Raw genomic sequence first — 55,409 nt, forward strand, 5'->3', positions numbered from 1 at the left:
CTTCTTCCAGCGCGATCTCGTCGAACGGGTTCATCGACATTTTGACATTGGCGATATCCACGCCGCTGCCGTCGGATTTGACGCGGACCTTGACGTTGTAGTCGACCACGCGTTTGACGGGTACCAGGACTTTCATAGGGTGCCTTTAGAAAATGGAATGGAATGACAGACGAAAATGGTCTCGATTATAAGAGAAATTCGGCTTCAGGTCGAAATTAAAGCACGATCGTGCGTTTTTTAGTTAGAGCATTCCACCTAAACTGCGTTCAAGAGCGGCGGGAATCGGATATGGAAGGGCTGTGCGGCTCGCCCTTCCTTGCCGCCGCAAGCTGGCAGGCCAGCTGGACATGCCTTGCTCGCGGCGCGTCGGCGGCTTACTTGCGACGCATGAAGAAGGTGAATTCGCCGTGCTCGACGGTGTGCGCCAGCAGGGCATTGCCGGTCTGCTTGGCAAATGCCTGGAAGTCGCGCACGGAACCGGTGTCGGTTGCCACGATGCGCAGCACCTGCCCGCTTTCCATCTCGGCCAGTGCCTTCTTGGCCTTCAGGATCGGCAGCGGACAGTTCAGTCCGCGCGCATCCAGGTCTCGCTGGAATTCCATGGTATCAATGTCGATAGTGGTGTCGCTCATCGCATGCCTGCAAAGTAAAGAAGGTGCTCGGGAATCGAATACTACTCCTTTTACGGCAGTATGACGCAGCGCACCAAAATAGTCATACATTGTTGCACGACTGCAACCGATTGTGAACTGATCCATGCCTGTGCACCAGCATGCGTCACATTGGCAACCGGGTAGCACCACCCTGGTGCGACACCTGGTAAATGCGCCCGACAAGCGGATTTGCAAGCTGCCCGCACAGGCATGCGCCTACACATGCAAGCAATGCAAGACGCGCAGCCGAATATGCATGAATACACCGGTCTTACTGATGCGCCAACGCAAACGCCGCCCGAAGGCGGCGTCATTTTTCTACCGGATGGTCAACAACGCTTACGCGCGCTCGCCCACCCAGGCGGCTACGCCCGCCAGCGCCTGCGGCAGGCCTGCCGGATCGGTACCACCCGCCTGGGCCATGTCCGGACGGCCGCCGCCCTTGCCGCCCACCTGCTGGGCGACGAAGTTCACCAGTTCGCCGGCTTTCACTTTACCGGTGGCGTCCTTGGTGACGCCGGCGATCAGGCTGACCTTGCCGTCTGCCACGCTGGCCAGCACGATCGCGGCGGTCTGCAGCTTGTCCTTCAGCTTGTCCATGGTTTCGCGCAGCGCGGTCACGTCGGCGCCCTCCATGGTCGCGGCCAGCACCTTGATGCCGTTCACGTCCACCGCCTTGGTCACCAGCTCGTCGCCCTGGCCCGCGGCCAGCTTCGACTTGAGCGCGGCCACTTCCTTCTCCAGCATTTTCACCTGGTCCTGCACCTGGGAGATGCGGGTCGGCAGCTCGTCAGGGCTGGTCTTCAAGGCGCCGGCGGCTTCCTGCAGCTTGCGGTTGATCGACTGCACCAGCGCCAGCGCGCCCTCGCCTGTTACGGCTTCGACGCGGCGGATGCCGGCAGCGACACCGCCTTCCGAGACGATCTTGAACAGGCCGATGTCGCCGGTACGGGTGACGTGCACGCCGCCGCACAGCTCTTTCGAGGAGCCGATGTCCAGCACGCGCACGCTGTCGCCGTACTTCTCGCCGAACAGCGCCATGGCGCCGTGCTTGACGGCGTCGTCGAAACTCATGTGCTGGGCCTGGGTGGCGTGGTTCTCGAGGATCTCGCGGTTGACGATCATCTCGACCTTGGCGATTTCATCAAGGGTGAGCGGCGCGCCGTGGCTGAAGTCGAAGCGGGTCTTGTCCGGATCGACCAGCGAGCCTTTCTGCTGCACGTGGCTGCCCAGCACTTCGCGCAGGGCCTTGTGCATCAGGTGGGTCGCCGAGTGGTTGCGGATGGTACGCGCGCGCTTGACGGTGTCGACCTGCGCATCCACGGTGTCGCCCACTTTCAGCGAACCTGCGCGCAGGACGCCGTGGTGGCCGAAGACCTCGGCCTGGATCTTCAGGGTGTCTTCGACGTCGAACACATTGGCGCCCATACGGATTTCACCCTGGTCGCCGACCTGGCCGCCCGACTCGGCGTAGAACGGGGTGGTGTCGAGCACCACGATGCCTTCCTGGCCGGCCTTCAGTTCCTGCACCGAGACGCCGTCGGCGTACAGGGCCAGCACGTGGGTGTTGTGGGCCAGCGATTCATAGCCGACGAACTTGGTCTTCTCGCCCGCATACTCGACCTTGGCGGCCATCTTGAACTTGCCGGCGGCGCGCGCCGTCTTCTTCTGCTGCTCCATGGCGGCGGCAAACCCCGCTTCGTCCAGGGTCACGCCGCGCTCGCGGCAGATGTCGGCGGTGAGGTCGAGCGGGAAGCCGTAGGTGTCGTACAGGGTGAAGGCGGTGGCGCCGTCCAGATTGTTCGCATCCTTGGCCAGCTGCGCTTCCAGGATCTTCATGCCGTTTTCCAGCGTTTCGCCGAAACGCTCTTCCTCGGCCTTCAGGACCTGGGCCACGCGCGCTGATGCTTCGCGCAGTTCCGGATAGGCCTCGCCCATCTCGATGTCGAGGTCCGCCACCAGCTTGTGGAAGAAGGGCTTGGTCTGGCCCAGCTTGTGGCCGTGGCGCAGCGCGCGGCGGATGATGCGGCGCAGGACGTAGCCGTGGCCTTCGCTGCTCGGGATGATGCCGTCGACGATCATGAAGGACGCCGCGCGGATGTGGTCGGCGATCACCTTCAGCGAGTTGTTTTCCAGGTCGAGCGCGCCGGTTTCGCGCGCGGCGGCCTTGATCAGTGCCTGGAACAGGTCGATCTCGTAGTTGCTGTGCACGTGCTGCAGCACGGCGGCCAGGCGCTCCATGCCCATGCCGGTGTCGATCGACGGCTTCGGCAGCGGGGTCAGGACACCCGCTTCGTCGCGGTTGAACTGCATGAACACCAGGTTCCAGATCTCGATGAAGCGGTCGCCGTCTTCCTCGGGCGAGCCCGGAGGGCCGCCCCAGATGTCGGCGCCGTGGTCGTAGAACACCTCGGTGCACGGGCCGCAGGGGCCGGTGTCGGCCATCTGCCAGAAGTTGTCGGATGCGTAGCGCGCGCCCTTGTTGTCGCCGATGCGGATGATGCGCTCTTTCGGCACGCCGATCTCGTTGGCCCAGATGTCGTAGGCCTCGTCGTCCTCGAAGTAGACGGTGACGGTCAGCTTTTCGGCGGGCAGCAGGTAGACGCGGGTCAAGAGCTCCCAGCAGTAGTTGATCGCATCGCGCTTGAAGTAGTCGCCGAAGCTGAAGTTACCCAGCATTTCGAAGAAGGTATGGTGGCGCGCGGTGTAGCCGACGTTTTCCAGGTCGTTGTGCTTGCCGCCGGCGCGCACGCAGCGCTGCACGGTGGTGGCGCGCGAGTACGGGCGCGTATCCAGGCCCAGGAACACATCCTTGAACTGCACCATTCCGCTGTTCGTCAGCAGCATGGTCGGGTCGTTGCCCGGCACCAGCGGGCTGGAACGGACGATGGTGTGGCCTTTGGACTCGAAGAACTTGAGGAACTTGTCGCGGATTTCGGAGGATTTCATGTCGTGAGGGCGGAATGAGGGAGCATGCGCTATAAAAAAACGATTATAGCCTAGCTGGAGACGGGCCAGTCGGCCGGGCCGATCAGGTCGATGCGGTCGGTGCAGAAGGCGTCGACGCCCCAGGACAGCAGTTCGCGCGCCCGCGCCGGCGTGTTCACCGTGTAGCAGAACAGGCCGAAGCCCGCCGCGCGCACGGCCGCGGCCAGCGCCGGTTCCAGGAAGCGGTGGTCGAGGTGGAGCGCGGCCGCGCCCACCGCGCGCGCCTGCGCTTCCCAGTCGGGCGGCGCCTGGCGCATCAGGCAGGCGCGCGGCAGCCCGGGTGCGGCAAGCCGCGCGGCCTGCAGCGCCGTCAGGCTGAACGAGGACAGCAGCGGGGCACGCGCCAGGTCGCCTGTCGCGAGCGCGTCGGCGAACATGGCCTGCGCCAGGCGCGCCACCGTCGTCCCGGTCTCGCGCTCGAAGCCGGGCGCCGGCTTGATCTCGATGTTCATCCAGATCCCGTACGACCGGCACAGGGCGGCGAATTCGGTGAACAGGGGCACGCCTTCGTCTCGGTAGGCGGCGCCGAACCAGCTACCGGCATCCATGCGCGCCAGTTCACGCGCGTCGTAGTCGAACACGTGGCCGGTGCCGTTCACGGTGCGGCCCAGGCAGGGATCGTGCAGCACCACCGGCACCCCGTCGCGCGCCAGCATGACGTCGAATTCCACCGCGCGAAATCCGAACTCCAGTCCGCGCCGCAGCCCCGCATAGGTGTTCTCGGGCGCCAGGGTACCGCCGCCGCGGTGGGCCAGGATCCGGGGATAGCGCCACATGCCCTGCCCGCCCGCCTGATTCAGTAGGCGCCCGGCTGGCCGAGCTGGCGCGCCAGGTACAGGAACAGGCCGAGGTTCAGCGCCACGCTCAGCTGGAACTTGCGCTGGAACGCGGCCTTCGCCGTCTTGTGGCGCAGCCACTGCTGGGCCAGCACGGCGCCCGGCCAGCCGCCGGCCAGGCCAAGCAGCAGCAGGGTCGATTCCGGCGTGCGCCAATTACCCTGCCGCGCGGCCGACTTGTCGATCGCATACGCCGCGAAGCAGCTCAGGCTCATGGCCAGGTACAGCCCCCCGACCGGCAGCGGCAGCGCCCACGCAAACGTGGCGAAGGCATACAGGACGGCGAACAGGAGGAGCGGCAGATAAGGCATGCGGCGAGCTTAACCCGGCCGGCGCGCGCCTGTCCACTGCGGCCGGCGCCGTTCGCGCGCCCGCGCCGTCCCTGCTTTCGCGCCGCCCGTCACCGCTTTCGCGCCATCCGTCACGCATCCGGCAGGCAGGGGCCGCGGCGGGCGCAGGATGGCGTCCCGGGCGCATCCGCCCTCACCTTCACATGGAGACATCCCATGCACCGAACCGTCCTGCGCAGCCTGCGCGCCGTCCTCCTCGCCACCGCCTTCCTCGGCAGCGCCAGCGCCATGGCCGCTCCCCAGGAGGAACTGAACAAGTCGCTGGCCCGCCGCGTCTATGAAGAAGGCCTGAACCAGGGAATCTTCACCGTGCCATATACCGAGGATTTCGTCGGCCACGCCGGCAGCGGCACCTTTACCCGCGAAGCCGGCATGCGCGAAGCCAGGGGCTGGCGCCAGGCCTTCCCCGACCTCAGGATGCACGTCGACCTGATCCTGGCCGAGAACGACCTGGTGGCGGTGCGCTGGACCGCCACCGGCACCAATACCGGCACCGGCAACGGCCTGCCGGCCACCGGCAAGCCGGTCAAGGTCACCGGCCAGGCCACGTTCCGTTTCGTGGACGGCAGGATTGCCGAGGAATGGGCCACGGGCGACACGATCGGCATCATGCGCCAGCTCGGCCTGCTGTCGACGACGGCGGCGCCGCCGCTGAAGGCGGCCCACCAATGAGGAAAGTCCAGGCTGGAAGCGGCGGCCGGTGAGCGCAGCCGGTGTAAGATGCGCTGGCCTATCGTCTTCCTTCACGGTGCCGCAGTGTCCACAGTGTCCGTCGCCTCCACCGCGCCGCTCCGGCGCTTCGCCGGCTACCGCCGCCCCCTCCTCCTGACGTTGGGCGGCTGGGCCCTGTGCGCGCTGGTGTTCGCCGCCCAGTCCCACGTCGCCGCCGCGGTGCGCGGGCAGCCACTGCCCTGGGGCGGCACCCTGGCGGCGTGGTCGGTGTGGTCGGGCGCCTGGGCGCTGCTGACGCCGGCCATGCTGTGGCTGGCCAGGCGCCTGCCCGTCACCCGCCGGGACGTCTGGCGCGCGCTGGCGCTGCACTCGGCCGCCAGCGCCGGCTCGGTGCTGCTGCACCTGGCGCTGTACGCGGCCGCCGCGCCGCTAGTGGGCGCGCCCGGTTTCACGGGCGACTGGAGCGCCACCTATGCGCGCCTGATCGGCTCGGCCTTCCTGCCCAGCCTGGCCGTGTACTGGGTGCTGCTGGGCGCGGTGCAGTTCCTGCGCCTTCAGCAGGCGGTGCATGAGCGCGAACGCCGCCAGCTCGGGCTGGAAGCCCAGCTGGCCGAGGCGCGCCTGCTGGCGCTGCGCTCGCAGCTGCAGCCGCACTTCCTGTTCAACACCCTGAACTCGATCGCCGTGCTCACCGGCGACGACCCGGCCGCCGCGCGCCACATGCTGCAGCTGCTGTGCGCCCTGCTGCGCAAGGTGCTGGACAAGGACGCCAGCGCCGAGGTCACGCTGCGCGAGGAATGCGATTTCATCAGCAACTTCCTGGAGATCGAGCAGATCCGCTTCGCCGACCGCCTCAGCTACCGGATCGACATTCCGCCGCAACTGCTGGGGGCGCGCGTGCCCAGCCTGGTGCTGCAGCCGCTGGTGGAAAACGCCCTGTGCCACGGCCTGGCGCCGCGCGCCCGGCCCGGCCGCATCGTGGTCAGCGCCCGCGCCGAAGACGGCATGCTGCAGCTGGCGGTGAGCGACGACGGCGCCGGCCTGGCCCGCCACATGCGATGGGGCATCGGCCTGTCGAACACGCGCGCCCGCCTGCAGCACATGTTCGGCGAGCGCCAGCACTTCGCCATCGGCGCCCGGCCCGGCGGCGGCGCCGTGGCCACGCTCGCGATTCCGCTGCGGGAGGGTGCATGCGCATCCGCACCCTGATCGTCGACGACGAAGCGCTGGCGCGGCGCGGCATCCGCCAGCTGCTCGAAGGCGACGCCGGCATCGAGGTGGTGGGCGAATGCGCCGACGGCGCCTCCGCCATCGAGGCCATCGCCGCGTTGCAGCCGGACCTGGTCTTCCTTGACATCGCCATGCCCGAGGCCGACGGCTTCGACGTGATCGCGGCGGTCGGCGGCGACTGCATGCCGGCCACCATCTTCGTCACGGCATACGACCAGTATGCGGTGCGCGCCTTCGAGGTCCAGGCGCTCGACTACCTGCTCAAGCCGGTGGAGCCTGCGCGCCTGCGCGACGCGCTGGCGCGCGCCAGGAGCCGGCTGGCCGGGCCGGACAGGACGGACACGACGAACGATCTGGCGGCGCGCGTCGCAGCGGTGCTGGGCGAACTGGGCGCCGGCCCGGCGCGGCGCTACCTGCGCCGCCTGCCGATCCGCAAGGCCGGCCGCGTGCTGCTGCTCGACGTGGACGAGGTCACCCATTTCGAGGCCACCGGCAACTACATCGAAGTGCACACCCGCGAACGCATGCACCTGCTGCGCGAGACCCTGTCCGGCCTGGAGACGCGGCTCGATCCTGAGGCTTTCCTGCGGGTATCGCGCTCCTGCATCGTCAACACGCGCGACATCCGCGAATTGCAGCCGCAGCCCAGCGGCGACTTCGTGCTGCTGCTGGACGGCGACAGCGAGGTGCTGGGCAGCCGGCGCTACCGGGCCGGGATCGACGGGCTGTTGCGCGGCTGAGCCGGGCCGCTTTTGACGGCAAGGGTTGAATAGCGAACAGAAGACAGGCGCGCAAAGCGCCTACGCTCGTCATTCAACCGTATGCAGCCAGGAGAATGAGATGGCATTTGATTTGGGAAATTTGTTGTCGCAATACCTGGGCGGAGGCAACCAGGACCGGGCCGCGGAAGACTTCGACCGCGTGGCCCGGAGCGCTCCGCGCGAAACGCTCGCCGAGGGCGTGGCCAGCGCGCTGCGTTCCAACCAGACACCGCCCTTCCCGCAGGTGGTCAGCCAGCTGTTCGGGCAGAGCGATGCGAACGGCCGCGCGGGCATGCTGAACCAGCTGCTGGGCTCGCTAAACCCGGCCGTCCTGTCCTCGGTGGCGGGCGGCATGTTCGGCAACATGTTCGGCGGCGGCAAGCAGCTCAGCCCGGAACAGGCGTCCCAGGTCTCGCCCGAGCAGGTGCGCGAGCTGGCCGAGAAGGCCGAGCAGCAGAATCCCGGCATCGTCGACCGCATGAGCGCCTTCTATGCGGAGCACCCGACCCTGGTCAAGGCCATCGGCGGCGCCGCGCTGGCACTGGCGCTGGGCCACGTGGCGCAGCGCATGCGTCCTCCATCCACCAACAGCAATGAAGGAGATAACATGGGTATCCTGAGCAATATCTTCGGCAAGATCTTCCCGAAAGCGCATGCCGCCAACAAGGGACCGGCGGCCCAGCCCCAGGCACAGGCGCCGGCGCCATCGGCACCATCGGCACCGCAGGCCCAGCCGCAGGCAGCGCCCCAGGCCGCCCCGCAGGCCGCGCCTGCCGCAATGGAACAGGTGGACGTCGAGGCCATCCTGACCCAGATGCAGGCCTCCTCGGGCCAGCAGCTGAACTGGCGCACGTCGATCGTCGACCTGATGAAGCTGCTCGGCCTGGACAGCAGCCTGCAGGCGCGCAAGGAACTGGCCGCCGAGCTGCACTACACGGGTGACACCAGCGACTCGGCCAAGATGAACATCTGGCTGCACCGCCAGGTGATGAACAAGCTGGCGGCCAACGGCGGCAAGGTGCCGGCCGACCTGCGCGACTAGGTAGTCCCCGCCACGGGCCGTCCGCCGTAGGGTGGGCGGCTGTACCCGGCAAGTAAAACGGCTGCCGTCCCGTGCGCCGCCCACGCGGTGATCAATCGCAGCAAGATCATCCGGCGCGGGAACGGAGCCGTCAACGACCACCGCGTGGGCGGCGCGCATGCCGCGGATGGTCCACGTTCCACGGTGGAGCCGCCCACCCTACGATTTCCTCCGTCAATCCGCCAGCGCCGTATTCGCCGCCGTCCCGCACGAGAAGCAGAAGCGGGCGAAAGCGTTCTTGCGGCTGTTGCAGCAGCCGCAGCGGTCGAACAGGCCGATGCCGCAGTGGGGGCAGAAGTCGAGGCTGGCGTCCTTCAGGTCGAGCGGACGCTCGCAGCCCGGGCACACGCCCTTGCCCAGCCGGGCCTGTACCGTGTCGTAGCGCAGGGTCTGGCGGCGCTGCGCGTCCGGCAGTGCCTCGGCTTCCTTCTGGCGCGCCAGGTAGCGCTGCAGCGACTGGATCGCATAGCGTCCCGCCAGCACCGTGACGGCGATGCCGACCAGGTTGCGTACATAGCCGCCATAGCTGGGCAGGTAGGGCATCAGCTCGAAGAAGAAGGCGAACAGGGCGAAGAAAATGAAACCCCAGGCGAACGGCCAGTAGGTGCTCTTGCGCTTGCGTGCGAACAGCCAGCCGGCCACCGCCAGCAAGGGCAGGGTCAGGGCCAGGCGGTACAGGAAGACGCGCAGCTCCAGCGCACGCTGGGCCTCGAGGACGGCGGCGCGCGCGGGCGCTTCCAGCGCTTCCCAGCGCGCGTCGGCCTTGCGCTGGGCCTGGTCGGCGTCGAGCAGGATCTGCTGCTGGGCCTGCACCGCGGCGAGCGCCGCGCGTTCCTGCGCTTCGAGCGCATCGAGCGCGCGGGTGCGCCCGATCAATTCGGGGTCCTGGTCGGGGCGCGCGGTGGCGCGCCTCGTGGCGAGCCAGTTGTCCAGGGTCTCGCGCGCGGTGCGGGTATTCGCCTGTGCCACCTCGTGCTTGTGGCTGGCCTGCTCGAATGCCAGGCCAGCGGCGGCATGCCTTTCCTTGGCCTCGGCCTGCTCGCTGCGCAGGCGCGCCACCTGGGCCGGGTCCATGAACTGCTCGAGCGTGAGTTCCGGCTCGACGTCGCCCAGGTTGCCGATGACGGCGCTGCCCAGGCCGACCAGGAACGCCGCGAACGCGAACGCGACCAGCCACAAGGCCCGCTGGAGCCATTTTTCGGTGAAGCGCAAGCCCTTGCCCATGTTGTCCTCCGGTGTCGATGGAAGAGTCAGCTTGCCACGAAAGGAAATTGCATTCCAGCAGCGCGCACAAGGACACGCGCCCTGCGCCACCGGGTAGCGGCGCACGCTACCCGGCGCGGGCCCGGCCCGTCAGAAGTAGGACAGCCCCAGCGCCTTCTTCACTTCGTCGGTGGTCTGGGCCGCCACTTCGCGCGCCTTCATGGTGCCCTCCTTCAGGATCTGCAGCACCTGGCCGCGGTCCTTGGCGAACTCCTCGCGGCGCGCGCGGATCGGCGCCAGCAGCTCCTGCAGGATGCCTTCCAGGCGCTTCTTGACCACGCTGTCGCCCAGGCCGCCACGCACGTAGTGGGCCTTCATCTCGGCCAGGCCGTCCTTGTCCTGGTCGAAGGCGTCGAGGTAGATGAAGGCCACGTTGCCTTCCAGGTGGCCGGGGTCGGACACCTTCAGGTGCAGCGGGTCGGTGTAGACCTGCTTGACGGCGGCGCGGATCTCGTCGGCGCTGGCGCCCAGGTTGATGGTGTTGCCGAGCGACTTGCTCATCTTGGCACGGCCGTCGATGCCGGGCAGGCGGCCCACTTCCGGCACGATCGCCTTGCACTCGAGCAGGATGTCGCGGTCGGGGCTATAGGTGCGGTTGAAGCGGCGCACGATCTCGTTGCACTGCTCGATCATCGGGATCTGGTCTTCGCCTACCGGCACCACGGTGGCCTTGAAGGCGGTGATGTCGGCGGCCTGGCTGGCCGGGTAGGTCAGGAAGCCGGCCGGGATGTCGCGCTCGAAGCCGCGCAGGATGATCTCCTGCTTCACGGTCGGGTTGCGCTCGAGGCGCGCCACCGTCACCAGGTTCAGGTAATAGAAGGTGAGCTCGGTCAGTTCCGGGATCTGCGACTGGATCAGGATGGTCGTGCGGGCCGGATCGATGCCGCAGGCGAGGTAATCGAGCGCCACTTCGACCACGTTTCGGTGTACCTTCCCGATGTCATCCATGTTGTCGGTCAGCGCCTGGGCATCGGCCAGCATGACGAACTGGCGGTAGCTGTCCTGGTAGGCGACGCGGTTGCGCAGGCTGCCCACGAAGTGGCCGAGGTGCAGCGGACCGGTCGGACGGTCTCCGGTGAGGATGACCGGCATGGAGGGAGAAGTCGGCGTTGCAGGGGTGGGGGAGCTCATCGGGTTTCCTTGTCTGTGCCCCGATCCTCCTGCGCTGGATATGAAAACGCCACCTGGATCGAGGCGGCGTTAATCGAAATGCAAATCATTCCTGGGGCCGCGCGTCAGGAGCGGCGCCACCAGGTCAGCAAAAATTGATGTGCTTTCGGAAAATTCATGGACTGCATGGTTGCAGGTTGGCGCGCCGCTGTCAACCGCTTCCCGTCCCATGGCCCGCTGGCCAGCCCCCCTTTCGACACTTTTACGCCTGGGAGGCTGCGTTGCGGGGATTTTGTTGTTATAAAACTAATATGGTGAGTGATGAATCCAGAAAAGAGCACGAACAGCCAACGCCCCCCACTGGAACTGTGGGGCGGCCTCGAATGCACGGTCAACCGTGTCCGCGACGAGTATTTCAGCCAGCTGGACCGTAACGGCCACGCCGGACGCGCCTGCGACATCGGGCGTTTCGCCGCCACCGGCATCCGTGCCATCCGCTATCCCGTGCTGTGGGAACGCACCGCCCCCGAGGGCATCGACGCGGCCGACTGGTCCTGGCCCGACGAACGCCTGCACGCCCTGCGCGACGCCGGCATCACCCCGATCGCCGGCCTGGTACACCATGGCAGCGGCCCGCGCCACACCAGCCTGCTCGACCCGGGCTTCGCCGACCAGCTGGCCGCCTACGCCGGCGCGGTGGCCGCGCGCTATCCGTGGATCTCCTACTACACCCCGGTCAACGAACCCTGCACCACCGCCCGCTTCGCCGGCCTGTACGGGGTGTGGTACCCGCACGGCCGCGACGACCGCAGCTTCGTCCAGGCCCTGCTGAACCAGTGCCGCGCGGTGGTGCTGTCCATGCGCGCCATCCGCGCCGTCAACCCGCAGGCGAAGCTGGTCCAGACCGACGACCTCGGCAAGACCTACGGCACCCCGGAACTGGGGCACGTGGCCGAGTTCTACAACGAGCGCCGCTGGCTGGCCTGGGACCTGCTGTGCGGCATGGTCGACGAAGGGCATGCCCTGTGGGACTACCTGCTCAAGACCGGCATCGCGGCCGAAGAATTCCTGTGGTTCCGCGACAACCCCTGCCCGCCCGACATCATCGGTGTCAACTACTACGTGACGTCCGAGCGCTGGCTCGACCACCGTCCCGAGCGCTTCCCGGAACACCACCGCGGTGTCGCCGACGGCATTCCCTGCGCCGACATCGAGGCCTCGCGCGTGCTGGCCACGCCGACCCCAGGCATCGCCCCGCTGCTGTCCGAGATCTGGGATCGCTACGGCATCCCGCTCGCCATCACCGAAGCCCATATCGACGCGAACCGCGAAGACCAGCTGCGCTGGCTGCTCGAGATCTGGCAGGCGGCCCAGCAGTCGCAGCGCAACGGGATCGACGTACGCGCCGTCACCGTGTGGTCGCTGCTCGGCTCCTTCGACTGGAACAGCCTGGTCACCCAGAACCGCGGCTACTACGAGCCGGGCCCGTTCGACGTGCGCTCGCCCACCCCGCGCCCGACCGCGCTGGCACGCATGATGAAGGAACTCTCGCTGGGCGCCCCGCTGTCGCACCCGGTACTGCGCGGCCAGGGCTGGTGGCGCCGTCCGGGGCGCTTCCTGTGCCACCCGCCGGTGGCCACCCCGGCCGCGCTCACCTCGATCGCGGCCGACGGCGCGCGCCTGGTGGGCACGCAGGCGGCGCCGATCCTGATCCTGGGTGCCACCGGCACCCTCGGCCGCGCCTTCGCCCGTGTCTGCCGCCGGCGCAACCTGTCCTACCGGCTGCTGTCGCGCCAGGAGATGGACATCGCCGACGCCGCCTCGGTCGAGCGCGCCCTGGCCCAGTACCAGCCCTGGGCCGTGATCAACACCTGCGGCTACGTGCGCGTGGACGAGGCCGAGGGCGACGCCGCGCGCTGCCTGCGCGAGAACACGGCCGGGCCAGCGATCCTGGCCGCCGCCTGCGCGCGCCACGGCATCCACCTGACCACCTTCTCCAGCGACCTGGTGTTCGACGGCAGGCAGGACCGCCCCTACGTCGAATCCGACCCGGTGGCGCCGCTCAACGTCTACGGGCGCAGCAAGGCCGAGGCCGAGGTGGCGGTGCTGGACGCGAACCCGGACGCGCTGGTGGTGCGCACCAGCGCCTTCTTCGGCCCCTGGGACGCCTACAACTTCGTCACCCTGGCGCTGGGCGCGCTCGAGCGCGGCGAGCCGTTCGCGGCCTCGAACGATCTCACCATCACTGCGACCTACGTGCCCGACCTGGTGCACGCCTGCCTCGACCTGGCGATCGACCGCGAGGCCGGCATCTGGCACCTGTCGAATGGGGGCGAACTCACCTGGGCCGAGCTGGCGCTGAAGGCGGCGGAACGGGCCGGCATCGACGCCAGCCGGCTGGAGGCGCGCGCCATCGACTACCCGGCCGCGCGGCCGCGCTACTGCGCCCTGGGCAGCGAACGCGGCATCCTGCTGCCGCGCCTGGACCAGGCGCTGGACCGCTACCTGGAACTGCGCAACCAGGACGATCCGGAAATCGTGGAACTCCAGCACACCGCCGAGAGCCGCCAGCCGCTGGCCAGCGGCCACCGGCAGCAGGAAGAAACGCCGTTCGATGCGGTGCAGGCGGGGAACTGCTGAGGCCAGTGCCTGAGCTGTTCCCCCGGTCGGACAATGAACGATGCTTGTTCCGCTGGGTGAATAATGTTTCCTGCCGCCAGCGCTCAGCTGGCTGCAGCAGCTGCTTCGCTATTGCGGTCGGCCTTGATTACCAGCATCGCCACGATGCACAGCAGCTCGGCGGACTCCTCCAGAATCTCGACCTGGTGCCGGTCGCGCAGGGACAGCAGCGCATTGCTGGCGCGTGCCAGCGTCCGGCCTGGTGCTTCGATGGCGAAACTGCGGTCCCACAGGCTGCCGCTGATGACGGTGCCGTCGTAGCTCCCTCCCATGACCGTGTAGCGGCGCTTCATCGCCCATGGAGTGCGCTCGAGGACGATGTTCCCGAGTGCGCCGCTGACGTGCCAGGCCGCTGTCCACGTGAACCAGGGACGCTCCAGCACGGCCAGCTCGCTCCCGCCCCGGCGCAGGCGCCAGCGGTTCGCGCCCCAGCGCCATGCGCTGACGGCCTGGTAGGCCAGCTTCCCATCCTCATTGACGATGTCGATCTGTCCCAGCCAGGTCGGTAGCCTGTTCTTGAGTACGAGTATCCTTGCCATATCGTCGTGTCGTTCTTGTGTGTCGTTGGCTGCAATTGCTATGTTGCCACAAAGCAGGGGTCGAGCCGCCAGACCTGTACGGCGAGGCCAAGATCGACAAACGGAGCCCACATGAGTATCGACACTTCCGGTAAATGGTGGAAAGGCAGCTGCCCGCATGATATCGCCGAGTACCTGGCAGCCTTATTTGCCGAATCGTCCCCTATTCACGAATATCGTCCCTGTATCTGCATATGTGGATCGGAAAGCTTCCTGGTTCACTGGATTCCCGACGAAGGCGCCGTGCGCCGAACCTGCGCCCACTGCCGGCAGCAGCAGTTCGTCTGCGATAGCGAGGAGCATTGGACGGGGCGACCAAGGAAATTCCGCTGCGTCGAATGCAAGTCAGACCAGGCCAACCTGGGCGTCTGTTTTTCCCTGGATGAGGACAGGGGCGCCGTGCGCTGGATCTACGTCGGCGTGCGCTGCACGCACTGCGGGTGCCTGGGCAGTATCGCGGACTGGAAAGTCCGATATGGCCCATCGCTTGGCTTGCTGTCCCAGGCATGAATGCGCTTCCCATCTTGAACCCAGGTCCTTGTTGCTAATCCGAAATATTCTTTATACACTGACGTGAATCGCCAGCCTGTCTTGACTCGGCCGGTGACGCCGTTTTCCGAAGTGCGGAAGCAGGATCGACACTCCCGGGGAATCCATCACGCTTTCAGTCTCGGGACCATCCAACATGAATGAACCGCGCTATTCCGACGGCACACTGATCGAAAAGGGCGACGCCGTACTCCGCTCCGGGGTTGTACCTGCACGCATCATTGACGCCTTCGAGGGTGATCCCGCTTCCGTCTGGCTGGAAGATGCGGAACGCCCTGGCAGGACCTTCGCCAATGCCGACCTCTGGGACCTGACGCTGGTCGAGCGCAATACCCTCGATTTCGGCCGCGCCGGCGTTGCTTGGCTCGGCAGGCAGGCCGAGTCAGGCGATGCGCAGGCGCAGGCGGCGCTGGGCTGGTTATATGAAACCGGCGTCGCCGTCGCTGCGGACGATGCGCTTGCGGTGGCCTGGTATGCGCGCGCTGCGCAAGGCGGCGATCCTGCCGGTCAATTCAATTACGCGCTGCGTTGTGAAAAGGGACGCGGCGTTCCCGTCGATCTGCCGCAGGCGGCGCGCTGGTATCTGGCATCGGCGGAGCAAGGGTTCGGTCCGGCCATGATGAACCTGTCCAACATGTACCGGGACGGACGCGGTGTTGGCCAAGACGTCCAACAGGCCATTCGCTGGCTGCGCGCCTTCGAGGCCGCGAACGCGGCCTAGCTTTCCTGCGCCCGCGTCCGCGACCACGCCGCCAGTGCGGGAAGACCCTACACTGCGCGATCCCGCCGCCAGGCGGACCGTCCACACCAACCAGGATCCCATGCGCCGCCTGTCCGCCCTGCTCCCTCTGCTGTTCACGCTGCCGGCCGCGCTGGCCGCCATCCCGGCGGACACCCACCTGCCGGCCGACATCGGCGCCTGCACCGCGGCAGCGCCCTGCCCGGTCGCCGTGCTCAGCCCCGGCTACGGACTGGCTGGCACCGACTATGGTTTCCTGACCCGCCAGCTGAACGGCATGGGCTACCTGGTCCTGGCGCTGCGCGACAGCGCCGGCGGCGCCACGATCGACCGCGGCGCGCCGATCACGCCCCAGGTGCAGGCGATCGCCCGCGCCACCGCGCGCGGCATCGCCGCCCTGCTCGACGAAGGCGCGGCCCGCGACCGGCGCTTCGACTGGCGGCGCGTGCTGCTGGTCGGCCATTCGCTCGGCGGTGACAGCTCGGCCCAATTCGCCGCCGACCACCCGCAGCGCGTGTCGGCCCTGGTCAGCCTCGACAGCCGGCGCGTCGCCCTGCCGCGCACCGACGGCATCCGTGTGCTGTCGATCCGCGCCAGCGACACCGCCGCCGATCCGGGCGTGCTGCCGGACGAAGGCGAACAGCGCCGCCACGGCAGCTGCATCGTGCGCATCGAAGGCGCGCGCCACAACGACATGCAGGACGAAGGCAGTGCCCGGCTCAAGGAAGCGATCCTCGCCATCCTCGAGACTTTCCTCGCGCCGGCGCGCCAGCCGGCCTATGCCTGCTCCCCCGCACCTGCCAGCTAGCGCCGGGGACCGCCCCCTTCCACGTTACAATCCGGCCCAGCCACCACTTCTTCGTCGATACCGTGCAAGAGCAACACGCCTTTCCCTTCCTGCGGGAGATCCTCCTGTTCCTGGTGCTGTCGGGCATCCTGATTCCGATCCTGCAGCGCCTGCGCATCAACCAGGTGGTCGGCTTCCTGGCCGTCGGCACCCTGGTTGGTCCCTTCGGGCTGGCCCTGCTGGCCGACAATGTGCCCTGGCTGGCTTTCCTTGCCCTGCCACGCGACCAGGGCACGGCTGCACTGGCCGAGATCGGCGTACTGTTCCTGATGTTCATGATCGGCCTCGAGCTCTCGGCCGCGCGCCTGTGGGCGCTGCGGCGCTGGGTGTTCGGGGCCGGCACCGTGCAGGTGCTGGCCAGCGCCCTCCTGCTCGGCGGCGGCCTGCTGCTTGCCTCCGGGCTCGACACCCGCAGCGCCCTGATCGTCGGACTGGTGCTGTCCTTGTCGTCCACCGCGGTGGTGATGCAGCTGCTCGCCCAGCAGCGGGCCACCGGCAGCCCGCTTGGCCAGGCGGCCTTCGCCATCCTGATGCTGCAGGACCTGGCGGTGGTGCCGATCCTGCTCCTGATCGGCGCCCTCGGGGGAAAAAGCGGCGGCGACGATGTCGCGCTGCTGGCCGTGCTCACGCTGGGCAAGGCCGCGCTTGCCATCGGCCTGATCTACCTGGTCGGCGGACGCGTCGTCCACACCTTGTTCCGCTCCTTTGCGGACCACCGCCAGCCGGACGTCTTCATGGCGCTGATCCTGCTCTGCACCTTCGGCATCGCCGGCCTGGCAGCCAGCGCCGGCCTGTCGATGGCGCTGGGCGCCCTGCTCACCGGCGTGGTGCTGGCCGAGACCGAGTTCAAGCACGAAGTCGAGCTGGTGATCGAGCCCTTCAAGGGCCTGCTCATGGGCCTGTTCTTCATGACCGTCGGGATGAGCATCGACACCCGCCAGATGCTCGAGGCGCCGCTGCTGCTGGCCGGGCTGGTGGCCGGCCTGGTGCTGCTCAAGGCGCTGGTGGTGGCGGCCGTGATGCGCGTCGGTGGCCACCCATGGAGCCGCGCGCTCGAAGGCGGCCTGCTGCTGGGCCAGGGCGGGGAATTCGTGTTCGTCGCGATCGGCTACGCGATGAGCATGCAGGTGCTGGAGCCGGCGCTGGGCGCGCGCGTCATGCTGGTGGTCGGCCTGTCGCTGTTCCTCACCCCAATGCTGGCGCGCCTGGGCCGCGCCATCGGCCAGCGCCACGAGCGCGCCCGCGACCAGCTGCAGGAGCTCGGCGACGGGGCGCTGGCCTCGGCGCGCGGCCGCATCATCATCGCCGGCTTCGGACGCGTTGGCCAGCAGCTGGCCAAGCTGCTGGGCGAGCAGAACATCCCCTTCATCGCCTTCGAATGCGACGCCAAGCTGGTGTCCAGGCTGCATGCCGAAGGCAAGCCGGTCTACTTCGGCAATGCCGCGCGTCCGGAACTGCTGCACCATGTCCACGCCGACGAGGCGCCGGCCATCGTGCTGACCATGGATCACCCTGCCTCGGCCATGCGGGCGGTGCGCGGCATCCGGCGCGACTTCCCGCACGTGCGCCTGTTCGTGCGCTCGCGCGACGAGAAGGACGCGCGCGCCCTGCGCCTGGCTGGCGCCAGCGTGGTGGTACCCGAGACGCTCGAAGCGAGCCTGCAACTGTCGGCCTTCGTGCTGGAAGCGATGGGCCTGGACGAACGCACCGTGGACGGCATCGTCAACCATGAGCGCGAGCTGGTCAACGCCAAGCTGCTGGCGCCCGGACACGCACCCTGAAGGCGGGCGCCTGGCGCGGCGCGCTCCTCAGTGCCAGTCCTTGTCGGGCTGGGTATCGAGCCGGTGCGCGGCATCGACCACGTCCTGCAGCTCGACCGGATCGCTGAAAGGGTCGGCATCCAGCTCCGTGACGCGGTTCAGCGCTTTCTGCCAGCGCCGCAGCTCGTCGACATAGGGCTGGTGCGGCACCCGTTTCAGGTCGCCGTCCTGTTCGGCCAGGTCGCAGATGCCGTTGTTGACCCACTCCCCGGTATGCCAGTCCGGCATGTCGACCGCCGGGAACAGGCAGATGCCTTGCAAGTCCATGCCGCGCCGCACCGCCGCCAGCGATTCGCCCATCACGTCGCGCAGCCAGTCGGCGCGGCCGTGTCCCAGGCCGCTGGTCTCGCCGATGATCATCGGCCGCCGGTAGCGCTCCCAGACCGTGCCGAGCATGTCGCACAGCGGCGCGATGCGTTCGTCGCCGGGCGGCAGCGGCGCATGCGGTCCGCTCTCGCGGTACTCCATCTGGCCGAAGGAATAGACGTTGGCGCCGACAATGTCCAGCAGTTCGGGCGCGCCGCCGCATTCCGGATGCGCGCGCCCGGCGATGATGTCCCAGGCCAGGAAGGTATCGACCTCGGTCTCGTGGCGCGCGGCCTCGGCCTGGTCCGGACGGTCGCGCGGCGCCACCACCCGCACCAGCGGATCGATGTGGACCAGGCGCGCCTGCGGATCGACTTCCCGGATCGCCCGCGCGCCGGCGATCGCGGCGCGGCACAGCGCCACCCGCAGGCGCATGCGTTCCGCCCGGCTGCGGCGGTAGGGCGCGGCCCAGCCCCATTCGCCGGCGCAATAGGAAAAGAAGGTGATCTCGTTGACCGGCGTGAAGAAATGCGGTCCGCGCACCCGCGGCAGCACGTAGCTGGCGGCGGCGCGGCAGTAGGCCGCGAAGCGCGCCACGAAGGCGTCCGAGAACGGATCGAGGTCGTCCGGATAGCCGTAGTGGCACAGGTCCTACACCGGCAGCACCTGCGCCGCGTTCATCGCCGCGATGTAGGGGTCGATCAGCGAAAAGTCGCAGTGGCCGGCACGGTCCACCAGCGGCCAGGGAATGCCTTCGCGCGCGACGGCGATGCCGAGCCGCGCCAGCATCCGGTAGTCGGCCGCGGCGTGGCGGTCGTGCGCCGTCTCGGCCACCAGGTTGCGCCGCACGCAGTCCTCGCCCCACAGGAAGTTCGAACACTCGAAGCCGGACAGGAAGAAAGTCGGGAAGATTCCGGGATGCCGTGCCATGCGCCCTCCTTGCCGTGCCGCCCGGTCATCCGGGCCAGGCGCACAGCATGCCACGGCTGCGCCGAACGCCGTGCACGGCTCGCGCCTGGCTAGCGCCGCGCCAGAACCGTCTGGTTCCGGGCAGACACCAGGAACTCCCAGTAGGTGGCGTGGCCGGACGCGCGGCGCGGCGCCAGCGGCGCCATCGCCTCGCCCGCCACGCAGTCCGCCGTCGCACCCTGGGGCGATGTGGCGATGACGGCGGTGACGGCCGGACTGCCGGTGCCGCATCCCGCGGCTGCCGCGGCCAGCAGCAGCGCGGCCAGCCGGCCCCGGAGGACTGGCCGATTCATGGAAGCTGCTTGCGGGCGCGCGTTGGACATGCAGTGCAGTCTACCCAGCGGCCGGTCGCCAACTTGTGCAAAATTGTCACGCAAATGACGGAAAGATGTACCGGACTGCCGGCCGCCTCGCGCGCCTTCAGGCCAGCGCGCGCTGCGCCGCCCGGCAGCCCCACCAGGCGGCTTCCTCGAACACCGACAGGCCGGACAGGTCGGCATGCGCGAACAGGACCGGACCGGCCGCCTCGCGCAGGGCCGCCAGGCCGGAGTTGGCAAGAAAACCCGGCCGCGGCACCGCCATCGCATGCGCGCGCAGCGTGATGTCGGCCCGCTCCACGCAGGGCGCGAAGGCCCAGCCATAGGCCTGTTCCAGGTCGCTGGCGGCCAGCTCCAGCAGGGCCTGCGGGCTGGCCGACTGCAGCCAGCGGCGCGCTTCCTGCGGCGTACGGTTTGAGAGCGCCGTGTAGGCGGTGAACACGGTCTTGTCGGGCGGCCGCGAGCGGATGTCCTGGTGCGTGGACACCACGTAGCCCAGTCCGCGCCCCCCGTACACGACGTTGTCCCAGGCCAGCTGGGCGTCGGGCAGCTCGCGCGGGAAGTCGCGCATCAGAAAGTTCGTCACCATCCAGGGGGCGTACTCCGGCAGGTGCCGGCGCGGATCGAAGCCGTAGGCCTGGATGCCTTCCACCACGCGGCTGGCGACGAACAGCGGCATGGCGATGATCGCGCGGCGCGCGCGCACCAGGAAGCTGCGCGGCTGCCCGCCTTCCAGCGTGAAGCACAGCGCCTCGGCCCTGCCGTCCACGACGCGCACCGAGGCTGCGGTGCCGGCGCGCCGGCGCGCTCCCGCGCGCGCGGCCAGGGCCTCGGCCAGCGGCGCCAGGCCACCCGGCCAGGTCAGCAGCGCGTTCTCGTCCGCGTTCGCGGCCTGGCCCCAGCGTCCGGCGAAATAATGGATGCCGGCCCAGGCCGAGACGCGTCCGGTGCCGGCGCCATAGTCGTCGCGGCAGCAGTAGTCGAGGTACCAGCGCAGCGTCGGTGAACGGTAGCCCTCCCGGTCCAGCCACTGCGCGAAGCTGATGCGGTCGAGCACGCGCCAGGCCGGATCGCTGGAAGCCAGCACCAGTGGGAAGGCGAAGGCGCGCCGGCCATCCGCACCGCGCCCGTGGCGCAGGCGCGCCATCGCAGCGAAGAAGCGCCGGTGTTCGGCGGCGTCGCCCGCATCGGCCGGCACCAGGCCTTCGTGCCAGGCACCGTCGCGCAGCAGGCGCTCCTGGGGGCCATGCAGGATGAAGCGCTCGTCGTAGGTGGGCCGCTCCTGGTCGGCGCCGCGCCGCAGGATGCCCAGGTCGGCCAGCATGGCGCGCACGTGTCCGGACTCCGGCCCCGGCAGCGGCAGGTAGTGCGCGCCCGTCGGGCAGGCCAGCTCGCCGTAGCGGCTGCCGGCGGCGTTGCCGAACGCTTCCGGGCCGTCCAGCAGCAGGTAGTCCTGGTGGCCCAGCTTGCCGAGCTGCCAGGCCGCGCTCAGGCCGGCGACACCGGAACCCAGGATCAGCACATCGGTTTCAAACACTTGCGCAGGCGGCGGCAGGCGGCCGCGGTCGCGCAGGTAATGTCCCTCGTCGCGGCCAGGCGCATGCACGGCAGGCGCGATCTCTTGCCAGCGCGCGAAGCCGGCGCCGCCCGCCAGCGCGGCGCCGGCGGCGCCCAGCGCCGTGAGCACGAAGGAGCGGCGCTGCATCAGCGGATCACCTGGCGCCAGTCTTCCTCGAAAGCGCGCACCAGCGACTGGGTGTCGAGCCGGTTCGGCGCCATCGGCCGGCGCGGCATGTCGGGTGGCCACTCGAACATGGCGCGGGTGCTGGCGCCGTCAAGGAAGCGCATCGGCAGGCGGTAGCTGGCGGGCGGCGCGAAGCGTCCCTCGGGCGAGGCCATCACGAAGCCCCACTCGCCGAACGACGGCACGTACAGGTGGTAGGGCCAGGTGCGCAGGCCCACTTCACGCAGGGTCGCCTCGATGGTCCAGTAGGCGTTCGGCGCGAAGAACGGAGAAGTCGACTGCACCACGATCAGGCCCTGGGCTGCCACGTGCTTGCGCAGCAGGCCGTAGAACGGCACCGAGTACAGCTTGCCGAGGGCGAAGCTGGACGGGTCGGGGAAGTCGACGATGGCCACGTCGTACATGCCGGCGTCCTTCTGCAGCCAGATCCCGGCGTCGGCGTTGACCACCTTGACCCGCTTGTCGTTCAATGCGCCGGCATTCAGCTTCACCAGTTCCGGACGGTTGGCGAAGGCCGCGGTCATGGCCGGATCGAGATCGACCAGGGTCACCTCCTCCACCTGCGGATAGCGCAGCACCTCGCGCAGGGCCAGCCCGTCGCCGCCGCCCAGCACCAGCACCCGCCGCGCCCAGGGCAGCGACTGCATGGCCGGATGCACCAGCGCCTCGTGGTAGCGGTATTCGTCGCGCGAGGAAAACTGCAGGTTGCCGTTGATGTGCAGGCGCAGGTCGTCCTTCCAGCGCGTGATCACCAGGCGCTGGTAGGGCGTGGTGGTGGAATACACGACCTCGTCGCCGAACAGGCCGTGCTCGCCCCACTCCACCATGCGGTCCGACAGGCCGAAGCCGAGCACCAGCGTGAACAGCACCGCGCAGGCGCGGATCGCGCGCCCGCGCAAGGCCTCCAGTTCGGCGCGGAACACGTACAGGGTCCACATCGCGACGCCGACGTTGAGCATGCCGAACAGGAAGCCGGTGCGCACCAGGCCCAGTTGCGGCGCCAGCACCAGCGGGAACAGCAGCGACACGGCCAGCGCGCCGAGGTAGTCGAAGGTGAGTACGCGGCTGACGATCTCGGCGAACCCGGTGCGGCGCTCGTTCAGCGCGCGCATCACCAGCGGCACCTCCATGCCGACCATCATCCCGATCAGGAACACGGTCAGGTAGAGCACCGTGCGGAAGGGCGCGCCCATCCAGGTGAAGGTCATGAACAGCACGGCGGCCGACATCCCGCCCACCAGGCCGACGGCCAGTTCGATGTCGATGAAGCGCCCCAGCACGTCCTCGTCGCGCACGTACTTCGAGAAGTGGGCGCCGACGCCCATGGCGAACAGGTAGCAGCCGATGATGGTGGAGAACTGCAGCACCGAGTCGCCCAGCAAGTAGCTGGACAGGGCGCCGGCGACCAGCTCATAGGCCAGGCCGCAGGAGGCGACGACGAAGACCGACAGGATCAGAATTTTTTTGGTCATTGAACAACTTTTGTTCTAAGATCGCTGTGCTGCCGCAGTGTGACGACCTCGATTATTTATTCTGGAGAAACTTGTGCCCGCCATCCTAAACTATGTGCTGCATCTTGCGACGGCGATCGCGCTGGTTCTCGCGTTTTTTGTGGTGTACACGCGGATCACGCCCTATGACGAAATCCTGCTGATCCGCCAGGGCAACTGCGCCGCCGCGCTGTCGCTGGGCGGCACCCTGCTCGGCTTCTCGGTGACCATCGCCTCGGCCCTGATGCACACCGCCGACTACTACGCGTTCTGCGGCTGGGCGGCGCTGGCGATGCTGATCCAGGTGCTGGTGTTCGTGGTCGCCACCCGCCTGCTGCGCATGTCCAAGGACCAGATCGAACACAACAACATCGGCTTCGGCATCCTGCTCGGCGCCATTTCGCTGTCGATCGGCCTGGTCAACGCCGGCAGCATCTCCTGATCCACCCACCCGCATAAAGAGGAAGCACCATGTCGCTCGGCTCATTCATCAAGAAGCAGTTTCTCGACGTCCTGCAGTGGAACGAGGAAGGCGAAGGGGTTCTCGCCTGGCGCCACCCGATGGAGGATTTCGAAATCCAGAACGGCGCCACCCTGGTGGTGCGCGAATCGCAGGTCGCCGTGTTCGTCGACGAGGGCCGGGTGGCCGATGTGTTCGGCCCCGGCACGCATCGCCTGACCACTTCGACCCTGCCGCTGCTGACCAACCTGAAGAACTGGGACAAGCTGTTCGCCTCGCCCTTCAAGTCGGACGTGTATTTCTTCTCCACCCGCGTGCAGACCGGCCGCAAGTGGGGCACCCCGCAGCCGGTGACGATCCGCGACAAGGACTTCGACATGATCCGGGTGCGCGCATTCGGCATGTATTCCTACCGGATCGCCGATCCGCGCCTGTTCTTCACCGAGATCAGCGGCACCCGCGCCGCCTACACCCGCGAGGAAGTCGAGGACCAGCTGCGCGGCCTGATGCTGGCCACCATGGCCAATTCGCTGGGCGCGTCAAAAATCGCCTTCCTCGACATGGCCGCCAACCAGACCCTGATGGCGCAGCAGATCCGTGGCGACCTCGATTCCGCATTCGGCCGCTACGGCGTCAAGCTGGACGAGTTCAACGTGGCCAGCGTCAGCCTGCCGGAAGAACTGCAGGCAGCGCTGGACGAGCGCATCTCGGCCGGCATGAAGGCCAGCCTGGGCGCCGACAAGATGGGCGGCTTCACCCAGTTCCAGGTGGCCAGCAGCATCCCGCTGGCGGCCCAGAACGAGGGCGGCATCGCCGGCATCGGCGCCGGTGCCGGCGCCGGCATCGCGATCGGCCAGGCCATGGCGCAGGGCATGCAGGGGGCGTTCTCGCCGGGCGTCGCCACGCCCCCGCAGCCGCCGGCCGTGCCGGCCGCCAGCGAGTCGATCGAGGACCGCCTGGCCAAGCTCAAGGGCCTGCTGGACAAGGGCCTGATCTCGCAGGGCGACTATGACAGCACCAAGGCCGAGCTGCTGAAGAAACTGATCGGCTGATGCAGACCGTCGACTGTCCTTCCTGCGGCGCGCCGGTCGGTTTCCGCTCGCACGCTTCCGTCGTGGCGGTGTGCGAGTACTGCCGCGCGACCGTGCTCAAGGAAGCGGACGCGGTGCGCGACCTCGGCAAGATGTCCGAGGTGCTGGAAGACTATTCGCGCATCCAGCTCGGTACCGCCGGCAGCCACGGCGGCCGCGGCTTCACCGTCATCGGCCGCATCCAGCTGCGCTTCGATGCCGGCATGTGGAACGAGTGGTACATCCTGTTCGACGACGGCGGCGACGGCTGGCTGGGCGAGTCCGCCGGCCAGTACGTGATGACGACCCGGCGCGAACTGGCGCCCGGCTGGCCGGCCTTCGACGCGATCCGGATCGGGCAGCAGGTCGACATCGGCTTCGGCCCCTTCGTCGCGGCCGACAAGCGCGTCGCGCGCTGCAGCGGCGGCCAGGGCGAGCTGCCGTTCCGGGTAGGCCAGGGCTGGGAGGCGCGCGTGGCCGACTTCCGGCGCGGACCCAGCTTCGCCACGCTCGACTATTCCGACGCGGCCACGAGCGCGGACCCGCCAATGCTCTACGCCGGCACCGCGGTGACGCTGGAAGCGATGCGCTGCCAGTTGCTGCGCGACGAGGAACAGATCAAGGCCAGCGCCGGGCGCTACCGCGGCCAGGTCGACACGCTGGCGTGCCCGTCCTGCGGCACGGCGATCCGCTATCTCCCGGGCCTGGCGGCGAACTGCGTGTGCCCTGCCTGCAGCGCGCGCGTGGATGCTTCCTCGCCCAAGGTCGAGGTGCTGCGCCAGGGCGAACAGGTGGCGCGCCTGCCCTTCACCCTGGAGCTGGGCGCGACGGCGAAGATCAGCGGCCAGGAGTACCGCGTGCTCGGCGCCATGCGGCGCGAGGACGACGAGGGCGAGGCCTGGAACGAATACCTGATGTACGCGCCCCGTGGCCCCTTCTTCTGGCTGGTCGAGACCGACGAAGGCTGGTCGCGCGCCGAGGTGCTGGACGACTGGCCCGCGCCGCCCCTGCCCTCGCAGCAAACGGTGCGCTGCGCCGGCGCCGACTACACGCGCACCTGGGACTACCCGGCGCGCGTGGTGGCCGCGGCCGGGGCGTTCACCTGGCGCGTGGCGGCCGGCGACACGGTGCAGGTGGTCGAATACGAGCACGGCCAGAACGGTCTGTCGGCTGAATACACGGCCGAGGAGCTGAGCTGGTCGCACTCGACGCCGGTGGCCTACGACCAGTTGCGCGCCTGGTTCGGGCTGGCCCAGCAGGCGAAGCCGGAAAAGCAGCCGCTGACCGGCCGCGACATCGCCTGGAAAGCCCTGCTGTGGATGGTGGGCCTGAACGCCATTCCGCTGATCTTCAACTTCGGCACGACCCTGGCCTGGATGCTGGTCGGGATCGTCGCCCTGTTCCTGCCCCTGCTGCTGGCGCCGGACAAATGACGCTGCCTTCATGAGAACCAAGTTCCTCCTCTACGCCATCGTGGTGGCCCTGGTCACCACCATCGTATGCTGGACCAGCATGGCCGGTTCCAGCCGCTCCGGCGGCGGCAACAGCTGGCGCTCCCACAGCTACGGCGGCGGTGGCTACGGCGGCGGCGGCAGCCACAAATGAGCGGCGTGCACCGTCCCGCCGGGATCCACCTGCTGGCCGACCTGGGCGGCATCGAGGCCGCGCTGCTGGCCGATGCCGGCGCGATCGACGTGCTGCTGCGCGCGGCCGCGCTGGCGGCCGGCGCCTGCATCCTGCACAGCCACTTCCACGGCTTCGGTCCGGGCCAGGGCGTGACGGGGGTGCTGCTGCTGGCCGAGTCGCACATCTCGATCCACACCTGGCCCGAGCATGGCTTCGCCGCGGCGGACATCTTCATGTGCGGCGCGGCCCGGCCCGAGCGCGCGCTGGAGCTGATCGAGGCCGCATTCAGGCCCGCCACGCGCACGGTGCAGACCATTGCGCGCGGGCAGCTATAATCCGGGGCTTGTCCTTTCACCTCCCGCTCATCCGCAGGAACAACATGACGCAAGCCACTACTCCTTCCGCGCCGAAGGCGCTCGGCCACATCCGCGTACTCGACCTGTCGCGCGTGCTGGCCGGCCCCTGGTGTGCGCAGAACCTGGCCGACCTCGGCGCCGACGTGATCAAGATCGAACGTCCCGGCAGCGGCGACGACACCCGCGCCTGGGGTCCGCCCTATGCGCGCGATGCCGAGGGCCAGGACACGGGCGAAGCCGCCTACTACCTGGCGGCCAACCGCGGCAAGCGCTCGGTAACGGTCGATATCGCCAGCAGCGAGGGCCAGGCCCTGCTGCACGAACTGGTGAAGCACTGCGACGTGGTGCTGGAAAACTTCAAGGTCGGCCACCTGAAGCGCTACCGCCTGGACTACGACAGCCTGAAGGCGATCAAGCCCGACCTGGTGTACTGCTCGATCACCGGCTTCGGCCAGGACGGGCCGTATGCGCACCGCGCCGGCTACGACTTCCTGATCCAGGGCATGGGCGGCCTGATGTCGGTGACCGGCGAGCGCGACGACCTGCCGGGCGGCGGCCCGCAGAAGGCCGGCGTGGCCCTGACCGACCTGATGACCGGCATGTACGCGACCGTGGCCGTGCTGGCCGCGCTCACCCACCGCGACCGCACGGGCCAGGGCCAGCACATCGACATGGCCCTGCTCGACACGCAGGTGGCGATGCTGGCCAACATGGGCAGCAACTACCTCAACAGCGGCAAGCCGCCCAGGCGCTGGGGCAATGCGCACGCCAACATCGTGCCCTACCAGACCTTCGCCTGCGCGGACGGGCACATCATTGTCGCCACCGGCAACGACGGCCAGTACCGCAAGTTCGTCGAAGCGGGTGGCCGGCCGGAGCTGGGCAGCGACCCGCGCTTCGCCACCAATCCGCTGCGCGTGCAGAACCGCGACCTCCTGGTGCCGATCCTGGCGGAGATGGTCAGGGAGAAGAAGCGCGACGCGTGGATCGCCCTGCTGGAGTCGGTCGGCGTGCCCTGCGGGCCGATCAACGACATCGGCGAAGTGTTTGCCAACGAGCAGGTGCGGGCGCGCGAAGTCGCGATCGAACTCCCGCATCCGACCGCCGGCAAGGTAACCCTGGTGCGCAATCCGATCCGGATGTCGGCCCTGCCTGCCACCAGCGACAAGGCCCCACCCCTGCTGGGCCAGCACACCGCCCAGGTGCTGCACGAGATGCTCGGCCTGGACGAGGCGGCGATCGCCGTCCTGCGCGACAAGGGCGTCGTCTGATGTTCCGTGGTGGGCGGCCGCGCCGCCCACCCGGCTTCAATGCAGCTGGTGTTTCAGGTCCGACAGCACGTCATGCACCCGCGTCACCACCGACGCCACCTGTGGCGAAGGCTGCCCGTTGCGGCACATCCGTTTCGCCTCGTCGCCCATTTCCTCGAGCCGGTCGATGCACTGCACCATCCGCGACTGGTCGTTCGACTGCATCACGCGCTGCGCTTCCGGCATTTCGTGGGCGATCTTCTGGATGCAGTCGCGGATTTCGCTCGGTGCACCCTGGTCATTGCGGGTCACTTCCTCGGCCTGGTTGATGGTCTGCTGGATCTGGCTGAATCGCTGCTGGATTTCGGCGGCTTGCAACATGATTGACCTCCTGAAAGTAGCGCGGCGTATCCGCTGGAATCCACCACTTTAGTCTTCCCGCCAGGGATAGCAAGCCCGGATTGCAGCCGTGCGCGCGTCAAGCCTGGGTCGCCCGCCACCCGTTTCGCGGGAACGGTGCAGGCCAGGCAGTGTGCCGTGCAGCGCCTGGCGCATCGGTTCTTCCATGCAATTACCTGGCTGGCATAAAGATCGCTACGACTGTTGACAACGTTCAGGCGACGGCTATTATATCGACACGCGATATGTCGATTGCCGATATAGCGACTGACGATAGTCAAAGGAGACGGCTTGGACCTCAACTATGCGACCTACCTGCCCCTGTCGGAAGCCACCTTCTACGTGCTGGCCGCCCTGAGCGAACCGCTGCACGGCTATGCGCTGATGCAGAAGGTGGAAGCGATGAGCGAAGGCCAGGTCGTGATCGGACCGGGCACGCTGTACGGCGCCTTCACCACCCTGGAAAAGCAGGGCCTGATCGAGAAACTGAGTGAAGTCGAGCGGCGCAAGACCTATGGGCTGACGGAGAAGGGAAGGCTGGTACTGGCCGAGCAGGTGCGCCGGCTCGCCATCATGGTACGCAATGGGCAGTTCGCGCTGCCCCACTCGAGCAAAGGAGAAGCAGCGTGAGCAAGACGGTACGGATTTTCAAGTTGTTCTGGGCCCACGAGGACGAGGCGCAGGAAGACTGGCTGCGCGCGATGGCGCGGCAGGGACTGCACCTGCTCAAGGTCAACCCGCTGTGCTTCTGGACCTTCGAACGCGGCGAGCCGGCCGACATCGTGTACCGCGTCGACTTCCCGAACGCCAGCCACGACCCGGCCTTCCGGCAGCTCATGCAGGATGCCGGCTGGCGCCTGGCCGCCAGCACGGTCGGCTGGCACTACTGGCGCACCCCGGCTGTCAGGGGCAAGGCGCCGGCACTGTTTACCGACAATGCCTCGAAGGCCAACAAGTTCAGGCAACGGCTGGCCATGTTCGTGGCAAGCGCCATTCCCCTGTTCGTCACGTTCGTCCTGCTGGACATGCCCCGCAGGCTGGGCGAACTGTCCGTGCCCTTCCTGGTGGCGTATTGCAGCGCCCTGGCCTTCTACCTGCTCGTCATGCCTTATACGCTGGTACGCCTGTGGCTGCGGGTGCGCGCGCTGGAGAGGGCCTGCGCGGCTTGACCCCGGGCGCGGCTCAGGGCAGGTCCGGGTCGAGCTCGGAGCCTGCGTAGTTTTCCAGCTCGGTGAACAGCTGCGCCATGCTGGCGCGGGTGCCGATGTGCTGCAGCACCGTGCAGTGCTGGCGGTAGGTGTCGATGCGCTCGGCGATGATGGGCTGGTGCGCCGCCGGGATGTTCTCCATCAGCGCAGCCCAGCCGGCCTCGAAGTCCGGCTTGTTCTTGCGTACCGATTTCACCAGGCGCTCGAACTCCTTCTGTCCGGTGCGCGCGGTGATGCGCCCGCCGCCCTCCACCGCGAAGATGATCGCCAGCGCGATCACCCCTTCGGCATTCAGGTCCGGATCGTTGATCGGGCCCTCGTAGTGGTGGCGGCGCAGCCATTGGGCCGCGCGCACGATCGCCTGCACGCCCTGGCGCTGCCTGAGCTGGCCGACGTAGCGCTCGTAGCCGGTCCAGCTCTCGCCCGGGTCGGCCGTGCACAGGTCGATGAACAGTTCCTTCAGGCGCCGCTGCGAATACACCGGATCGAGGTCGTACTCGCCCACCAGGCTGTCCTCGGGCAGCGCGGCCAGCTCCTTCACCAGGCGGAAGCCCTGCTGGAACACCAGCTCGGGGCCCTCCTCGATCAAGAGATCGAGCGCGTCGAGGTCGTCGTCGGTGTCGAGCAGGTGCTCGAGGCCGAGCGAGACCCCGCCCACGGTCAGCAGCAGCGCGCGCCCGATGCCTTCCGCGGTGCGGTCGTTGGTGAACTTCTCGGCCACCATCGCGGTGATGCCGGCCAGTTCGTCAGCCAGCACCGCGGCTTCCTCGGCCGAGGCTTCCTCCGGCAGCAGCTTGATGGCGCGCACCAGGCGCGGCAGCTTCTCGATGACGATCGCGGGCAGCATGGATCCTGGCGCTCCGCTCACGAGAAGATGTCCGTGCCAAGGCTGCGGCGGGCGCTGCGGCGCGGCATGCTGCGCACCGACGGCACCTGCTTGCGCAGGCGGTACAGCAGTTCGCGCGTGCTGCGCTGCATGAAGGGCGACTCCTCGTCGGGATCGTCCGGCAGCTCGACGTCGGCCATCTCGGCGCTGTGGCGGAATTCCGGGAACAGTTCGAGCAGCGAACGCTCCCAGCCGTCCTCGCTGGCCTTGGCCAGGTCGACCGCCAGCGGCGCGATATCGCTGTCGCCGCTGGTCTGGGCCGTCACGTAGCGGCCCTTGGACAGGATCTCGCCGGCCAGCTCCAGGATTTCCTTCGGCGCCAGCGACCACAGGATGGCGAACACGGTGGCGCCATGGTCGGTGGCCGAAGCTTCCTGCAGCAGCTCAATGCGGCGCTCTTCGTCGTCGTTGGCGTAGACGATGCCGTGCACGTGGTTGAACAGATTCTCGGCGATGCGTTCCGGATCGTCCTCGATCAGGTTGTCTGGCCAGGTGGCCGCGATGTAGGCCAGGCTGTCGGCCCAGGCCTTGGGCGGCACCAGCATGGTGGCCAGCGAGGTCTTGGCGCCGTCGAAGCCGGACAGGTGCAGGGCCGTGACCTGGGGTGGCAGGGTCGACAGCACTTCGACCACCGCGTAGTCGCCGTGCTCGTCGGCCGCCTGCGAGAACGCCTCCTCGGCGTGCTCGAGCGAGCCGGCCAGCACCAGTTCGCTGACCTGCCTGGTCAGGGCCGGCAGATTGGCCTTGCCGGCGTCGCTGGATTCCTGGTCGCTCATTCGCGTTCTCCTTCCGGATCGAACAGCTGGGTGAAGTCGTCGCTGGCGGCAGTGCCGTCGATGTCCTCGTCCTCGTCGCCGTCGTCGCCCTCGCCGAGGCGGTCGAGCGAGCGGTCTTCGTCTTCCCAGCGCGCCTGGTTCTTGTACAGGAAAGCGGTGATGATCGCCTGGCGCGCCAGTTCCGGGTAGTTGGCGGTCATCGCGGCATACATGGCGCTGCCCTGCTCGCCTTCGCACTCGGCCATCGCGAACACGCGCGCCGTATCGCCGCCCTCGTAGTCCGCGGCTTCGCGCATCAGGCCTTTCGGATCCTTGAAGCGGATGCAGTCAACGAGGGCGAAGGCCATCAGGTTGACGTCGTCCAGGCCCGAGCCGCTGGCGTATTCCGACACCAGCGCGCCGACCATCATGTCGTAGTTCTTGCGGTTGGGCGGATCGCCCAGCGTGCCCTCGATCTGGCCTTCCAGTTCGCGCGACTGGAACGAGAATTCCGGATGTACGTTTTTCATTATGTGTCCTGTTGATTCATGATTGGGCGCGCCGGCCACCGGCCGCCAGCGTCATGCCTGCACGTTCACGCCATGCAGCGCGAACAGCGAGCGCCACAGCTCGAAGGCCTCGGCCTCGGCGTCGAGCACGATGCGGTGGTTGACGCTCTGGTTGTACTCGGCGCGCCGGACCGGATCGGACAGGACTTCATAGGCCTTGGTCACGGCCTTGAAGCGCGCTTCGGCGCCCGGCGCCCCGTTGCGGTCCGGGTGGTAGCGCATCGCCAGCGAACGGTAGACCTTCTTGATCTCGTCGTCGCTGGCATTCGGGGCGACGCCCAGGATCGCGTATAAGTTTTCCAAAGAAATTCTCCCGGCAAAGGCCGCACATGGTGGCCGCACGGCAAACGCGAAACGGCAAAAAACGAGATTATCCACTATAAGACGGCAGCTTGCCCAGCGTGTCGCCAGCTTCCGATCCGATACGACGGACGTGGCCGGACCTTGCGAACGGCCGCTGTTGCCCACAGTATGTGTCTACCAGGTGTGGCTTACCGTGCGCTCCACCACATACCGGGCCGGCCAGCCCCGGGCTTACGGTAAAATGGCCGCAATTTACCATTCAACACTCCTTTTTCATGAGCAACGAGAAGAACAACCCGGCGGCCAACGCCAGGACGGCGCCGGCTGCGACGCCTTCCCCCAACTTCCTGCGCACCATCATCGACAACGACCTGGCGGCAGGCACACACGCGCGCCCAGGCATGCCGCCCGTGATCACCCGCTTCCCGCCGGAGCCGAACGGCTACCTGCACGTGGGCCACGCGAAGTCGATCTGCCTGAACTTCGGCCTGGCGCGCGACTACGGGGGCCGCTGCCACCTGCGCTTCGACGACACCAATCCGGAGAAGGAAGACCAGGAATACGTCGACACCATCATGGATTCCGTGAAATGGCTCGGCTTTAGCTGGGAATACGGCGACGGCGAATACCTGCACTACGCCAGCGACTATTTCGACAAGCTGTACGAGATGGCCGAGTACCTGATCCGCGAAGGCAAGGCCTACGTGGACAGCCAGAGCCCCGAAGAAATGGCGAAGAACCGCGGCAATTTCAGCACGCCGGGCACCAACTCGCCCTTCCGCAACCGTCCGGTGGAAGAATCGCTGCAGCTGTTCCGCGACATGAAGGCCGGCAAGTACAAGGACGGCGAACACATCCTGCGCGCCAAGATGAGCGAAGACGCGATGTCGTCGCCGAACATGACCAACCGCGATCCGGCCCTGTACCGCATCCGCCATGCGCACCACCACCGCACGGGCGACGCCTGGTGCATCTACCCGATGTACGACTACACGCACCCGATCTCGGATGCGCTGGAGTCGATCACCCATTCGATCTGCACGCTCGAGTTCCAGGACCACCGCCCAATGTACGACTGGCTGGTCGCTACCTTGGCCGACGGCGGCTTCTTCCCGCGCCCGGTGCCGCGCCAGTACGAGATGGCGCGCCTGAACCTGACCTATGTCGTGACCTCCAAGCGCAAGCTGCGCGAGCTGGTCGATACCGGCGTGGTCACCGGCTGGGACGATCCGCGCATGCCGACCATCGTCGGCCTGCGCCGCCGCGGCTATACACCGGAATCGATCCAGCTGTTCTGCGAGCGCATCGGCGTGTCCAAGGCCGACGGCTGGATCGACATGAGCACGCTGGAAGGGGCGCTGCGCGACGACCTCGACCCGAAGGCGCCGCGCGCGATCGCCGTACTGCGTCCTTTGAAGCTCATCGTCGACAACTTCCCGGAAGGCGAATCGGTGGAATGCACCTCGCCGGTCCACCCGCACCACCCGGAAATGGGCATGCGCAGCTTCCCGTTCACGCGCGAGCTGTGGATCGAGCAGGAAGACTTCATGGAAACCCCGACCAAGGGCTATCACCGCTTCACACCGCCCGTGGGCGACCAGCCGGGTTCGCGCGTGCGCCTGAAGTACGGCTTCGTGGTCGAGTGCACCGGCTACGACAAGGACGAGAATGGCAAGATCACGGCGGTGCACGTGAAGTACTTCGAGGATTCGAAGTCGGGTACGCCGGGCGCCGACAACTACAAGGTCAAGGGCAACATCACCTGGGTCAGCGCCGCCACCGCGCTCGAGGCCGAGGTGCGCCTGTACGACCGCCTGTTCACGGAACCGCAGCCGGACGCCGGCGGCAAGGACTTCAAGGCCGCCCTGAATCCCAATGCGCTCGAGACCGTCAAAGCCTACCTGGAGCCGGGCATGAAGGACGCCGTGGCCGATCAGCGCTTCCAGTTCGAGCGCCATGGCTACTTCGTGGCCGACCGCGTGGACTCAACGCCCGGCAAGCCCGTGTTCAACCGCGTGACCACACTGAAGGATAGCTGGGGCAAGTAATCCGCTTCGTCCCAGGCGCGAGGGCAGGCCGGTGGTCTGCCCTCTTCCATTTGGCGGATCGCTTTCCAGACCCGCGCCCGGGTTTCGTTGCATGGCAACAAAACCTATCAGCTCTGATAGGACCCTCCTATCGTAAACAAGCTTAGCGTATGAGTGTTTTAAGCGTGCAAGAAACGCTTCCACTGCGCAAGCGAGATTACGGTATATGCATCTCCCCTCTCCTTCCCATCAGCCGCTAGCCGCACCGGCGACGATGCTGGCAGGACTGTTCTTGTCCCTGGCGGTCGGCACGGCGCTCTACCTGGCCACCGCCAAGGCCATCGACAGCGATGCCGAAGCGCGCTTTCGCGGCATGGCGCGCGCCGCCCAGCACACGATCGATGCGCGCATCAAGAGCTATACGGACGTGTTGCGCGGCACGGCCGGGCTGTTCCATGCCAATGCGGACGTCAGTGCCGAAGAGTTTCGCCAGTACGTCGAGCAGCTCGACACACCGCGCAACTTTCCCGGCATGTCGGTCATCAATTTCGCGCGGACCGTGCGTGCCGCCGATTTGCCGGCAATTGACGCCGAGATCCGGCAGCGACTGCGCCAGCATGGCATGCCCGAACCGGCGCAGCGCCTGGTGCCGGTACCCGGCCGCGACAGCTACTCGATCATTACCTATATCGAACCCGCCAGCCGGCAAGCCCTGTCCAAACTCGGCACGGACCTCGAGCGGCTACCCCACGTCCGCAGCATCCATGCCACCACGCGCGACAACAACAGCATCGCGGCCTCGGGTACCCGGCTCAGCATGCAGCCCGGTCCGAATCCCTATCACCTGGCGATGCGCCTGCCGGTCTACCGCAGCGGTATGCCGATCGAGACCGTGGACCAGCGCCGTGCCGCGTTCATCGGCACCGCGGGCATCGGCTTTGGCGTTGCCCAGATGGTGGGCGGCGTGCTCGACGAGTTCCCGGTCAAGGGCGTACGCCTGGTGCTGAGGGACCTGAACGCGATACCGCACGGACCAGGAGAAGCGCCGCCCAGCGCGATCCTGTACGACAGCCATGGAGGGACCGCGCGACCCGCGGCAAGGCCGACAAGGGAAGGCGACGGGGTACTGCACGCCAGCCTGCCGGTACGCTTCAACCAGCGCGAATGGCGCGCCGACTTCAGCATCGAGCGCAGTGTGCTGCACTCGCGCTTCGACCAGTACTACCCGTGGATGGCGGCCCTGGCCGGCGCCCTCAGCACCGCCCTGCTGTACGCCCTGTTCCAGACCATGGCCTCGTCGCGCCGCAGCGCCCTGCGCATGGCCGGGGACATGACGCGCGAACTGCGCGCCAGCCAGGCCAAGCTGCAGGCCACCAACGAAAAGCTGCGCCAGCTGGCGGCCCATGCCGAACAGATCAAGGAAAACGAGCGCAAGCGCATCGCACGCGAGATCCACGACGAGCTGGCCCAGAACCTGCTGGCCCTGAAGATCGAGGCCGAGATGCTGGCCCGGCGCAGCCACGGCAGCCATGGACACCTGCACGAGCGGGCCGCGGCCACGGTGCGCCAGATCGACCAGAGCATCCGCAGCGTGCGCCAGATCATCATCGACCTGCGTCCCAACGTGCTCGACCTGGGCCTGCACGCGGCGGTGGACTGGCAGGTGGCCGAGTTCGCGCGCCGCACCGGCATCGCCTGCGAGCTGAACGAGGATGTAGACAGGGATGCGGATGAAGCCGGACAGCACCTGGACGACAGCTGCGCCACCGCGCTGTTTCGCATCCTGCAGGAGTCGCTCAGCAACGTGGCCCGGCATGCGCAAGCGACCCGGGTATGGATCGACCTGCACCAGCATGCCGGCACGCTGGCGATGACGATCCGCGACAACGGCATCGGCATCGCCCCGGGCAGCCGTAACCGCAGCGGGTCCTTCGGCCTGGTGGGCATCGAGGAAAGGATCAATATCCTCGGCGGCAGCTTCTCGATCAACAGCGGGCCGCGCGGCGGCACCACCGTCGTCGTAAGCGTGCCGGTCCGCGGCCGGGCAGCCACGCCCGCCCTCGCGCAGGACAGCACAGCGCCGCTATCCGTGCCGGCCTGAGAAGCCAGTCCACCCTCCCTGGACTGTTGCTTATATGCAAAACTATCATTTCTGCTAGGTACCTTGTTCCTAGAACACGCTTAGCGTATGCATGATGTGCCGGGACGCGGCACATTCAACCCAGGAAGCGAGACGAAGCACCATGCCTTTCTCCCGTCGATCCACCTGTCCGCCCGCCACGCCGGCGGTGGTGTTCACCGGAGCCCTGCTGTCGATCACGATCGGCGCCGGCTTCTACTTGGCGACCGCCGAGGCCATCGAAAGCGATGCCGAGGCGCGCTTTCGCGGCATGGCGCGCGCCACCCAGTATGCGATCGACGCCCGCATCAAGAGCTACACCGATGTCCTGCGCGGCGCGGCCGGCCTGTTCCACGCCAAGCCGGACACCAGCGCCGGCGAGTTCCGCGAATACGTCGAGCAGCTCGACACGCCGCGCAACTTCCCAGGGATCGTCGCCCTGAACTACGCGCGCAGCGTCAGACCCGACGCACTGGCGGCGCTCGATGCCGAACTGCGGGAGCGCCTGCGCGCGGCCGGCATGCCGGCACCCGTCCGCGGCCTGGTTCCCGTCCCCGGCCGCGACAAGCATACCGTGATCGTCCGGATCGAGCCGGCCAATCCGCACACGCTCGCCAAGCTCGGCACCGACCTGGAGGAGAGCGGCCATCTGCGTCGCCTCCTGCACGCTTCGCGCGACGGCAACACGATCACTACCTCGGGCATCCGGGTTTCCGGCTTCGGCCGGTACGTCCAGGGCGGCACGGTGCTCGGCATGCGCCTGCCCGTGTACCGCGGCGGCATGCCGATCGAGACCGTGGACCAGCGCCGTGCCGCCTACCTCGGGTCGGTCGGCATCAACTTCGGCGTGGACCGGATGGTCGGCGGCGTGCTCGAAGGCTTTCCCGTGAAGGGCGTGCGCCTGGTACTGACCGATGTCGAGGCCCCGCCGGTGGCGCCGGGCGAAGCGCCTCCCAGTCCGGTCCTGCACGACAGCCACGCCGCCAGCGGGAGCGCGCTGCCGCGGCTAGATGCGGCCGGCCTGCTCACGGCCAGCCTGCCGGTGCGTTTCAACCAGCGCGAATGGCGCGCCGACTTCAGCATCGAGCGCAGTGCGCTGCACTCGCGCTTCGACCAGTACTACCCGTGGATGGCGGCCCTGGCCGGCGCCCTCAGCACCGCCCTGCTGTACGCCCTGTTCCAGACCATGGCCTCGTCGCGCCGCAGCGCCCTGCGCATGGCCGGGGACATGACGCGCGAACTGCGCGCCAGCCAGGCCAAGCTGCAGGCCACCAACGAAAAGCTGCGCCAGCTGGCGGCCCATGCCGAACAGATCAAGGAAAACGAGCGCAAGCGCATCGCACGCGAGATCCACGATGAGCTGGCCCAGAACCTGCTGGCCCTGAAGATCGAGGCCGAGATGCTGGCCCGGCGCAGCCACGGCAGCCATGGACACCTGCACGAGCGGGCCGCGGCCACGGTGCGCCAGATCGACCAGAGCATCCGCAGCGTGCGCCAGATCATCATCGACCTGCGTCCCAACGTGCTCGACCTGGGCCTGCACGCGGCGGTGGACTGGCAGGTGGCCGAGTTCGCGCGCCGCACCGGCATCGCCTGCGAGCTGAACGAGGATGTAGACAGGGATGCGGATGAAGCCGGACAGCACCTGGACGACAGCTGCGCCACCGCGCTGTTTCGCATCCTGCAGGAGTCGCTCAGCAACGTGGCCCGGCATGCGCAAGCGACCCGGGTATGGATCGACCTGCACCAGCATGCCGGCACGCTGGCGATGACGATCCGCGACAACGGCATCGGCATCGCCCCGGGCAGCCGTAACCGCAGCGGGTCCTTCGGCCTGGTGGGCATCGAGGAAAGGATCAACATCCTCGGCGGCAGCTTCTCGATCAACAGCGGGCCGCGCGGCGGCACCACCGTCGTCGTCAGCGTGCCGGTCTGCGGCCAGGCGGACGCAGCGTCCACGCTTCCCCGGCAGGCGGACGCGATGCCGCTCTCGGTGCCGGCCTGAGGTGCCGGCCTGAGGTGCGGGCCTGAGGTGCCGGCAGCGGCAGCGCTGCCGCTACTTCTTCTTGCCGGCGCCGGCCTTGGCCTGGGCGCTGGCCTGGTACAGGCTGCGCGCGTCGGCGTGGGCGCGCTCGAGGGTGCGCATTTCCGGCTTGTCGTCGTGCGCGACGAAGTACTCCCGGTCCTGGGCGTCGACGACGATCTTGATCGCGGCGGCATCGGCCACCCCGTATTTTTCGACGATCAGGGTGGTCACTTCGTCGAGGTATTCTTCGTAGGTCATGCTGGCCTCTCTTTCGGAAGGCCCGATTGTACGGGAGGCGCGGGCAGCTGCGCCAGCGCCGCCGCCACGTCGGGATAGCGCAGGCGCGCGCCCAATTCATGCTTGAGGCGTCCGTTATCCAGGCGGCGCGACTCGGACATGAAGGACAGCAGTACCGGCGTCACCACCTTCTCCAGTTCGGCGCGCGGCAGGCGCGGCGGACGGGCCAGGCCGCAGGCGTCGGCCACCGCGTCGAAGTACTCGCCCATCTTCAGGCGGGTATCGTCCACTGCATGCACTACCCTTCCCCCGCCGCCACGCAGCAGCGCCAGCGCAACGATGCGCGCCAGGTCGTCCGCGTGGATATGGCTGGTGTACACGTCGTCTTCCGGGCGCAGCGCCGGCGTGCCCTGCGCCAGGCGCCTGAGCGGCAGGCGGTCGGCGGCATAGATGCCGGGCACGCGCAGGATCGCCAGGCGGGTGCCGGACGCGCGCGCCCAGGCGCGCAGCACCCGCTCGGCGTCGACGCGGCGCAAGGCGCGCGCATTGCGCGGCGCCACCGGCCGGGTCTCGGGGACCAGGGCGCCGGCGCAGTCGCCATACACGCCGCTGGTGCTCACATACACCATGCCGGTGGCGCGGCCCAGCGCCGCGGCCAGGTGGCGGGTACGGCGGTCCTGGCGGCCCTCGGCCTGCGGCGGCGCCAGGTGCACCACCCAGTCGGCCAGCCGGTGCAGGCGGCGCAGGGTATGCGGCTGGTCGAGGTCGGCCACGAGCGGCACCGCGCCGGCCGCGCGCAGGACCGGCACGCGCTCGCGCTGGCTGGTGAGCGCGAACACGCGGAAGCGGTCGCGCACCAGGGGCAGCAGGCGCATGCCGACGTCGCCGCAGCCGACGATGAGCAGGCGCGGACGGTGGAAGGCGGAAGGCTGGATCATGGAAGGATCGTGCACGGTTCATGCACGGCAGGGCTGTCTGAAAGCCGTCTACTCTAGCACGCCGCCAGGCGTTTCACGGGGCCTGGAGGGCCGGTGTAGAATAGCGGCCACCGCCGCAACCGGCGCCTGCCACCTATCCGCAACCGCAACCATCCTTTCGCCTGCATGACTTTCCAGATCACCGTCCAGCCCAGCGGCCACCAGTTCACCTGCGAGGCCGACGAAACCGTCCTCTCCGCCGCGATCCGCGCCGGCATCGGCCTGCCCTACGGCTGCAAGAACGGCGCCTGCGGCTCGTGCAAGGGCCGGATCGCCGAGGGCGAGGTCGTCCACAAGCCACACCAGCAGCGCGCGCTGGGCGAAGCCGAGAAGGCCGAGGGCATGTCGCTGTTCTGCTGCGCCGTGCCGCAGCAGGACCTGGTGATCGAAGCGCGCGAAGTGGGCGGCAGCTCGGAATACCCGGTGCGCAAGATGCCGACCCGGATCGCCGCCATCCAGCGCGCCGCGCCGGACGTCGCCATCGTCAGCCTGCAGTTGCCGGCCAACGAGGCGCTGGCCTACCGCGCCGGCCAGTACATCGAATTCCTGCTCAAGGACGGAAAGCGGCGCGCCTACAGCATCGCCTGCGCACCCTCGTTCAGCGGCCCGCTGGAACTGCACATCCGCCACCTGCCGGGCGGCCTGTTCACCGACCACGTGTTCAGCGCCATGAAGGAGCGCGACATCCTGCGCTTCGAGGGCCCGCTCGGCACCTTCTTCCTGCGCGAGGAATCGGGCAAGCCGATCGTGCTGCTGGCCTCCGGCACCGGCTTCGCCCCCGTCAAGGCCCTGGTCGAGCACCTGATGCACCTGAAGTCCACGCGCCCGGTCCGCCTGTACTGGGGCGGCCGCCGCCCGCAGGACCTGTACATGGACGAGTTGTGCCGCGCCTGGGAAACCACGCTGCCCGACTTCCGCTACATCCCGGTGGTGTCGGACGCGCTGCCGGAAGACGCCTGGCAGGGCCGCACCGGCTACGTGCACGCGGCCGTCATGCAGGACCTGCCCGACCTGTCCGGCTACCAGGTGTACGCCTGCGGCGCGCCGGTCATGGTCGAATCGGCGCGGCGCGACTACGTGGCCGAATGCGGCCTGCCGGAGGACGAATTCTTCGCCGACGCCTTTACCACCGAAGCCGACCTGGCCCAGCCCTGAATTCCAGCCGCGGCCTCATGTTGGGCTTGCAACTTGCCAATTGGCCCATATCTGCCATCATAGGACGCGGCCGCGACGCAGCCGCGAGTACGATGTAAGCGTTATGACAACAGGAGCAAGCATATGCAGATCAATGTCAATACCGACCGCACCATCACCAACCGCCAGGGCCTGGACGAACACGTGGAAAGCGTGGTGCGCGGCGCGATCGACCGTTTCAACGACCACATCACCAGCGTCGAAGTTCACCTGAGCAATGAAAACCGCGAAAAAGGCGCCGACGGCGGCAATTCCTGCATGATGGAAGCGCGCGTGCGCGGCTACCAGCCGATCGTCGTGCACGAGCACTCGGACGACCTGCGCCAGTCGATCAAGAATGCCGGCGGCAAGCTGGCGCGCGCCCTCGACAGCGCGATCGGCCGCCTGCAGGACAAGAACAAGCACGATACCGCGCCGGTCATCGACCCGCTGGCCGACAAGCACCTGACCGACTCCTGATTCCGTCCCGCGCAGGCCCTGCTCCTGGGCCTGCGCTGTCTTGTGCGCGCCCGGCTCCGGGCGCGTTTTCTATCCTCCACCGCCTTCCAGCATCGCGCGCAGCGTGCGCAGGTAGCTCAGGCCCGCCAGCGCGCGGCTGCCGTACCAGGACATCATCTCACCGTCGACCAGGAACACCGGGATGCCCAGCTGCTTCTCGAGCGCATCCGCATGCGCTTCCGTAAAACGGTAGGGTTCGGTGGACAGCAGCACCGCGTCGAGCTGGCCGACCAGCGCATCCGACCAGGCAAAGCGCGGATAGCGCGCGCCGTCCAGCACGGGCACGTGCCAGCCGATCTCGGCCAGCATGGCGGCGATATAGGTATCCCGCGACACACTCATCCACGGGTCCTGCCAGATGCAGTAGAGCACGGTGCGCGGTGGCGCCGGCGGCAGGGCGCGCAGGGCCGCGTATTCCTGCTCGAAGGCGGCGCACCACCGGGCCGCCGCTTCTTCCGCCCCGAATATCCCGCCCATCAGGCGCGCCAGCGCCAGGTTGTCGCGCGGGACCAGCGGATGCGTCACCACGATATGCGGCACCCACTGCGCCAGCTGCTCGACGGTCGGCTTCTCGTTCTCGTCGATGTTCACCACCAGGTGGGTCGGCGCCAGCCCGCGGATCTTGTCGATGTTCACGTCCTTGGTGCCGCCCACTTTCGGAATGGCCTCGACCAGCGCGCGCGGATGGATGCAGAACCCCGTGCGCCCGACCAGGTAGGGGGCCAGGCCGAGCTCGCACAGCAGCTCGGTGATCGAAGGCACCAGCGACACGATGCGCGGCGCGCTGGCGGGATGGTGCTGGTGGCCGAGGGCGTCGACCAGGTCGGAAGCTGGTATCGGTGGAAGTGTCGGGGGCGCTGTCATGGACGCCATTATGGCGGCCGAACCCGGTTTCTGGAAATGCCGCGCACGCGCACGAGTTGCGATGAGTTATCATTCCCGGATCGACGATCCTGTAATGACACTTCCCGCACGAGACTACCGTGGACCAGATCGGCACCTTTGGTGCATCGCGCTATAGCCTGCGCGACCTGCAATTGTTTCGCGACGCCGACGATCCCGGCGTCATGGCGGCGCTCGCCCCTTGCGCGCTGGTCCGGGTTGCCGCCGGCCAGCGCATCGAGGACGGGTTGCGCGCGCGGCTCTACATCGTGCTGTCCGGCTCCCTCGAAGTGGCGCCGGACGCGCACAGCGGCAGCGACGACAGCGGCGTCACGCGCGTGCTGCCTGGCGAAAGCGTGGGCGAGCAGGCAGTGCTGGACGATGCCGTCAACCTGGCCGCGATGCGCGCGCTGGAAGACTGCGAACTGCTGGTGATCGAACCGGAACTGGTCTGGCAGCTGATCGACCGCTCGAACGTACTGGCCCGCAACCTGCTGCGCCTGCTGTCGTTCCGGGTGCGCGCCGCCAACGCCCAGCTCAGGCGGCGCCAGAAGCTGGGCGAGTTCTACCGCCAGCTCTCGCTCAACGACAGCCTCACCGGCCTGTACAACCGGGCCTGGCTCAACGACATGCTGCCCAAGCTGGCGGCGCGTGCGCGCCAGGACGGCAGCCCGCTGTCGGTCATCATGATCGACCTCGACCACTTCAAGCGCTTCAACGACACCCACGGCCACCTGGCCGGCGACGCCGCCCTGTCCTGCGCCGCCGGGGTGATCCGCGAATCGCTGCGCCCCTCGGATTTCGCAGTGCGCTATGGCGGCGAAGAACTGATGGCGGTGCTGCCGGATACCCAGACCGCCCTGGCCGAGATCGTGGCCGAGCGCCTCGCCGAGCGCCTGCGCGCCACCATGGTCTTTCCCGACATGCGCCTGCCCCTGCCCCACATCACGGGCTCCTTCGGCGTGGCCAGCCTGGTTCCGGGCGCCGACGAACAGGCGCTGATGGCGGCGGCCGACGCCGCCCTGTACCGCGCCAAGCAGTCCGGGCGCGACCGGGTCAGCATCTAGCACATTCCCGGTGCCGGGGCCTGACGGCGGCGGCTGACGGCGCGCCCATTCTGTGCCACCATGGCGCCTGCCCGCCGTCCGGCGCCCCTGCGACACCAGCAAAAATACATGAGCACGCATACCTTCCTCTGGCACGACTATGAAACCTTCGGCGCGGTCCCGCGCCGCGACCGCCCGGCCCAGTTCGCCGCGATCCGCACCGATGCGGCGCTGAACGAGATCGGCGAACCGATCATGCTGTATTGCCAGCCGGCGCCCGACTTCCTGCCCGATCCGCAATCCTGCCTGATCACGGGCATCACGCCCCAGCACTGCCTGGAACACGGCGTACCGGAACACGAGTTCGCCCGGACCATCGAGGCCGCCTTCAGCGAGCCGGGCACCATCGGCGTCGGCTACAACACCATCCGCTTCGACGACGAGGTCACGCGCCACCTGTTCTGGCGCAACCTGATCGACCCGTATGCGCGCGAATGGCAAAACGGCTGCGGCCGCTGGGACCTGCTGGACGTGGTGCGCATGACTCACGCGCTGCGTCCCGACGGCATCGAATGGCCGTCCAAGGAAGACGGCAAGCCGAGCTTCCGCCTGGAAGACCTGACCACGGCCAATGGCCTGGTGCACGAGGCGGCGCACGACGCGCTGTCGGACGTGCGCGCCACCATCGCCCTGGCGCGCCTGATCCGCGACAGGCAGCCGAAGCTGTTCGACTTCTGCCTGGAACTGCGGCGCAAGGACCGGGTCGCCGCCGAGATGGGCCTGCACCTCGACCCCAGCCAGCGCCAGCCCTTCCTGCACGTCTCCGGGATGTTCCCGGTCGAGCACGGCTGCCTGGGCCTGGTCTTGCCGCTGGCCCAGCACCCGACCAACAAGAACGAGGTCCTGGTCTGGGACTGCCGCCACGATCCTTCCGAACTGTTTGGCCTGGACGTCGACACCATCCGCACCCGCCTGTTCACCCGCAGCGCCGAGATGCCGGAAGGGATGACGCGGCTGCCGATCAAGAGCGTGCACCTGAACAAGTCGCCGATGCTGGTGGGGAACCTGAAGACCCTGCACCCTGCGATGGCGGCGCGCTGGGGCATCGACGTCGAGCAGGCGCGCACCCATGCCGCCCTGGCGCTGGAGGGCGTGCGCGCACGCGACATGGGGTCGATCTGGGCCGAGGTATTCCGCAAGCCGGCCTCGCCGCTTGACGTGGACGTGGACGAAGACCTGTACGGCGGTTTCGTCGGCAGCGGCGACCGGCGCAAGCTGGAATCGCTGCGCCACGAGAAACCGGAAGCCCTCGCCGGCATGCGTCCTGCGTTCGAGGACGAGCGCCTGGGCGAACTGTTGTTCCGCTACCGCGCGCGCAACTTCCCGCACAGCCTGTCGCCCGGGGACATGGGGCGCTGGGAAGCACACCGCGCCGCGCGCCTGTTCGACGGTGACGGCGGAGCCCGCACGATCGACCAGCTGTTCGGGGAAATCGATGCGCTGTCGGAGACGGCGGACGAGCGCGCCGAAGAGATCCTCGGCGCGCTGTACGACTACGCGGAAGGCATCGCGCCCAGCCGGATGTGAGGCGATGGCGGCCACGGCGGGCCGCCTTGCCCGATGCGCGTGGCGTTCAGGCGCGGGCGCGGGCGGCGTTGATCGCGTCGCGCGTTTCCAGCGCCACCCGGCGCGCGGCCGCCGCGAAGTCCTCGCCGGCCAGCGGCGCCGCGTACAGGATCGCGCGCGAGGAATTGATCATCATCCCGGCGCCGCCGGCCGTGCGGCCCGCCTTCACGGTTGCTTCCACATCGCCGCCCTGGGCGCCGACGCCCGGAATCAGCAGCGGCATATCCCCTACCAGCTGGCGCACCTGCGCGATCTCATCCGGGAAGGTCGCGCCCACCACCAGCGCCAGCTGGCCGTTGCGGTTCCACTTCTGCGCCACCAGTTCGGCCACGTGCTGGTACAGCGGGCGCCCGCCCACGTCGAGGAATTGCAGGTCCGAGCCGCCCGCGTTCGAGGTGCGGCACAGCACGATCACGCCGCGGTCTGCCCATTCCAGGTAGGGCTCGACCGAGTCGAAGCCCATGTAGGGATTGACCGTTACCGCATCGGCCCCGTAGCGCTCGAAGGCTTCGCGCGCGTACTGGTGGGCGGTGGCGCCGATGTCGCCGCGCTTGGCGTCCAGCACCAGCGGGATATGCGCATAGCGTTCGCGCAGGTAGGCGCAGATCTGCTCCAGCTGGGCCTCGGCGCCGAGCGCCGCGAAGTAGGCGATCTGCGGCTTGAAGGCGCAGGCCAGGTCGGCGGTGGCGTCGATGATCGCCTTGCAGAAGCGTACGATGGCGTCCGGCTGGCCGGCCAGTTCGGCCGGGAAACGGGCCAGGTCCGGATCGAGTCCGACGCACAGCAGGGAATCGTTGCGGGTCCAGGCCGCGGAGAGTTTGTCGATGAAAGTCACGTCGGGCCCCTTGTCAGTCAGGCATTGCAAACCCAATATTGTACCCGCCAGCCACGATAAACCGGTGGCGGGCGTGGCCATGGTGCGCCGGAAAATGTTTACATCATGTATATTTTGACCATTCGACAACTTGCCTTCGACAATACGATCATGACGACTTCCCTCTTCTCGCGCTGGACCCGTACCCTGGCCGTCGCCGTGCTGGCCGGTTCGCTGCTGTCCGGCTGTGGCTACAACGAGTTCCAGTCCAAGGACGAGGCCACCAAGGCGGCCTGGGGCGAAGTGGTGAACCAGTACCAGCGCCGCGCCGACCTGATCCCGAACCTGGTCAACACCGTCAAGGGTTATGCTTCCCACGAGCGCGAGACCCTGGAATCGGTGACGCGCGCCCGCGCCGCCGCGACCAGCTTCCAGATCACGCCGGAAGTGCTGAACGACCCGGCCGCCTTCCAGAAATTCCAGCAGGTGCAGGGCGAACTGTCGGGCGCCCTGTCGCGCCTGATGGCGGTCTCGGAGAAATACCCCGACCTGAAGGCCGACGGCCGGTTCCGCGACCTGCAGTCGCAGCTGGAAGGCACGGAAAACCGCATCACGGTGGCGCGCCAGCGCTACATCGCTTCGGTGCAGGACTATAACGTCACCGTGCGCAAGTTCCCGACCAACCTGACCGCGATGGTGTTCGGCTACGAGACCAAGCCTTCGTTCACGGTCGAGAACGAAAAGGCGATCTCGACGGCGCCGACGGTCGACTTCGGCAAGTAAGCGGCCCGCGACGATGCCGATCGGAAGCACACTCCCGCGTTCGCTGTGGATCCTGCTGCTGGCCTGCATGCTGGCCTGCATGCAGGCGGCGCCCGCTTTTGCGCAGCTCAAGCCGGTGCCGCCCCTGAGCGGACGCGTGGTCGACGAGGCCGGCATGCTCGACGCGGCCCAGCGCGAACGCCTCACGGCGGTGCTGGCCGACTACGAGGCGCGCACCGGCAGCCAGATCGCCGTGCTGCTGGTGAAATCGACCGAGCCCGAGGCCATCGAGCAGTACAGCATCCGCGTTACCGATGCCTGGAAGCTGGGACGCAAGGGCGTCGATGACGGCGTGCTCCTGATGGTGGCGCGCGACAATCCGAGCGCGCTGCGCCGGCTGCGCATCGAGGCCGGACGTGGCGTGCAGGGCGTGCTGACCGACGCCCAGTCGAAACGCATCCTGCAGGATGTGATCGCCCCGCACTTCCGCCAGAACCACTATTACGAGGGCCTGGTGGCCGGCGTGGGCGCCATCGCCACCCTGCTGAACGAGGAAAGCTTCCCCGCGCCGGCCCAGCAGGGCCAGCAGCGCCAGGCGCAGCAGGAGTCCGGCGGAATCCCGGTGTTCGCGATCGTCATGCTGTTCTTCGGCATTGCGATGCTGCGCTCGCTTTTCCGGCCACGCCGCAGCCGGCTCTCGCCCAACCACTGGGGTCACCGGCGCGGCAGCGGCCTGGGTGACGTCGCGACCGGCATCATCCTCGGCAATGTGCTGGGCGGCATTGGGCGCGGTGGCGGTGGCTTCGGCGGTGGCGGTGGCTTCGGCGGCGGCGGTTTTTCCGGCGGCGGGGGCGGTTTCGACGGCGGCGGCGCCTCGGGAGACTGGTAATGGATATCGGACAACGCATCCGGCGCGCCTGGCGCCACCTGAGCAGCCGCCGCGGCGAGGCCGAACGGGCGTTCCCGGAAACGACGCTGGGCGCGATCGCGCAGGCGATCACCGATGGCGAACAGACCCACCGCGGTGAAGTGCGCCTGATCGTCGAAAAGTCCCTGCCTTTCGAAGAGGCCTGGCATGGCGTGAGCAACCGCGAGCGGGCGCTGGCCCTGTTCGCCGATTATGGCGTCTGGGACACCGAAGAGAACTGCGGTGTCCTCATCTACATCAACCTGGCCGAACACAAGGTGGACATCGTGGCCGACCGCGGCATCGACCGCAGGATCGACAGCGCCACCTGGCAGGCGGTCTGCCGCACCATGACGGATGGCTTCAGGCAGGGCCGTTTCCATGAGGCGACGCTGGACGCGGTCGAGCAGGTGAACGGCCTGCTGCGCCAGCACTTCCCCGCCAGCGGCAGCCGCGCCAACGAACTGCCTGACCGGCCCCTGGTGCTGTAGACCGCTTGCTGCCGGCCATGCCGGCAGCCGATACAATGGCGGCTTTCCCTTTTCGAAAGCCCGCCATGAGACTAGCCAACAAAACCGCGATCGTGACCGGCGCCAGCCAGGGCATCGGCCTGGCCTGCGCCACCCGCCTGGTGCAGGAAGGCGCGCGCGTGATGCTGGTCGACATCCGCCCTGAAGGCCAGGCCGCCGCGGCGGCGCTGGGCGAGTCGGCCCGCTTCCACCAGGCCGACGTCAGCCTCAAACCCGAAGTCGAGGCCATGCTGGCCGCCACCCTGGACGCCTTTGGCGGGATCGACATCCTCGTCAACAATGCGGGCGTCACCCATGCCGCCGGCTTCCTCGAGCTCGAAGAAGACGACTTCGACCGCGTGTTGCGCATCAACTTGAAATCGATGTTCCTGTGCAGCCAGGCGGTGGCGCGCGAGATGGTCAAGCGCCAGTCGGGCTGCATCATCAACATGTCCAGCGTGAACGCCGAGCTGACCATCCCGAACCAGGTGCCGTATGTGATCTCCAAGGGCGGCGTCAACCAGCTCACGCGCGTGGCCGCGATCGGCCTGGCGCAACACGGCATCCGGGTCAATGCCATCGGCCCGGGCACCATCCTGACCGAACTGGCGAAGAAGGCGGTGCTGGACAGCGCGGAAGCGCGCCACACGATCCTGTCGCGCACCCCGCTCGGGCGCTGCGGCGAACCGGAGGAAGTGGCGTCCATCTGCGCTTTCCTGGCCAGCGATGATGCGTCCTACATGACCGGCCAGACGCTGTATGCGGATGGCGGACGGATGGCGCTGAACTATACGGTGCCGGTACGCGACTGAAGCGGAACGCTTGTCACATGAGATATCACTAAAATCAATGTCTGGTATCCGATAACTAAATTGGACATATATTTCGCGGCGCAACATAATCTCACCTGTCTCCACTATTCTCCTCCAAGAAAATAGTTTTAAGCCCGCCGCAAGCGGGCTTTTTTTTATGCTTTTTTTGCTTGCGCCTGAACTATGCTTTTTTCTCGAAGTTCAGCTAGCTGCACGCCGTTTGATTCGCGTCACGTCGTCGTCACAATGAGTTTCTATACTTGACGAATACGTCTCTTGGCCCGATTTGGGTTGTGCCCGCCGTTCTCGGTGGGCATTTTTTTATCTCCGCAGAAACCTTCCGCTAAAAATGTCCGGTAGAGCTTGCAGCCAGGCGGGATTTGGCTATGATGAAGCTCCAGCCTGCGTTTTGAACCACCCACAGGCTGCGATGACCACACGATAATGGGAGCCTGTCCTATGAACCTGCGTGCATCCGAGACCCATGCCCACCCGCCCGACAGCGCCGCGCGGCGCCGCCATGCCGGCGGTACCCTGGTACTGAGCGAACTCGATCCCCTGGCCGTCGTCGACGGACTTGCTTCAGAGAACGCGCCGCTCGACCTGCTCACCTTCGGCAACCTGCGCGAGATTTGCCCCAAGTGCCGGCGCAGCCACCTGAAACTGGTGCTGCGCCAGGAAAGCGTGCGCATGGCCCACCTGTTCTGCGCCGACTGCGAAAGCTGCTTCGACGCCCACTACGCCAACGGCGTTCCCGCGCTCTCGATCTAGTGGCGGTGTGGCGGAACAGGTAGCCGGCATGCTATGGTTGCCGGTATGCCTGACTTCCTGACCCTCCTGCTGCTTGATCCCCGCCTGCGTTCCGCCCGCATCAAGACCGCCCTGCTGCTGTATGCAGGCATCATCGTGGCCGGTTCGATTCCCGGGGCACGTGCCGAGGTGGGCCAGTTCGCGCCGGGCGTGGTACTGCATGGCCTGGCCTATGCAGTCCTGACCGTGCTGTGGTTTTTCGGCAGTACGGGAAGCGCGGCGGCGCGTGCCGCAAAGGCCGTGCTGGCGGTGGCCCTGATGGGCGCCGGCGACGAACTGGTGCAGAGCTTCCTGCCCTACCGCTCGGGCGACATCCGCGACTGGATGATCGACGTCAGCGCCGCCCTCGTGAGCGCCACCCTGCTGGGCCTGCTGGCACCGGGGCCAAGATCCGCGCGCCAGCGCTGACCTCGCGCGCGGCCGAAAGATCCCGGCTCCCCATGAGCCGCTTGATCCAGCTCAGCCTCAACCGGGTGAACTGGAACGCTGGCGCGCTTCTCCCCTCTCACTGCGGTGGCACGCGGCATCGTCACGCTTTCGTTGAAGATCCTTACTGAACATCGACAATCGACATCCACCAAAGGAGTCCATCATGAAGCAAAGACAGCAGAGCATGATCCTGGCGGGCGTGCTGGCGGCGGCGCTGGCCATGTCCGGATGCGCCGGCATGCGCGGCGACGACGCGGCGGGCACTGGTAGTGGCAGTGACGCCACCTCGGGCGGATCGGGTGGTACCGCCGGGGCGACCGGCAGCGGCGGCTCGAGCAGCTACGGCGCGGGCAGCGCCACCGATGCCGCCGGCAATCCCACCGGCAGCAGCGGCAGCAGCGGTACCGCATCCGGCGCGGAACAGTCGGGCGGTTCGGGCAGCGCGGGCGCCACCGCATCCCAGGCCGCGGCGGCGCCCAACAGCACGGTGCTGGCGATCGAAGTCATTCCGCGCGCTTCAGGCAGCATGGGAAGCAGCGGCGCCTCGGGAAGCACCGGCACCAGCGGCGGATCGAACACCTACCGCATCTCGCTGCGCATGGACGACGGCAGCAACCAGGTCATCATCCAGGACCGCACGCCGGACTTCCGCAGCGGCGACCGGGTCAATGTGACGGGCGGCCTGATCCAGCGCTGAACAGGGCAGCGCACCCGCATCCGGCCGCGGCGCGCCTGGCCGGTGCGCTCCCGCGCTGTCGGCCGCCCGAGCCTCCTGCATCGGCTCAGGGATCGGTCTTCGGCACGCCGGTACCACCCGGGATGCGGTCCCCTTCCGTCTCCACTTCTTTGCGCTGCAGGGCCACGTTGCGCGTGGCCGCGCTGATGACCTCCAGCGGCAGCTTGGGCGTACGGTCCGCGTTCAGCAGGCCGTTCGCTTCCTGGAAGGTGTCGGTGAACTGCGTATAGCAGAAGCCGCTGAACATGAAGGTCTCGTTCACCACCCGCAGCAGGTCGCGGTACAGGCCCAGGTAGCTTTCGGCCGAATGCGCGCGCGAATAGCCCCAGGTCGTCTTGTCCGCGTCCGGGTCCTGCTTGGGATCGTAGGCGATGCCGCCGAATTCGGTCAGCACGATCGGCTGGCCGCGGTGCGGGAAGCCATCCAGGGTCAGGATGCGCCCGCCCGGACGCCGCTGGTCGAACAGGGTGCGCACCGGATCCGTCACCGCATAGCGCGCCTGCAGCTTTTCCGGGTCGCAGTCGTAGTCGTGGATGCCGAGGATGTCGGTGGCCGAGGCCTCCCAGCCATCGTTGCCGATCACAGGCCGGGTCGAATCCAGCGTGCGGGTCAGGTGGTACAGCGCCTCGACCGCATTGCGGTGGGCCTGGGTGAGCGTCAGGTTCGGCACGCCCCAGGATTCGTTGAAGGCCACCCACACGATGATGCAGGGGTGGCTGTAGTCGCGCTGGATGGCTTCGGTCCATTCGCGCACCATGCGCGTGATCGCGCGCGAACTGAAGCGATAGGCCGATGGCATTTCTTCCCATACCAGCAGGCCGAGCCGGTCGGCCCAGTACAGGAAGCGTGGATCCTCGATCTTCTGGTGCTTGCGCACCCCGTTGAAGCCCATCAGCTTGACCAGTTCCACGTCGCGCTTCAGGTGCGCGTCCGAGGGTGCCGTCATGAAGGATTCCGGCCAGTAGCCCTGGTCCAGCACCAGGCGCAGCTGGTAGGGACGGCCGTTGAGCATGAAGCGGTCGCGGTTGATCGAGACCGAGCGCAGCGCCGTGTAGGAACGGATCCGGTCGAGCACCACATCGCCCGCCCGCAGGGTCACCTCGGCGTCGAGCAGGGTCGGCCGCTCCGGGCTCCACAGGATCTCGTTGCGCGAATCGTCGATGCCGGGATCGGACAGGGCGATCTTGCGGTTCGCCTCGCCGGCAAGCAGCTTGTAGTAGTCGTCCGCCAGCAGCTGCTCGCCGTGCCAGATCTTGACCTCGACGAACAGCTCCTGGTGGGTGTCGCCGGTGGCGAACACTTCGCAGCCGATCTCGTAGGTCTCGAAGATCGGGGTCCAGCGCAGCGACTGGATGTAGGTCGGCGCCACCTGTTCCACCCACACGGTCTGCCAGATACCGGTGGTGCGCGGATACCAGATCGAGTGCGGTTCCAGCAGCCAGTCCTGCTTGCCGCGCGGCTTAGCCAGGTCGGACGGGTCGTCTTCGACGAACACGGTGACCACCTGCTTGCCGTCCGGGTTCAGCGAACCGGTGATATCGGCCGAGAACGGCGTGTGGCCGCCCTCGTGCTCGGCCACCAGGCGGCCGTTGACCCAGACCCGCGCCTCGTAGTCGACGGCGCCGAAATGCAGGATCGTGCGCTTGTCGCCCGGCATCAGCTCGAACTCGCGCTGGTACCAGACCGCGCTGTGGAAGCCGGTGTCGTGGATGCCGCTCAGTTCCGTCTCGGGCGCGAAGGGAACGTTGATCTCGTGGGTCCACTCCTCGACGTCCTCGGGCAGGCGGTAGCGCGCTTCGTCGTCGAAGCAGAAGCGCCATTTCCCGTTCAGGTTGATCCAGTTGTCGCGCACCAGCTGGGGACGGGGATACTCAAACTGATTCATTGTTGTCCTTTCTGTTCAGTCGGAACCGGAACCAGGATCCGGCCCTGTCGTCCATGCTTGTTGTAGGCCGCCAGCGCGGCGGCGGCCGCTCCTTCCGCCTGCCCGGCACGGCACAGCGCCACGCAGGCGCCGCCGAAGCCGGCGCCGGTCAGGCGCGCGCCGAATACGCCGGGCTGGGCACGCAAGGCTTCGCACAGCGCGTCCAGCTCGGGAATCGAGACTTCGTAGTCGTCGCGCAGGCTGACGTGCGAGGCGTTCATCAGTTCGCCGAAACGCTCTGCGCTCACGCCTTCGGCCGCTTCCAGCACGCGCAGGTTTTCGCGCACCACGTGGCGCGCGCGCTCGCGCATCGGCGCCGGAAGGCTCTCCACCGCCTCCGGGTCGGCGACGTCGCGCAGCGCCGGTACGCCCAGCTTGCGCGACGCCTCCTCGCACTCGGCGCGGCGCTCGTTGTACTTGCTGGCGGCAAGCTTGCGCGCCACGCCCGAATCGATCACGATCAGTTCGGTATCGGGCGGCATCGGCACCAGCCGGTGCTCGAGCGTGCGCGCGTCGATGAACAGCATGTTGGTTTCATCGGCCAGGCTGGACGCCATCTGGTCCATGATGCCGCAGTTGACGTGGGCGTATTCGATCTCGGCGCGCTGGGCGATGCGGGCCAGCTTGACGTCGTCGAGTTCGAAGCCGAGCAGCGTGCGCAGCGCGCGCAGGGTCGCCACCTCGAGCGCCGCCGAGGACGACAGGCCGGAGCCGACCGGCAGCGTGGTCGTGACGTAGATGCGCAGCGGCGGCACCTGCACGCCTTCGAGCTGTACCAGACGGATGCAGCCTTCGATGTAGCTGCCGTAGCCCTGCGGCGCGCTGCCGTCCTGGGCAAAGGTGACGGTGTGGTCGAAGGTCGGCGAATAGAAGTGGAAATGCTCGTCGCCGCTGCGGCTCATCGCCACCATCGTGCGCTGCGGCGTCGCCACCGGCAGCATGAAACCGTCGTTGTAGTCGGTATGCTCGCCGAGCAGGTTGACGCGCCCGGGCGCCGACGCGTTCACTTCCGGCGCGCCGCCGAAGAAGGTGTCGGTGTTCATCATGATCCTTGCGCCTCCAGCCAAAGGGGCCGCTTGCGGCCATGTACATCCGCCGCCGGCCAGCCGGGGTCGAACGTGAGGTTCTCGAGCCCGTCGGGGCCGAGCAGGAAAGTGTCTTCGATCTTCACGCCGGCGAAGCTGGGGTTGAAGGCGAAGGCCATGCCTTCTTCCAGCTGGGTGGCGGTGCTGGGCCCGGCCACGATCTCGCGCGCCCGGTAGCCGGTGATGCCGCCCTGGTGGTGCTCGCGGATCGCGCCCTCGCGGTCGGCGTGGCGGTAGGCCGCGTCGAACGCGTGGTACACGGCCGACAGCGAGTTGCCAGGCGCGACGGCGGCCAGGCCGGTGGCCTCGACCTCCATTAGGGCACGCTGCTCGTCGAGCGGCGCCGCACCAAACGACACGAAGCGGCTCAGGTTGGCATACAGGCCGTGGCGGCGCGCGCAGAACACCAGCATCGCGCGCGCGCCCAGCGGCGCGGACGTGGGCGTCGGGTGGCGCCAGGCAGGCAGGCGGCGCTCGCCGGCGGCCAGCACCAGGGCCGGATGGATGCCGCGCCGCCACAGCGCCTGGGCGCCGGCACCGGCCAGCTGATATTCCGTCCAGTCCGGACGCGCCTGGCGCAGCGCCTCGCCCATCGCTTCGGCCGCCTCGCGGCCCAGCAGGCGGTAGCGTTCGCGCTCTTCCAGCCCCAGCACCAGGCGGCGTTGGCGCAGCGCCGCGGGCAGTGCGTGCTCGGTCAGGACGCCACCCGGCTGCGGCCGGTCGGACAGGATGGCGCGTCCGGCCGCGGCGTTCTGCACGTAGCGCTCGCGCAGCTCGGGCTCGGCCCAGGGTTCGACGTGGAAGGTGAAACCTTCGGGCAGTTCTTCTGCGCGCAGGCGCTCGGCCTCGATGGCATCGGTCAGGATGCAGGCTTCCTCAAGCGTCACCAGCACCTCGGCCACGCCGAGCTCGGTGGTGTGCAGCACGGCGCTGGAGCCGCCCGCCGTCACCCAGGCGAACCAGTCGACGCCGCGCAGCCGGACCGCCCCCGCATTGGCCGCGGCCAGGTGCGCGCGCAGGACCGCCAGCTTGTCCGCGACCTCGCGGGCGCGTGGCTGGAGTCCGGTCATGCGCCGCCCTCCTCCAGCTTGATTTCCACCTGCTGCAACTCGTAGGCGGTGGTCTCGGGCAGCACGTCCATCGCGAACATGCCGGCCGCCAGTTCGGTGCCGGCCAGGTACTTCAGGCGGTCCCGGGTGCGGTAAGGCGGGTAGAACTGGGCGTGCAGCTGGGTCTCGGGGTGCTCGGCACCGTCGGTGGGCGCCTGGTACCAGGCCATCAGGTAGGGGAAGGGACGGTTCCACAGCGCCTCGAACTTCAGCAGCACGGTCTTGAGCGCGCGCGCCAGCCCGGCCCGCTGCGGCGGCGTGAGCGCGGCGAAGTCCTTGCACGGCGCGGTCGGCATCACCCATACCTCGTAGGGATAGCGCGCGCAGGCCGGTACGAAGGCGATCGCATGCTCGTCCTGGTACAGCACGCGCTTGCCGTCGGCCGCTTCGTCGCGCGCCATGTCGCACAGCAGGCTGCTGCCGTGCTGCAGGAAGTATTCGCGTTCCTGCGCCAGCATGCGCGCCGGCACCGCTGGCACGAAGGGGTAAGCGTAGATCTGGCCGTGCGGGTGGTGCAGGGTCACGCCGACCTCGGCGCCACGGTTTTCGAAAGGCAGCACGTAGTGGATGTGCTGGTGGCTGCCGATACGTTGCGTGCGGTCGCCCCACACGTACAGCAGCAGCTCGATGCGCGACAGGGGCAGCGAGGCCAGCGAGGCGTTCGGGTCCTGGGTGAATACCACCACTTCGCAATGGCCGTTGGCCGGCGCGGTCGGCACCGTCACCGCCGGCGGATCGTGCGACTCCAGCGCCAGCGACGGGAAACGGTTGTCGAACACGGCGATCTCGTAATCGCCGGCCGGCATTTCGGTCGGGTGCTGCGGGTCGCTCATCGGGGCCAGCGGGTTGTACTGGGGCGGCGGCTGGTAGGTGCGGTTCTGGCGGAAGGCGGCGTAGGTCACCCATTCGCCGCGCAGAGGATGCCAGCGCAGGTGCGGATTGGCATGCTGGGGATCGGCGAACGGACTGGGCGCGGTGATGCCTTCCGGGATCGGCTGGTTGCTGTACAGGGTGAG

The 55,409-nt window shown here is 67.9% G+C and carries 56 protein-coding genes and 1 pseudogene (1 of these 57 running past the window's edge); 31 read left to right on the forward strand and 26 right to left on the reverse strand.

Annotated elements, in window-relative coordinates; translation table 11 throughout:
- The 5 genes and pseudogenes from LE190_RS20790 to LE190_RS20810 form a co-directional block, all read right to left on the reverse strand.
- Positions 1–136 (reverse strand): annotated as a pseudogene (locus LE190_RS20790) (electron transfer flavoprotein subunit beta/FixA family protein); the annotation flags it as partial.
- 238 nt (positions 137–374) lie between these two features.
- Entirely contained in the window at positions 375–602 is a 228-nt protein-coding gene (locus tag LE190_RS20795; RefSeq protein WP_224946480.1) for a sulfurtransferase TusA family protein, read from the reverse strand.
- A gap of 390 nt (positions 603–992) precedes the next feature.
- Complete coding sequence (alaS, locus tag LE190_RS20800) at positions 993–3,602, reverse strand: alanine--tRNA ligase (protein ID WP_225240499.1); 2,610 nt, start codon at positions 3,600–3,602, stop codon at positions 993–995.
- Positions 3,603–3,652: 50 nt separating this feature from the next.
- Complete coding sequence (gene ugpQ / locus LE190_RS20805) at positions 3,653–4,417, reverse strand: glycerophosphodiester phosphodiesterase (RefSeq protein ID WP_225240500.1); 765 nt, start codon at positions 4,415–4,417, stop codon at positions 3,653–3,655.
- A 20-nt stretch (positions 4,418–4,437) separates the two neighbouring features.
- A complete protein-coding gene (locus LE190_RS20810) occupies positions 4,438–4,788 on the reverse strand; it encodes a DUF1294 domain-containing protein (protein WP_225240501.1) in 351 nt (116 codons plus the stop codon).
- Between the two features lie 195 nt (positions 4,789–4,983).
- Between LE190_RS20810 and LE190_RS20815 the strand changes: the two genes are divergently transcribed.
- The 4 genes from LE190_RS20815 to LE190_RS20830 all read left to right on the forward strand — a co-directional run bounded on the left by LE190_RS20815 (position 4,984) and on the right by LE190_RS20830 (position 8,532).
- Complete coding sequence (locus LE190_RS20815; RefSeq protein WP_225240502.1) at positions 4,984–5,499, forward strand: ester cyclase; 516 nt, start codon at positions 4,984–4,986, stop codon at positions 5,497–5,499.
- Positions 5,500–5,583: 84 nt separating this feature from the next.
- Positions 5,584–6,708: a sensor histidine kinase gene (locus LE190_RS20820; protein WP_225240503.1), complete on the forward strand. Its 1,125-nt coding sequence runs from the start codon at positions 5,584–5,586 to the stop codon at positions 6,706–6,708.
- Positions 6,690–7,469: a LytR/AlgR family response regulator transcription factor gene (locus LE190_RS20825; protein ID WP_225240504.1), complete on the forward strand. Its 780-nt coding sequence runs from the start codon at positions 6,690–6,692 to the stop codon at positions 7,467–7,469. The genes LE190_RS20820 and LE190_RS20825 overlap by 19 nt, the downstream gene beginning before the upstream one ends.
- Positions 7,470–8,097: 628 nt before the next feature.
- Positions 8,098–8,532 (forward strand): DUF3597 domain-containing protein, encoded by a 435-nt coding sequence (locus tag LE190_RS20830; RefSeq protein WP_225240551.1) that lies wholly within the window; start codon positions 8,098–8,100, stop codon positions 8,530–8,532.
- 213 nt (positions 8,533–8,745) lie between these two features.
- On the opposite strand, the gene LE190_RS20835 is transcribed toward LE190_RS20830, so the two are convergent.
- Complete coding sequence (locus LE190_RS20835; RefSeq protein WP_225240505.1) at positions 8,746–9,795, reverse strand: zinc ribbon domain-containing protein; 1,050 nt, start codon at positions 9,793–9,795, stop codon at positions 8,746–8,748.
- A gap of 129 nt (positions 9,796–9,924) precedes the next feature.
- Positions 9,925–10,965, reverse strand: a complete 1,041-nt coding sequence (gene trpS / locus LE190_RS20840; protein WP_225240506.1) for a tryptophan--tRNA ligase — start codon at positions 10,963–10,965, stop codon at positions 9,925–9,927.
- A gap of 300 nt (positions 10,966–11,265) precedes the next feature.
- On the opposite strand from trpS, the gene LE190_RS20845 reads away from it, so the two are divergent.
- Positions 11,266–13,584 (forward strand): sugar nucleotide-binding protein, encoded by a 2,319-nt coding sequence (locus LE190_RS20845; protein ID WP_225240507.1) that lies wholly within the window; start codon positions 11,266–11,268, stop codon positions 13,582–13,584.
- 83 nt (positions 13,585–13,667) lie between these two features.
- Here the strand turns inward: LE190_RS20845 and LE190_RS20850 are convergent, their stop codons facing one another.
- Entirely contained in the window at positions 13,668–14,162 is a 495-nt protein-coding gene (locus tag LE190_RS20850) for an LURP-one-related/scramblase family protein (RefSeq protein WP_225240508.1), read from the reverse strand.
- Between the two features lie 111 nt (positions 14,163–14,273).
- On the opposite strand from LE190_RS20850, the gene LE190_RS20855 reads away from it, so the two are divergent.
- The 4 genes from LE190_RS20855 to LE190_RS20870 all read left to right on the forward strand — a co-directional run bounded on the left by LE190_RS20855 (position 14,274) and on the right by LE190_RS20870 (position 18,117).
- Positions 14,274–14,711, forward strand: coding sequence for a hypothetical protein (locus LE190_RS20855; protein WP_225240509.1), 438 nt, complete (start codon positions 14,274–14,276; stop codon positions 14,709–14,711).
- 175 nt (positions 14,712–14,886) lie between these two features.
- Positions 14,887–15,471, forward strand: coding sequence for a tetratricopeptide repeat protein (locus LE190_RS20860; protein WP_225240510.1), 585 nt, complete (start codon positions 14,887–14,889; stop codon positions 15,469–15,471).
- A 100-nt stretch (positions 15,472–15,571) separates the two neighbouring features.
- Positions 15,572–16,297 (forward strand): alpha/beta hydrolase, encoded by a 726-nt coding sequence (locus LE190_RS20865; RefSeq protein ID WP_225240511.1) that lies wholly within the window; start codon positions 15,572–15,574, stop codon positions 16,295–16,297.
- A gap of 62 nt (positions 16,298–16,359) precedes the next feature.
- Positions 16,360–18,117 (forward strand): cation:proton antiporter domain-containing protein, encoded by a 1,758-nt coding sequence (locus LE190_RS20870; RefSeq protein ID WP_225240512.1) that lies wholly within the window; start codon positions 16,360–16,362, stop codon positions 18,115–18,117.
- Between the two features lie 27 nt (positions 18,118–18,144).
- Here the strand turns inward: LE190_RS20870 and LE190_RS20875 are convergent, their stop codons facing one another.
- From LE190_RS20875 to LE190_RS20895, 5 genes are all read right to left on the reverse strand, one after another.
- Complete coding sequence (locus LE190_RS20875; RefSeq protein WP_225240513.1) at positions 18,145–19,059, reverse strand: b-glycosidase; 915 nt, start codon at positions 19,057–19,059, stop codon at positions 18,145–18,147.
- Positions 19,060–19,113: 54 nt separating this feature from the next.
- Positions 19,114–19,392 (reverse strand): hypothetical protein, encoded by a 279-nt coding sequence (locus tag LE190_RS20880; RefSeq protein WP_225240514.1) that lies wholly within the window; start codon positions 19,390–19,392, stop codon positions 19,114–19,116.
- 89 nt (positions 19,393–19,481) lie between these two features.
- Positions 19,482–19,724 carry a hypothetical protein gene (locus LE190_RS20885; RefSeq protein WP_225240515.1) on the reverse strand — a complete coding sequence of 81 codons (243 nt, stop codon included), beginning with the start codon at positions 19,722–19,724 and terminating at the stop codon, positions 19,482–19,484.
- Between the two features lie 127 nt (positions 19,725–19,851).
- Positions 19,852–21,453 carry an NAD(P)-binding protein gene (locus LE190_RS20890; protein WP_225240516.1) on the reverse strand — a complete coding sequence of 534 codons (1,602 nt, stop codon included), beginning with the start codon at positions 21,451–21,453 and terminating at the stop codon, positions 19,852–19,854.
- On the reverse strand, positions 21,453–22,964 hold the full coding sequence (locus tag LE190_RS20895; RefSeq protein ID WP_225240517.1) for a polyamine aminopropyltransferase: 1,512 nt from the start codon (positions 22,962–22,964) through the stop codon (positions 21,453–21,455). The genes LE190_RS20890 and LE190_RS20895 overlap by 1 nt, the downstream gene beginning before the upstream one ends.
- A gap of 73 nt (positions 22,965–23,037) precedes the next feature.
- On the opposite strand from LE190_RS20895, the gene LE190_RS20900 reads away from it, so the two are divergent.
- From LE190_RS20900 to LE190_RS20925, 6 genes are read left to right on the forward strand one after another with little or no spacing between them, the layout of a single operon-like run.
- A complete protein-coding gene (locus tag LE190_RS20900; protein WP_225240518.1) occupies positions 23,038–23,424 on the forward strand; it encodes a DUF350 domain-containing protein in 387 nt (128 codons plus the stop codon).
- A gap of 29 nt (positions 23,425–23,453) precedes the next feature.
- Entirely contained in the window at positions 23,454–24,494 is a 1,041-nt protein-coding gene (locus LE190_RS20905) for an SPFH domain-containing protein (protein WP_225240519.1), read from the forward strand.
- Complete coding sequence (locus tag LE190_RS20910; protein WP_225240520.1) at positions 24,494–25,945, forward strand: DUF4178 domain-containing protein; 1,452 nt, start codon at positions 24,494–24,496, stop codon at positions 25,943–25,945. The genes LE190_RS20905 and LE190_RS20910 overlap by 1 nt, the downstream gene beginning before the upstream one ends.
- A gap of 10 nt (positions 25,946–25,955) precedes the next feature.
- Entirely contained in the window at positions 25,956–26,117 is a 162-nt protein-coding gene (locus tag LE190_RS20915) for a hypothetical protein (RefSeq protein WP_225240521.1), read from the forward strand.
- Positions 26,114–26,473: an adenosylmethionine decarboxylase gene (speD, locus tag LE190_RS20920; RefSeq protein WP_225240522.1), complete on the forward strand. Its 360-nt coding sequence runs from the start codon at positions 26,114–26,116 to the stop codon at positions 26,471–26,473. The genes LE190_RS20915 and speD overlap by 4 nt, the downstream gene beginning before the upstream one ends.
- Positions 26,474–26,517: 44 nt before the next feature.
- Positions 26,518–27,765, forward strand: coding sequence for a CaiB/BaiF CoA transferase family protein (locus LE190_RS20925; RefSeq protein WP_225240523.1), 1,248 nt, complete (start codon positions 26,518–26,520; stop codon positions 27,763–27,765).
- A 36-nt stretch (positions 27,766–27,801) separates the two neighbouring features.
- On the opposite strand, the gene LE190_RS20930 is transcribed toward LE190_RS20925, so the two are convergent.
- Positions 27,802–28,125: a hypothetical protein gene (locus tag LE190_RS20930; RefSeq protein ID WP_225240524.1), complete on the reverse strand. Its 324-nt coding sequence runs from the start codon at positions 28,123–28,125 to the stop codon at positions 27,802–27,804.
- A 309-nt stretch (positions 28,126–28,434) separates the two neighbouring features.
- On the opposite strand from LE190_RS20930, the gene LE190_RS20935 reads away from it, so the two are divergent.
- Positions 28,435–28,773, forward strand: a complete 339-nt coding sequence (locus tag LE190_RS20935) for a PadR family transcriptional regulator (RefSeq protein ID WP_225240525.1) — start codon at positions 28,435–28,437, stop codon at positions 28,771–28,773.
- Complete coding sequence (locus tag LE190_RS20940) at positions 28,770–29,312, forward strand: DUF2812 domain-containing protein (protein WP_225240526.1); 543 nt, start codon at positions 28,770–28,772, stop codon at positions 29,310–29,312. The genes LE190_RS20935 and LE190_RS20940 overlap by 4 nt, the downstream gene beginning before the upstream one ends.
- A gap of 13 nt (positions 29,313–29,325) precedes the next feature.
- Here LE190_RS20940 and LE190_RS20945 read toward each other — a convergent pair whose 3' ends face one another.
- The 4 genes from LE190_RS20945 to LE190_RS20960 are packed head-to-tail and all read right to left on the reverse strand — an operon-like array spanning position 29,326 to position 31,864.
- Positions 29,326–30,198 carry a hypothetical protein gene (locus LE190_RS20945; protein WP_225240527.1) on the reverse strand — a complete coding sequence of 291 codons (873 nt, stop codon included), beginning with the start codon at positions 30,196–30,198 and terminating at the stop codon, positions 29,326–29,328.
- A 17-nt stretch (positions 30,199–30,215) separates the two neighbouring features.
- Complete coding sequence (locus LE190_RS20950; protein WP_225240528.1) at positions 30,216–31,013, reverse strand: hypothetical protein; 798 nt, start codon at positions 31,011–31,013, stop codon at positions 30,216–30,218.
- Positions 31,010–31,522, reverse strand: a complete 513-nt coding sequence (locus LE190_RS20955) for a hypothetical protein (protein WP_225240529.1) — start codon at positions 31,520–31,522, stop codon at positions 31,010–31,012. The genes LE190_RS20950 and LE190_RS20955 overlap by 4 nt, the downstream gene beginning before the upstream one ends.
- 51 nt (positions 31,523–31,573) lie before the next feature.
- Positions 31,574–31,864 carry a DnaJ domain-containing protein gene (locus LE190_RS20960; protein WP_224946330.1) on the reverse strand — a complete coding sequence of 97 codons (291 nt, stop codon included), beginning with the start codon at positions 31,862–31,864 and terminating at the stop codon, positions 31,574–31,576.
- Between the two features lie 275 nt (positions 31,865–32,139).
- Here LE190_RS20960 and LE190_RS20965 point away from each other — a divergent pair, with 275 nt between their 5' ends.
- From LE190_RS20965 to LE190_RS20975, 3 genes are all read left to right on the forward strand, one after another.
- The gene (locus LE190_RS20965; RefSeq protein WP_225240530.1) at positions 32,140–33,912 is read left to right on the forward strand and encodes a glutamine--tRNA ligase/YqeY domain fusion protein; all 1,773 of its coding nucleotides are present in this window, start codon (positions 32,140–32,142) and stop codon (positions 33,910–33,912) included.
- Between the two features lie 271 nt (positions 33,913–34,183).
- Positions 34,184–35,992 (forward strand): sensor histidine kinase, encoded by a 1,809-nt coding sequence (locus tag LE190_RS20970; protein ID WP_225240531.1) that lies wholly within the window; start codon positions 34,184–34,186, stop codon positions 35,990–35,992.
- Between the two features lie 142 nt (positions 35,993–36,134).
- A complete protein-coding gene (locus tag LE190_RS20975; protein ID WP_225240532.1) occupies positions 36,135–38,015 on the forward strand; it encodes a sensor histidine kinase in 1,881 nt (626 codons plus the stop codon).
- A gap of 51 nt (positions 38,016–38,066) precedes the next feature.
- Here the strand turns inward: LE190_RS20975 and LE190_RS20980 are convergent, their stop codons facing one another.
- Both LE190_RS20980 and LE190_RS20985 read right to left on the reverse strand, forming a co-directional pair.
- A complete protein-coding gene (locus tag LE190_RS20980; RefSeq protein ID WP_225240533.1) occupies positions 38,067–38,294 on the reverse strand; it encodes a hypothetical protein in 228 nt (75 codons plus the stop codon).
- Complete coding sequence (locus tag LE190_RS20985) at positions 38,291–39,211, reverse strand: SDR family oxidoreductase (RefSeq protein ID WP_225240534.1); 921 nt, start codon at positions 39,209–39,211, stop codon at positions 38,291–38,293. Before LE190_RS20985 ends, LE190_RS20980 begins: the two co-directional genes overlap by 4 nt.
- Positions 39,212–39,376: 165 nt before the next feature.
- Here LE190_RS20985 and LE190_RS20990 point away from each other — a divergent pair, with 165 nt between their 5' ends.
- Together LE190_RS20990 and LE190_RS20995 are read left to right on the forward strand one after the other, a co-directional pair.
- Positions 39,377–40,405 (forward strand): CDP-6-deoxy-delta-3,4-glucoseen reductase, encoded by a 1,029-nt coding sequence (locus LE190_RS20990; protein WP_225240535.1) that lies wholly within the window; start codon positions 39,377–39,379, stop codon positions 40,403–40,405.
- Positions 40,406–40,528: 123 nt separating this feature from the next.
- Positions 40,529–40,903, forward strand: coding sequence for an HPF/RaiA family ribosome-associated protein (locus LE190_RS20995; protein WP_225240536.1), 375 nt, complete (start codon positions 40,529–40,531; stop codon positions 40,901–40,903).
- Between the two features lie 69 nt (positions 40,904–40,972).
- On the opposite strand, the gene LE190_RS21000 is transcribed toward LE190_RS20995, so the two are convergent.
- Positions 40,973–41,806, reverse strand: a complete 834-nt coding sequence (locus tag LE190_RS21000; RefSeq protein ID WP_225240537.1) for a helical backbone metal receptor — start codon at positions 41,804–41,806, stop codon at positions 40,973–40,975.
- Positions 41,807–41,925: 119 nt separating this feature from the next.
- Between LE190_RS21000 and LE190_RS21005 the strand changes: the two genes are divergently transcribed.
- Together LE190_RS21005 and sbcB are read left to right on the forward strand one after the other, a co-directional pair.
- Entirely contained in the window at positions 41,926–42,891 is a 966-nt protein-coding gene (locus LE190_RS21005) for a GGDEF domain-containing protein (protein WP_225240538.1), read from the forward strand.
- A gap of 108 nt (positions 42,892–42,999) precedes the next feature.
- Entirely contained in the window at positions 43,000–44,457 is a 1,458-nt protein-coding gene (gene sbcB, locus LE190_RS21010; protein ID WP_225240539.1) for an exodeoxyribonuclease I, read from the forward strand.
- Between the two features lie 46 nt (positions 44,458–44,503).
- Here the strand turns inward: sbcB and pyrF are convergent, their stop codons facing one another.
- On the reverse strand, positions 44,504–45,331 hold the full coding sequence (gene pyrF, locus LE190_RS21015) for an orotidine-5'-phosphate decarboxylase (protein WP_225240540.1): 828 nt from the start codon (positions 45,329–45,331) through the stop codon (positions 44,504–44,506).
- Positions 45,332–45,481: 150 nt separating this feature from the next.
- Between pyrF and LE190_RS21020 the strand changes: the two genes are divergently transcribed.
- From LE190_RS21020 to LE190_RS21050, 7 genes are all read left to right on the forward strand, one after another.
- The gene (locus LE190_RS21020; RefSeq protein ID WP_225240541.1) at positions 45,482–46,093 is read left to right on the forward strand and encodes a LemA family protein; all 612 of its coding nucleotides are present in this window, start codon (positions 45,482–45,484) and stop codon (positions 46,091–46,093) included.
- Positions 46,094–46,106: 13 nt separating this feature from the next.
- Complete coding sequence (locus tag LE190_RS21025; RefSeq protein WP_439847502.1) at positions 46,107–46,961, forward strand: TPM domain-containing protein; 855 nt, start codon at positions 46,107–46,109, stop codon at positions 46,959–46,961.
- Positions 46,961–47,470, forward strand: a complete 510-nt coding sequence (locus LE190_RS21030; protein WP_225240542.1) for a TPM domain-containing protein — start codon at positions 46,961–46,963, stop codon at positions 47,468–47,470. The genes LE190_RS21025 and LE190_RS21030 overlap by 1 nt, the downstream gene beginning before the upstream one ends.
- Positions 47,471–47,535: 65 nt before the next feature.
- On the forward strand, positions 47,536–48,300 hold the full coding sequence (locus LE190_RS21035) for an SDR family NAD(P)-dependent oxidoreductase (RefSeq protein ID WP_225240543.1): 765 nt from the start codon (positions 47,536–47,538) through the stop codon (positions 48,298–48,300).
- Positions 48,301–48,759: 459 nt separating this feature from the next.
- Complete coding sequence (locus LE190_RS21040) at positions 48,760–49,071, forward strand: hypothetical protein (protein WP_225240544.1); 312 nt, start codon at positions 48,760–48,762, stop codon at positions 49,069–49,071.
- A 45-nt stretch (positions 49,072–49,116) separates the two neighbouring features.
- A complete protein-coding gene (locus LE190_RS21045) occupies positions 49,117–49,518 on the forward strand; it encodes a VanZ family protein (RefSeq protein ID WP_225240545.1) in 402 nt (133 codons plus the stop codon).
- 184 nt (positions 49,519–49,702) lie between these two features.
- Positions 49,703–50,236, forward strand: a complete 534-nt coding sequence (locus LE190_RS21050) for a hypothetical protein (protein WP_225240546.1) — start codon at positions 49,703–49,705, stop codon at positions 50,234–50,236.
- A gap of 85 nt (positions 50,237–50,321) precedes the next feature.
- Here the strand turns inward: LE190_RS21050 and LE190_RS21055 are convergent, their stop codons facing one another.
- The 4 genes in view from LE190_RS21055 to galT are tightly spaced (each overlapping or abutting the next) and all read right to left on the reverse strand, a layout consistent with a single transcriptional unit that may run on beyond the window.
- Complete coding sequence (locus tag LE190_RS21055) at positions 50,322–52,160, reverse strand: glycoside hydrolase family 2 protein (RefSeq protein WP_225240547.1); 1,839 nt, start codon at positions 52,158–52,160, stop codon at positions 50,322–50,324.
- A complete protein-coding gene (galK, locus tag LE190_RS21060) occupies positions 52,157–53,245 on the reverse strand; it encodes a galactokinase (protein WP_225240548.1) in 1,089 nt (362 codons plus the stop codon). The genes LE190_RS21055 and galK overlap by 4 nt, the downstream gene beginning before the upstream one ends.
- A complete protein-coding gene (locus tag LE190_RS21065; protein ID WP_225240549.1) occupies positions 53,242–54,354 on the reverse strand; it encodes a M24 family metallopeptidase in 1,113 nt (370 codons plus the stop codon). The genes galK and LE190_RS21065 overlap by 4 nt, the downstream gene beginning before the upstream one ends.
- Positions 54,351–55,409, reverse strand: the 3' portion of a protein-coding gene (gene galT, locus LE190_RS21070) for a galactose-1-phosphate uridylyltransferase (RefSeq protein WP_225240550.1). Its footprint extends 39 nt past the window's final position; 1,059 of the gene's 1,098 nt are visible here — the last part of the coding sequence; its start codon lies beyond the right edge, outside the window; the stop codon is at positions 54,351–54,353. The genes LE190_RS21065 and galT overlap by 4 nt, the downstream gene beginning before the upstream one ends.

The sequence above is a fragment of the Massilia hydrophila genome (assembly GCF_020208145.1).
In the GTDB taxonomy this organism is placed as follows: Bacteria; Pseudomonadota; Gammaproteobacteria; order Burkholderiales; family Burkholderiaceae_D; genus Telluria; species Telluria hydrophila.

What these genes read in the sequence shown, in the direction of transcription:
- galK (WP_225240548.1), bottom strand. Translation starts at nt 53,245, where the DNA reads ATGATGAACACCGACACCTTCTTCGGCGGCGCGCCGGAAGTGAACGCG.
- LE190_RS20895 (WP_225240517.1), bottom strand. Translation starts at nt 22,964, where the DNA reads ATGACCAAAAAAATTCTGATCCTGTCGGTCTTCGTCGTCGCCTCCTGC.
- LE190_RS20905 (WP_225240519.1), top strand. Translation starts at nt 23,454, where the DNA reads ATGTCGCTCGGCTCATTCATCAAGAAGCAGTTTCTCGACGTCCTGCAG.
- LE190_RS21065 (WP_225240549.1), bottom strand. Translation starts at nt 54,354, where the DNA reads ATGACCGGACTCCAGCCACGCGCCCGCGAGGTCGCGGACAAGCTGGCG.
- LE190_RS20885 (WP_225240515.1), bottom strand. Translation starts at nt 19,724, where the DNA reads ATGAATCGGCCAGTCCTCCGGGGCCGGCTGGCCGCGCTGCTGCTGGCC.
- LE190_RS20995 (WP_225240536.1), top strand. Translation starts at nt 40,529, where the DNA reads ATGCAGATCAATGTCAATACCGACCGCACCATCACCAACCGCCAGGGC.
- LE190_RS21035 (WP_225240543.1), top strand. Translation starts at nt 47,536, where the DNA reads ATGAGACTAGCCAACAAAACCGCGATCGTGACCGGCGCCAGCCAGGGC.
- LE190_RS20880 (WP_225240514.1), bottom strand. Translation starts at nt 19,392, where the DNA reads ATGGCACGGCATCCCGGAATCTTCCCGACTTTCTTCCTGTCCGGCTTC.
- LE190_RS20915 (WP_225240521.1), top strand. Translation starts at nt 25,956, where the DNA reads ATGAGAACCAAGTTCCTCCTCTACGCCATCGTGGTGGCCCTGGTCACC.
- LE190_RS21025 (WP_439847502.1), top strand. Translation starts at nt 46,107, where the DNA reads ATGCCGATCGGAAGCACACTCCCGCGTTCGCTGTGGATCCTGCTGCTG.
- LE190_RS21030 (WP_225240542.1), top strand. Translation starts at nt 46,961, where the DNA reads ATGGATATCGGACAACGCATCCGGCGCGCCTGGCGCCACCTGAGCAGC.
- LE190_RS21045 (WP_225240545.1), top strand. Translation starts at nt 49,117, where the DNA reads ATGCCTGACTTCCTGACCCTCCTGCTGCTTGATCCCCGCCTGCGTTCC.
- LE190_RS20855 (WP_225240509.1), top strand. Translation starts at nt 14,274, where the DNA reads ATGAGTATCGACACTTCCGGTAAATGGTGGAAAGGCAGCTGCCCGCAT.
- LE190_RS20950 (WP_225240528.1), bottom strand. Translation starts at nt 31,013, where the DNA reads ATGAGCGACCAGGAATCCAGCGACGCCGGCAAGGCCAATCTGCCGGCC.
- LE190_RS20890 (WP_225240516.1), bottom strand. Translation starts at nt 21,453, where the DNA reads ATGCAGCGCCGCTCCTTCGTGCTCACGGCGCTGGGCGCCGCCGGCGCC.
- ugpQ (WP_225240500.1), bottom strand. Translation starts at nt 4,417, where the DNA reads ATGTGGCGCTATCCCCGGATCCTGGCCCACCGCGGCGGCGGTACCCTG.
- LE190_RS20925 (WP_225240523.1), top strand. Translation starts at nt 26,518, where the DNA reads ATGACGCAAGCCACTACTCCTTCCGCGCCGAAGGCGCTCGGCCACATC.
- LE190_RS20850 (WP_225240508.1), bottom strand. Translation starts at nt 14,162, where the DNA reads ATGGCAAGGATACTCGTACTCAAGAACAGGCTACCGACCTGGCTGGGA.
- LE190_RS20945 (WP_225240527.1), bottom strand. Translation starts at nt 30,198, where the DNA reads ATGCTGCCCGCGATCGTCATCGAGAAGCTGCCGCGCCTGGTGCGCGCC.
- LE190_RS21000 (WP_225240537.1), bottom strand. Translation starts at nt 41,806, where the DNA reads ATGACAGCGCCCCCGACACTTCCACCGATACCAGCTTCCGACCTGGTC.
- trpS (WP_225240506.1), bottom strand. Translation starts at nt 10,965, where the DNA reads ATGAGCTCCCCCACCCCTGCAACGCCGACTTCTCCCTCCATGCCGGTC.
- LE190_RS21055 (WP_225240547.1), bottom strand. Translation starts at nt 52,160, where the DNA reads ATGAATCAGTTTGAGTATCCCCGTCCCCAGCTGGTGCGCGACAACTGG.
- LE190_RS20845 (WP_225240507.1), top strand. Translation starts at nt 11,266, where the DNA reads ATGAATCCAGAAAAGAGCACGAACAGCCAACGCCCCCCACTGGAACTG.
- LE190_RS20835 (WP_225240505.1), bottom strand. Translation starts at nt 9,795, where the DNA reads ATGGGCAAGGGCTTGCGCTTCACCGAAAAATGGCTCCAGCGGGCCTTG.
- LE190_RS20965 (WP_225240530.1), top strand. Translation starts at nt 32,140, where the DNA reads ATGAGCAACGAGAAGAACAACCCGGCGGCCAACGCCAGGACGGCGCCG.
- LE190_RS20975 (WP_225240532.1), top strand. Translation starts at nt 36,135, where the DNA reads ATGCCTTTCTCCCGTCGATCCACCTGTCCGCCCGCCACGCCGGCGGTG.
- LE190_RS20985 (WP_225240534.1), bottom strand. Translation starts at nt 39,211, where the DNA reads ATGATCCAGCCTTCCGCCTTCCACCGTCCGCGCCTGCTCATCGTCGGC.
- LE190_RS20810 (WP_225240501.1), bottom strand. Translation starts at nt 4,788, where the DNA reads ATGCCTTATCTGCCGCTCCTCCTGTTCGCCGTCCTGTATGCCTTCGCC.
- LE190_RS20990 (WP_225240535.1), top strand. Translation starts at nt 39,377, where the DNA reads ATGACTTTCCAGATCACCGTCCAGCCCAGCGGCCACCAGTTCACCTGC.
- speD (WP_225240522.1), top strand. Translation starts at nt 26,114, where the DNA reads ATGAGCGGCGTGCACCGTCCCGCCGGGATCCACCTGCTGGCCGACCTG.
- LE190_RS20815 (WP_225240502.1), top strand. Translation starts at nt 4,984, where the DNA reads ATGCACCGAACCGTCCTGCGCAGCCTGCGCGCCGTCCTCCTCGCCACC.
- LE190_RS20795 (WP_224946480.1), bottom strand. Translation starts at nt 602, where the DNA reads ATGGAATTCCAGCGAGACCTGGATGCGCGCGGACTGAACTGTCCGCTG.
- LE190_RS21050 (WP_225240546.1), top strand. Translation starts at nt 49,703, where the DNA reads ATGAAGCAAAGACAGCAGAGCATGATCCTGGCGGGCGTGCTGGCGGCG.
- LE190_RS20860 (WP_225240510.1), top strand. Translation starts at nt 14,887, where the DNA reads ATGAATGAACCGCGCTATTCCGACGGCACACTGATCGAAAAGGGCGAC.
- sbcB (WP_225240539.1), top strand. Translation starts at nt 43,000, where the DNA reads ATGAGCACGCATACCTTCCTCTGGCACGACTATGAAACCTTCGGCGCG.
- LE190_RS20980 (WP_225240533.1), bottom strand. Translation starts at nt 38,294, where the DNA reads ATGACCTACGAAGAATACCTCGACGAAGTGACCACCCTGATCGTCGAA.
- LE190_RS21040 (WP_225240544.1), top strand. Translation starts at nt 48,760, where the DNA reads ATGAACCTGCGTGCATCCGAGACCCATGCCCACCCGCCCGACAGCGCC.
- LE190_RS20825 (WP_225240504.1), top strand. Translation starts at nt 6,690, where the DNA reads ATGCGCATCCGCACCCTGATCGTCGACGACGAAGCGCTGGCGCGGCGC.
- LE190_RS20830 (WP_225240551.1), top strand. Translation starts at nt 8,098, where the DNA reads ATGGGTATCCTGAGCAATATCTTCGGCAAGATCTTCCCGAAAGCGCAT.
- LE190_RS20930 (WP_225240524.1), bottom strand. Translation starts at nt 28,125, where the DNA reads ATGTTGCAAGCCGCCGAAATCCAGCAGCGATTCAGCCAGATCCAGCAG.
- alaS (WP_225240499.1), bottom strand. Translation starts at nt 3,602, where the DNA reads ATGAAATCCTCCGAAATCCGCGACAAGTTCCTCAAGTTCTTCGAGTCC.
- LE190_RS20955 (WP_225240529.1), bottom strand. Translation starts at nt 31,522, where the DNA reads ATGAAAAACGTACATCCGGAATTCTCGTTCCAGTCGCGCGAACTGGAA.
- LE190_RS20865 (WP_225240511.1), top strand. Translation starts at nt 15,572, where the DNA reads ATGCGCCGCCTGTCCGCCCTGCTCCCTCTGCTGTTCACGCTGCCGGCC.
- LE190_RS20910 (WP_225240520.1), top strand. Translation starts at nt 24,494, where the DNA reads ATGCAGACCGTCGACTGTCCTTCCTGCGGCGCGCCGGTCGGTTTCCGC.
- LE190_RS21020 (WP_225240541.1), top strand. Translation starts at nt 45,482, where the DNA reads ATGACGACTTCCCTCTTCTCGCGCTGGACCCGTACCCTGGCCGTCGCC.